The sequence below is a fragment of the Xanthobacter sp. 91 genome (assembly GCF_000702385.1).
Lineage (GTDB): Bacteria > Pseudomonadota > Alphaproteobacteria > Rhizobiales > Xanthobacteraceae > Xanthobacter > Xanthobacter aminoxidans.
This window is the reverse complement of record NZ_JNIB01000001.1, coordinates 1849409-1907079: the sequence shown is the minus strand read 5'-3', so window position 1 is coordinate 1907079 and position 57671 is coordinate 1849409. Positions and strand designations below refer to the sequence as shown.

Annotated in this window: 47 protein-coding genes (1 of these 47 cut by a window edge); 19 read left to right on the top strand and 28 right to left on the bottom strand. The window is 68.6% G+C overall.

Annotated features, from left to right (window positions below; all coding sequences use genetic code 11):
• Both rsmH and A37E_RS0109090 read right to left on the bottom strand, forming a co-directional pair.
• On the bottom strand, positions 1-328 hold the start of the coding sequence (gene rsmH / locus A37E_RS0109095) for a 16S rRNA (cytosine(1402)-N(4))-methyltransferase RsmH (RefSeq protein ID WP_029556311.1). Its footprint begins 710 nt before the window's first position; the window shows 328 of its 1038 coding nt (coding positions 1-328); the start codon lies at positions 326-328; its stop codon lies beyond the left edge, outside the window.
• Positions 325-798: a cell division protein MraZ gene (locus A37E_RS0109090; protein ID WP_024276549.1), complete on the bottom strand. Its 474-nt coding sequence runs from the start codon at positions 796-798 to the stop codon at positions 325-327. The genes rsmH and A37E_RS0109090 overlap by 4 nt, the downstream gene beginning before the upstream one ends.
• A gap of 321 nt (positions 799-1119) precedes the next feature.
• Between A37E_RS0109090 and A37E_RS0109085 the strand changes: the two genes are divergently transcribed.
• The gene (locus tag A37E_RS0109085) at positions 1120-2127 is read left to right on the top strand and encodes an SPFH domain-containing protein (protein WP_029556310.1); all 1008 of its coding nucleotides are present in this window, start codon (positions 1120-1122) and stop codon (positions 2125-2127) included.
• Between the two features lie 4 nt (positions 2128-2131).
• Positions 2132-2578 (top strand): NfeD family protein, encoded by a 447-nt coding sequence (locus A37E_RS0109080; RefSeq protein ID WP_029556309.1) that lies wholly within the window; start codon positions 2132-2134, stop codon positions 2576-2578.
• Between the two features lie 71 nt (positions 2579-2649).
• On the opposite strand, the gene A37E_RS0109075 is transcribed toward A37E_RS0109080, so the two are convergent.
• From A37E_RS0109075 to A37E_RS0109065, 3 genes are all read right to left on the bottom strand, one after another.
• Positions 2650-5301 carry a TIGR02302 family protein gene (locus A37E_RS0109075; protein ID WP_029556308.1) on the bottom strand — a complete coding sequence of 884 codons (2652 nt, stop codon included), beginning with the start codon at positions 5299-5301 and terminating at the stop codon, positions 2650-2652.
• 91 nt (positions 5302-5392) lie between these two features.
• Positions 5393-6187, bottom strand: coding sequence for an RNA pseudouridine synthase (locus A37E_RS0109070; RefSeq protein WP_029556307.1), 795 nt, complete (start codon positions 6185-6187; stop codon positions 5393-5395).
• Complete coding sequence (locus tag A37E_RS0109065) at positions 6147-6716, bottom strand: O-acetyl-ADP-ribose deacetylase (protein ID WP_029556306.1); 570 nt, start codon at positions 6714-6716, stop codon at positions 6147-6149. The genes A37E_RS0109070 and A37E_RS0109065 overlap by 41 nt, the downstream gene beginning before the upstream one ends.
• A gap of 85 nt (positions 6717-6801) precedes the next feature.
• On the opposite strand from A37E_RS0109065, the gene A37E_RS0109060 reads away from it, so the two are divergent.
• Complete coding sequence (locus A37E_RS0109060; RefSeq protein ID WP_029556305.1) at positions 6802-7329, top strand: hypothetical protein; 528 nt, start codon at positions 6802-6804, stop codon at positions 7327-7329.
• A gap of 52 nt (positions 7330-7381) precedes the next feature.
• Here A37E_RS0109060 and A37E_RS0109055 read toward each other — a convergent pair whose 3' ends face one another.
• Positions 7382-8422 carry a patatin-like phospholipase family protein gene (locus tag A37E_RS0109055; protein WP_029556304.1) on the bottom strand — a complete coding sequence of 347 codons (1041 nt, stop codon included), beginning with the start codon at positions 8420-8422 and terminating at the stop codon, positions 7382-7384.
• Between the two features lie 16 nt (positions 8423-8438).
• Positions 8439-9221 carry a 3-hydroxybutyrate dehydrogenase gene (locus A37E_RS0109050; protein WP_024276557.1) on the bottom strand — a complete coding sequence of 261 codons (783 nt, stop codon included), beginning with the start codon at positions 9219-9221 and terminating at the stop codon, positions 8439-8441.
• A gap of 310 nt (positions 9222-9531) precedes the next feature.
• Here A37E_RS0109050 and A37E_RS0109045 point away from each other — a divergent pair, with 310 nt between their 5' ends.
• From A37E_RS0109045 to A37E_RS0109030, 4 genes are all read left to right on the top strand, one after another.
• On the top strand, positions 9532-10023 hold the full coding sequence (locus A37E_RS0109045; protein WP_081837798.1) for a Fur family transcriptional regulator: 492 nt from the start codon (positions 9532-9534) through the stop codon (positions 10021-10023).
• Positions 10024-10219: 196 nt separating this feature from the next.
• A complete protein-coding gene (gene ispG / locus A37E_RS0109040) occupies positions 10220-11467 on the top strand; it encodes a flavodoxin-dependent (E)-4-hydroxy-3-methylbut-2-enyl-diphosphate synthase (protein ID WP_051679401.1) in 1248 nt (415 codons plus the stop codon).
• Between the two features lie 103 nt (positions 11468-11570).
• Positions 11571-12482: a DUF2076 domain-containing protein gene (locus tag A37E_RS0109035; protein ID WP_029556301.1), complete on the top strand. Its 912-nt coding sequence runs from the start codon at positions 11571-11573 to the stop codon at positions 12480-12482.
• A 192-nt stretch (positions 12483-12674) separates the two neighbouring features.
• On the top strand, positions 12675-13040 hold the full coding sequence (locus tag A37E_RS0109030) for a helix-turn-helix transcriptional regulator (protein WP_024276561.1): 366 nt from the start codon (positions 12675-12677) through the stop codon (positions 13038-13040).
• A gap of 18 nt (positions 13041-13058) precedes the next feature.
• Here the strand turns inward: A37E_RS0109030 and A37E_RS0109025 are convergent, their stop codons facing one another.
• The 9 genes from A37E_RS0109025 to A37E_RS0108985 form a co-directional block, all read right to left on the bottom strand.
• Positions 13059-13520, bottom strand: a complete 462-nt coding sequence (locus A37E_RS0109025) for a hypothetical protein (protein WP_245279298.1) — start codon at positions 13518-13520, stop codon at positions 13059-13061.
• A gap of 132 nt (positions 13521-13652) precedes the next feature.
• Positions 13653-14096 carry a Crp/Fnr family transcriptional regulator gene (locus A37E_RS0109020; RefSeq protein ID WP_029556300.1) on the bottom strand — a complete coding sequence of 148 codons (444 nt, stop codon included), beginning with the start codon at positions 14094-14096 and terminating at the stop codon, positions 13653-13655.
• 21 nt (positions 14097-14117) lie between these two features.
• Positions 14118-16766, bottom strand: coding sequence for an ABC transporter ATP-binding protein/permease (locus A37E_RS0109015; protein ID WP_156026271.1), 2649 nt, complete (start codon positions 16764-16766; stop codon positions 14118-14120).
• A gap of 61 nt (positions 16767-16827) precedes the next feature.
• A complete protein-coding gene (locus tag A37E_RS0109010) occupies positions 16828-19014 on the bottom strand; it encodes an adenylate/guanylate cyclase domain-containing protein (protein ID WP_029556298.1) in 2187 nt (728 codons plus the stop codon).
• An 80-nt stretch (positions 19015-19094) separates the two neighbouring features.
• Positions 19095-20426: a bifunctional diguanylate cyclase/phosphodiesterase gene (locus A37E_RS0109005; RefSeq protein WP_024276566.1), complete on the bottom strand. Its 1332-nt coding sequence runs from the start codon at positions 20424-20426 to the stop codon at positions 19095-19097.
• A gap of 202 nt (positions 20427-20628) precedes the next feature.
• The gene (locus tag A37E_RS0109000) at positions 20629-23337 is read right to left on the bottom strand and encodes a bifunctional acetate--CoA ligase family protein/GNAT family N-acetyltransferase (protein ID WP_038192809.1); all 2709 of its coding nucleotides are present in this window, start codon (positions 23335-23337) and stop codon (positions 20629-20631) included.
• A 96-nt stretch (positions 23338-23433) separates the two neighbouring features.
• Complete coding sequence (locus A37E_RS0108995) at positions 23434-23823, bottom strand: response regulator (protein ID WP_024276568.1); 390 nt, start codon at positions 23821-23823, stop codon at positions 23434-23436.
• Positions 23824-23955: 132 nt separating this feature from the next.
• Positions 23956-24591 (bottom strand): response regulator FixJ, encoded by a 636-nt coding sequence (gene fixJ / locus A37E_RS0108990; RefSeq protein ID WP_029556294.1) that lies wholly within the window; start codon positions 24589-24591, stop codon positions 23956-23958.
• Positions 24584-26077 carry a PAS domain-containing sensor histidine kinase gene (locus A37E_RS0108985; protein WP_051678895.1) on the bottom strand — a complete coding sequence of 498 codons (1494 nt, stop codon included), beginning with the start codon at positions 26075-26077 and terminating at the stop codon, positions 24584-24586. Before A37E_RS0108985 ends, fixJ begins: the two co-directional genes overlap by 8 nt.
• Before the next feature lie 135 nt (positions 26078-26212).
• Between A37E_RS0108985 and A37E_RS25235 the strand changes: the two genes are divergently transcribed.
• A complete protein-coding gene (locus tag A37E_RS25235; RefSeq protein WP_024276571.1) occupies positions 26213-26968 on the top strand; it encodes a helix-turn-helix domain-containing protein in 756 nt (251 codons plus the stop codon).
• Positions 26969-27104: 136 nt separating this feature from the next.
• Here A37E_RS25235 and hemN read toward each other — a convergent pair whose 3' ends face one another.
• From hemN to A37E_RS0108920, 12 genes are all read right to left on the bottom strand, one after another.
• Positions 27105-28499: an oxygen-independent coproporphyrinogen III oxidase gene (hemN, locus tag A37E_RS0108975; protein WP_029556292.1), complete on the bottom strand. Its 1395-nt coding sequence runs from the start codon at positions 28497-28499 to the stop codon at positions 27105-27107.
• Positions 28500-28585: 86 nt separating this feature from the next.
• Positions 28586-32170 (bottom strand): bacteriophage N4 adsorption protein A, encoded by a 3585-nt coding sequence (locus tag A37E_RS0108970; protein WP_029556291.1) that lies wholly within the window; start codon positions 32168-32170, stop codon positions 28586-28588.
• Positions 32171-32357: 187 nt separating this feature from the next.
• Positions 32358-33374, bottom strand: a complete 1017-nt coding sequence (locus A37E_RS0108965; protein WP_029556290.1) for a twin-arginine translocation pathway signal — start codon at positions 33372-33374, stop codon at positions 32358-32360.
• On the bottom strand, positions 33371-34453 hold the full coding sequence (locus A37E_RS0108960) for a hypothetical protein (protein ID WP_029556289.1): 1083 nt from the start codon (positions 34451-34453) through the stop codon (positions 33371-33373). The genes A37E_RS0108965 and A37E_RS0108960 overlap by 4 nt, the downstream gene beginning before the upstream one ends.
• An 8-nt stretch (positions 34454-34461) precedes the next feature.
• Positions 34462-35847 carry an MBOAT family O-acyltransferase gene (locus A37E_RS0108955; RefSeq protein WP_029556288.1) on the bottom strand — a complete coding sequence of 462 codons (1386 nt, stop codon included), beginning with the start codon at positions 35845-35847 and terminating at the stop codon, positions 34462-34464.
• A gap of 9 nt (positions 35848-35856) precedes the next feature.
• A complete protein-coding gene (locus tag A37E_RS0108950) occupies positions 35857-36561 on the bottom strand; it encodes an alginate O-acetyltransferase AlgF (protein ID WP_051678894.1) in 705 nt (234 codons plus the stop codon).
• A 157-nt stretch (positions 36562-36718) separates the two neighbouring features.
• Entirely contained in the window at positions 36719-37624 is a 906-nt protein-coding gene (locus A37E_RS0108945; RefSeq protein WP_029556286.1) for a hydroxymethylglutaryl-CoA lyase, read from the bottom strand.
• A complete protein-coding gene (locus A37E_RS0108940; protein WP_029556285.1) occupies positions 37624-39624 on the bottom strand; it encodes an acetyl/propionyl/methylcrotonyl-CoA carboxylase subunit alpha in 2001 nt (666 codons plus the stop codon). The genes A37E_RS0108945 and A37E_RS0108940 overlap by 1 nt, the downstream gene beginning before the upstream one ends.
• Entirely contained in the window at positions 39621-40409 is a 789-nt protein-coding gene (locus A37E_RS0108935) for an enoyl-CoA hydratase-related protein (protein ID WP_029556284.1), read from the bottom strand. The genes A37E_RS0108940 and A37E_RS0108935 overlap by 4 nt, the downstream gene beginning before the upstream one ends.
• Before the next feature lie 25 nt (positions 40410-40434).
• Positions 40435-42042: a carboxyl transferase domain-containing protein gene (locus A37E_RS0108930; RefSeq protein ID WP_029556283.1), complete on the bottom strand. Its 1608-nt coding sequence runs from the start codon at positions 42040-42042 to the stop codon at positions 40435-40437.
• A 309-nt stretch (positions 42043-42351) separates the two neighbouring features.
• Positions 42352-43038, bottom strand: coding sequence for a TetR/AcrR family transcriptional regulator (locus tag A37E_RS0108925; RefSeq protein ID WP_081837523.1), 687 nt, complete (start codon positions 43036-43038; stop codon positions 42352-42354).
• A 308-nt stretch (positions 43039-43346) separates the two neighbouring features.
• Positions 43347-44981: an AMP-binding protein gene (locus A37E_RS0108920; RefSeq protein ID WP_029556281.1), complete on the bottom strand. Its 1635-nt coding sequence runs from the start codon at positions 44979-44981 to the stop codon at positions 43347-43349.
• A 169-nt stretch (positions 44982-45150) separates the two neighbouring features.
• On the opposite strand from A37E_RS0108920, the gene A37E_RS0108915 reads away from it, so the two are divergent.
• The 11 genes from A37E_RS0108915 (at position 45151) to A37E_RS0108865 (ending at position 57329) form a co-directional block, all read left to right on the top strand.
• The gene (locus A37E_RS0108915) at positions 45151-45999 is read left to right on the top strand and encodes an ABC transporter ATP-binding protein (protein ID WP_245279297.1); all 849 of its coding nucleotides are present in this window, start codon (positions 45151-45153) and stop codon (positions 45997-45999) included.
• A gap of 22 nt (positions 46000-46021) precedes the next feature.
• A complete protein-coding gene (locus tag A37E_RS0108910) occupies positions 46022-47971 on the top strand; it encodes a long-chain fatty acid--CoA ligase (protein WP_029556280.1) in 1950 nt (649 codons plus the stop codon).
• Positions 47971-48864 carry a branched-chain amino acid ABC transporter permease gene (locus A37E_RS0108905; protein ID WP_024276586.1) on the top strand — a complete coding sequence of 298 codons (894 nt, stop codon included), beginning with the start codon at positions 47971-47973 and terminating at the stop codon, positions 48862-48864. The genes A37E_RS0108910 and A37E_RS0108905 overlap by 1 nt, the downstream gene beginning before the upstream one ends.
• Before the next feature lie 4 nt (positions 48865-48868).
• Positions 48869-49939 carry a branched-chain amino acid ABC transporter permease gene (locus A37E_RS0108900; RefSeq protein WP_029556279.1) on the top strand — a complete coding sequence of 357 codons (1071 nt, stop codon included), beginning with the start codon at positions 48869-48871 and terminating at the stop codon, positions 49937-49939.
• A gap of 77 nt (positions 49940-50016) precedes the next feature.
• Positions 50017-51297: an ABC transporter substrate-binding protein gene (locus A37E_RS0108895; protein WP_029556278.1), complete on the top strand. Its 1281-nt coding sequence runs from the start codon at positions 50017-50019 to the stop codon at positions 51295-51297.
• Between the two features lie 142 nt (positions 51298-51439).
• On the top strand, positions 51440-52276 hold the full coding sequence (locus A37E_RS0108890) for an ABC transporter ATP-binding protein (RefSeq protein ID WP_245279296.1): 837 nt from the start codon (positions 51440-51442) through the stop codon (positions 52274-52276).
• A gap of 180 nt (positions 52277-52456) precedes the next feature.
• Entirely contained in the window at positions 52457-53701 is a 1245-nt protein-coding gene (locus tag A37E_RS0108885; protein ID WP_029556276.1) for an AMP-binding protein, read from the top strand.
• 159 nt (positions 53702-53860) lie between these two features.
• The gene (locus A37E_RS0108880) at positions 53861-54886 is read left to right on the top strand and encodes an ABC transporter substrate-binding protein (RefSeq protein WP_029556275.1); all 1026 of its coding nucleotides are present in this window, start codon (positions 53861-53863) and stop codon (positions 54884-54886) included.
• Positions 54883-55644: an ABC transporter permease subunit gene (locus tag A37E_RS0108875; protein ID WP_029556274.1), complete on the top strand. Its 762-nt coding sequence runs from the start codon at positions 54883-54885 to the stop codon at positions 55642-55644. Before A37E_RS0108880 ends, A37E_RS0108875 begins: the two co-directional genes overlap by 4 nt.
• Positions 55613-56353 carry an ABC transporter ATP-binding protein gene (locus tag A37E_RS0108870; RefSeq protein ID WP_029556273.1) on the top strand — a complete coding sequence of 247 codons (741 nt, stop codon included), beginning with the start codon at positions 55613-55615 and terminating at the stop codon, positions 56351-56353. Before A37E_RS0108875 ends, A37E_RS0108870 begins: the two co-directional genes overlap by 32 nt.
• Before the next feature lies 1 nt (position 56354).
• Positions 56355-57329 carry a quinoprotein relay system zinc metallohydrolase 2 gene (locus A37E_RS0108865; protein WP_245279295.1) on the top strand — a complete coding sequence of 325 codons (975 nt, stop codon included), beginning with the start codon at positions 56355-56357 and terminating at the stop codon, positions 57327-57329.
• Positions 57330-57671 lie beyond the last annotated feature (342 nt).

Here is a 57671-nt window from a genome sequence, read left to right as displayed (position 1 = left end):
CCCCGTCGAGGGGGCCGAAATCCTGCTCGGCGGCGATCTCGTCGAGCCGCGAGAAGCGGTCCTGCACGAGGAGGAGGCGCTTGCCCGAGGCTTCCACCAGCGTCTGCCCGGCGGCGATGGCCGTGGGATCGCGGTCGATGGCGAGCACCTGGCAGTCGGCCGCGGCGAGGATGGCGGAGGTATAACCTCCCGCGCCGAAGGTGCCGTCCACATAATGGCCGGCGTCCTTCGGCGCGAGGTGCGCGAGAACCTCGCGAAGCATCACCGGCAGATGACGGGCCGGTCCGCCAGCGGCGTCGGCGGGGCCGACCCCGTGGCCCGTCGTCATGTCCGTTCGCTCCGCGTGGTCTCCGCTCGGGAGCCGATGGCCTGGCGCAACTCGCGCACCCGTCGGGTGGCCTCCGCGAGATGTGCCTTCAGCCGCTCCGGTTCCCAGATCCGGAACTTGTGCCCCAGCCCGACGAACGCCACCTGATCGGTGATCGCCGCGTGGGCCTTCAAACTCTCCGTCAGCACCACCCGGCCCTCCGGATCGATGCGCAACGTCTCGCTGGTGCCGTAGAGCGCGGCGGCCAGCTCCTCGCGCGCTTCGGAATAGGGCGGGTAGCTGTCGATCAGCGTGTCGATCTCGCCGATCAGACGATTGCCGCCGGCATCCAGCGCCGGTTCCGCAAGGCTCGGATGGCAATAGAGGCCGTCCGCGCCGTCCTTGGTCAGCACCATGCGGTAGGGCGCGGGGATGGAGACCCGGCCCTTGGCGTCGAGGCGCATCGTGTAGGTGGACACGAAGCGGTCCATGGCGCCCGGGTGCCCTCGTGTTGCAACGGGCGCCGTTCAAGGCGGCCCGCGTGACGGCCGAGACCGTCCATCCTGTTCATGGGTACTTATGGGTTATCATGGGCTGACATGGGCCGTCAACGAAACGGCATGGGCCGCGCTGTGCCGAAACGGGACGCCGTGTCGGCTCCGACGGGAACATCACGCGAACGAATCGCGTGCGAATCGGACCGCACCGGATCTTCCCCTTCCGTTCCTTCGGCGTGCCCCCGCCTTGCCGCCGCCCCCTTCCCCATGGCCATATGCGCCACCGGCCGCAGGGGGCCGGCTGAGGGGCGCCCCATGATCGAGATCGGTCCCAACCTGTTCGTGCTGGTGCTGCTGGTGCTGGCCGTGGCGGTGGTCTTCTCCGGCGTGAAGACGGTGCCGCAGGGCTACCAGTACACGGTGGAGCGCTTCCGCCGGTACACCAAGACGCTCATGCCCGGCCTCAACCTCATCGTCCCGTTCATCGACCGCATAGGCAACCGCGTGAACGTGATGGAGCAGGTGATCGACGTTCCGAGCCAGGAGGTCATCACCAAGGACAATGCCACCGTGACGGTGGACGGCGTGGTGTTCTTCCAGGTGTTCGACGCCGCCCGCGCCAGTTACGAGGTGGCGCGGCTCGACACCGCCATCCTCGCGCTGACCATGACCAACATCCGCACGGTCATGGGCTCCATGGACCTCGACCAGCTTCTCTCCCACCGCGACGAGATCAACGTGCGCCTGCTGACGGTGGTGGATGCGGCGGCCTCGCCCTGGGGCATCAAGATGACCCGCATCGAGATCAAGGACATCGTGCCGCCCGCCGACCTCGTGAACGCCATGGGCCGCCAGATGAAGGCGGAGCGTGAAAAGCGCGCCGTCATCCTGGAGGCCGAAGGCCTGCGCCAGTCGGAAATCCTCAAGGCGGAAGGCCAGAAGCAGGGCCAGATCCTGCAGGCCGAGGGCCGGCGCGAGGCGGCGTTCCGCGATGCGGAGGCGCGCGAGCGGCTGGCGCAGGCGGATGCCAAGGCCACCGAGATGCTGTCCGTCGCGGTGGCGAACGGCGATCCCGCCGCGCTCAACTATTACATCGCCGAGAAGTACGTGAAGGCGTTCGAGACCATGGGCGCCGCGCCGAACCAGAAGGTGGTGCTGATGCCCTATGAAGGCACGGCGCTGCTCTCCTCCCTCGCCGGCATCGGCGAGATCGCCAAGGGGGCATTTGGATCGGGCGCATTCGGGACCGAGGGCGCGCCCGCGCCGCGTTCGCCCGGCCGCCGGCCGACGGGGCCTGCGACAGTGCCGCCGCGGGAGGGCTGAGCCCGTGCCCCTTCTCTCCCAACTCGGTCCCTGGGCGTGGTTCGTGCTCGGCGGCGTGCTGCTGGTGGCGGAGATCGCGGCGCCGGGGGCCTTCCTGCTGTGGCTAGGGCTCGCGGCGCTGGTCACCGGCGCCGTCGCCTACACGGTGGCACTCGCGTGGCAGGTGGAAGTGCTGGTGTTCGCCGCCCTGGCGGTGGTGGCGGTGCTGGTTGGCCGCCGCGTCAGCCCGGCGCCGGGCAAGGCCTCCGACCGGCCGTTCCTGAACCGCCGCCCGGAAGGCTTCGTGGGGCGGGTGTTCACCCTCGATGCGCCGATCCTCGGCGGGGTCGGGCGGGTGCGCATCGACGACACGGTGTGGCGCGTGGAAGGCCCGGATATCGCCGCCGGCCATGACGTGCGCGTCACCGGCACCGATGGCGCGACACTGAAGGTGGAGCCGGTCGAGGCCTGACGCCTCCGCCCCCGCCTCAGAGCGTTTCCGAGCGAAGTGGGCACCGGTTCGCTCGGAAACGCTGAAACGCTCTAGTTCAGCCCGCGCAGCAGCCGCTCCAGATAATCGAGCTCGATCTGCGGACGCTCCGGCTGCTCCAGCCGGCGCCGCAGTTCCTCCAGCACGCGGCGGGCGCGCTGGGCGTCCACCTCGTCCGGCACCTTCACGGTGAAGTCGTCGCCATAGTCCTGGCTGCGCAGGGGGCGGCCGAGGGGATCGGTGCGCTGGGCGCTTTCCTCGCCCGGACCGCCGGGGCCCTGTCCCTCCTGCTGGCCGCGCTGCGCCTCCGCCATGGCCTGCGCACCCTGCCGGAGCGACTGGAGGGCACGGCCCTCGGCGTCGAGCGCGCCCTGGCCCTCGCCACGGCTGAGGGCTTCCTCCGCCTCGCGCATGGCCTGCTCCGCCCGGCCCATGGCCTCGCCGGCCCGGCCCATGGCGTCGCCTTCCCCGCCTTCGCCGTTCTGGCCCTGCTGACCTTGGCCCTGCTGTCCCTGTCCCTCTTGCATGCGGCGCATCTGGTCGAGCATGCGGCCGAGGCGTTTGCGCAGTTCCTGCTGTCCCTGCTGCAAGTCCGAGAAGCCGTTCTCGCCGGGCTGCTGGCCCTGACCCTGCTGTCCTTGCTGACCCTGGCCCTGTTGTCCCTGCTGGCCGCGTTGGCCTTGCTGACCCTGTTGCCCTTGCTGGCCTTCCCGGTTCTGGCGCCAGGTGCGGTCGCGCAGGCGCTGCTGCTCCTGGATCATCTTGCCGATTTCGCTCTGCTGCTGCTGTCCCTGCTGCTGGCGGCCGGCCTGACGGCTGCCGGGGCGCATGTTCTCCATCATGGCCTGGAGCTGGTCGAGCAGCTCGCGGGCCGCATCCTTGTTGCCGGAGCGGGCGAGATTCTCGATGCGGTCCAGCATCTTCTGCAGGTCCTGCGGGCGGACGATGCGGGTGTTGGGGTCGAGCGGGCGGGCGTCGGTCCCGCTGTCGCGGCGCGCCTGCTCGGCGAGCTGCCGCATCATCTTTTCCATGGCCGCGCGCAGATCCTGCGTGAGGCGCTTGATCTCCTCGTCGCTGGCGCCGCGCTCCAACGCCTCGCGCAGGGCCTCCTGGGCGGCGCGCAGCTCGCGCTCGGCGTCGGAGAGGGTGCCGTCCTCGATCAGCACCGCCACTTCCCAGAGATAATCCACCAGCGACCTGAGGTCGTCGTCGTTGCGAGCGTTCTTGGCGCGGGCCAGCGCGGTGCGCAGGCCGAGATATTCGCCGGCGCCAGGGGCGAACTGGGCGGGGGCGATGGTGAGGCCTTCCAGCACCGTGACCAGCCGGCGGCGGTTGCCGGCGTCGAAGGCGAGGCGGCGGCGCTCGTCGATGAGCGCCTTGGCGAGGGGCTTCGAGAAGGCGCGCGCCGGCAGGCGGACGGTCTTTGTCTCGCTGACGCCTTCGTTGCCCGCGTCGTCGCGGGCCTTGAGCTGGACCTCCACGCGGGCGCCGGCCCAGGGATGGGCGACAAGATCCTTTGTGGTCTGCGCCGCGCCGGTCCGACCGCCGGCCGGCAAGGTCAGCTTGAAGTCGGGCGGCGGCACCAGCGGCTGCGCCATCTTGCGCGGGGATGCGCCGGGGCGCGGGAAGAGAGGCGGCTCGGGCGGAAGGGGCGTGAACAGCGCCTCGGCTTCCTTCACCCCGTAGTCGTCCTCCATCCGGTAGGCGAGCACCAGAGCGTTGCGCTGGCCGGTCTGCGGGTCCTTGGCGAAGCTGATGGTGGGCTTCTGGTCCGCCAGCACCTTGAAGTGCCATGCGAGGCGGCGCTGGTCGGGACCGAGGAAGGTGACGTCGGAATCCTCGCGGATCACGTAGCGCTTTTCGCCGGCGGTGGTCGGCGCATCGGCCTCGGGCTTCGCCTCGACGATGCCGCCGTCGAGCTTGAGGGCGGCGGTGTCGATGCCGGAGCCACGCACCACCAGCGTGCTGCCCACGGGAACCTGCAGCGCGGCGGCATTCAGCGAGGTGGGATCATCCGAGCGCAGGCCCGGCAGCACCACGGGCGGGCGGCCGGTATAGGCGGGCGGATCGATCCAGGCATCGAGCCGGTACGGCGGGGGCGGGACGATGGTCTTCCAGTCGAAGGCCGCGCCGATGCGGGAGAGATGCTGCCCCGGCGCCATGAAGACAGTGGCCGCCAGCGCCAGCACCGCCAGCGCGCGAACGGCGCGCGGATCGAGACGGGCGAGGCCGGGCGAAGGCGTGCCGGCCTTCAGCGAACGGGCGGCCGCCAGCGCGCGGGCGAGGTGCGCGCGCCACAGGGCGGCGCCGACCGGGTCGTCCGGGCGGGTGGCGAGGCTGTCGGAAATGGCGGTGGCGGGGCGGTGGGCGAGGGCGCTCTTCGCATCGAGGCGCGCCACCGCCTCCTCCCGGCTCGGCCAGCGCAGGGCGAGCAGCGGGCGGGCGGCAAAGAGGATGGCCAGCGCGAACAGCACCACGCCGGCGATGCGCGCCCAGACGGGCGCCGACACCCAGACACCGGCGAAGGACACGGCGAGGAACAGGGCCAGGGGAACGCCAACACGCGCGAAAGCGGGCCAGGCCCGTTCCCAGAATACCGTGAGGCGGGCGCGGCCGATGGCGCGTTCGAGCAGGTCACGCGCGGTCTCTTCCGGCGTGCGGTCCTGGGGCCTGCGCGGGAGCTTTCCGTCGCGAGATACGCTCACACCCTCTCCCTTTCCTGCCCTTCGTCAGCCAGCTTAACACGGAGCAAGTTCCGGGCCAGATTGCCCCAACGGAACCCGCTTCACAAATGGGTCAGGCCTTGCTTTCAGCTGTCCCGAGCTTGGCGAAGGCGACCTGATCGGCGGCGGTGCCCACGGCAACCGGATCGAGGCCGAGATGGGAAAGCGTCTCGCACATATGCGGCGGCAAAGGGGCGCTCACGTCCACCGGCGGAGCGCCCGCCTTGAGAGGAACCACCACGCGGCGGGAGTGCAGGTGCAGCTTCGGCCCGCCGGGCAGGCGCGAGGCGCCGCCATAGATGGCATCACCGAGAATGGGCGTGCCGAGATGGGAGAGGTGGGCTCGCAGCTGGTGGGTGCGCCCCGTCACCGGCGATAGCGCGATGACCGCAAGGTCGCCGGCCCGGTGCAGCACCTGAAAATCGGTGATCGCCTCCTGCGCGCCCGGCGATCCCTTGGGCACCGCCTGCATCCACCAGCCGCGATGGGGCGAGCGTTTGGCCAGGGGCTGGTCGATCCGCCCCGCGTCCGCCGCCGGGGCGCCGAGGGTGACGGCCACATAGGTCTTGCCCACGGCGCCGCTGGCGAACAGCTTTCCAAGCTGCGCCAGCGCCTTGGTGTGGCGGCCGAGCACGAGGCAGCCGGAGGTGTCCTTGTCCAGCCTGTGCGCCAGCTCGGGCGCGCGAGGCAGGCCGAAGCGCAAAGCGTCGAGATGATCGGCCAGCGTCTCCCCGCCCTTCGGTCCGGCATGGACGGGCAGGCCGTACGGCTTGTCGATGATGAGCATCAGCCCGTCGCGGTGGAGGAGGGGGAGGTCCCGCCCGGTCTCAGGGGCGGGGTGCGATGCCGTGGGCGCGGAGGGCGTCATGATGGAGGTCGGCGGAGCCTTGCGAGAAGCAGCAGAAGACCACGCGGGTCACGCTGCCGGGGCCTCCAAGATGGGCGAGGACGGCGCCGACCGCCAGTGGGGCGGCCCGCTCGGGCGGAAATCCATAGATTCCCGTGGAGATGGCGGGGAAAGCGATGGAGGCGAGGCCGGCTTCGTCCGCGCGCCGCAGGCTTTCCCGGTAGCAGGATGCGAGCAGCGCATCCTCATCCGCGCCGCCGCCCCGCCAGACGGGACCGACCGTGTGGATGACGCGGCGCGCCGGGAGCCGGAATCCCGGGGTAAGGCGCGCCTCGCCGGTGGGGCAGCCGCCCAGCGTCCGGCAATGCGCCAACAGCTCAGGCCCGGCGGCGCGGTGGATGGCGCCGTCGACGCCACCGCCGCCGAGCAGGGAGGCGTTGGCGGCGTTCACGATGGCGTCAGTGGCGAGGCGGGTGATGTCGGCGACGATCACCGCGCAGTCTGTGGCGCCGCGCGGCTCCGTGCGGTGAGAGGCGCGTATCTCGTTCATGGCTGGCGGTCCTGCGGCAGTCTCACAATCCACATAATCGGTGGCCTAGCCATAGGGGTCGGAAAACAAGAAGGAGATCCGCCCCATGGCCCATCCCCGCAAGACGGAACGCCGCCTTCTCACGGATTCGGAAGTGGAGCTGGTGGAGAAGTCCCGCCAGCCCGTGGTGAGCGCACTCGGCGACGGCGAGGTGAATGACCTCGTGGCCCAGCTGCGCGAGCGCCGCGATCGCGCCGTCACCATCGCGAACAACCAGCGCCGGGCCCTGCGCGGCAAGGGCGGTCGCGGCGAGGTGACGTTCGACAAGGCCGATTCCGGCAATCGCCAGAAGGCCTCCGTCCTCACCGATGCCCTCACCCGCGCCCGCCGCGAGCAGACCCGCCGCCGCACCCAGGCGGCCCGGGCCGAGCTGGTGGAGAATGCGCACAAGGCACTGGAGCTGAAGCGCGATTCCAAGCGCGCCAAGCGCCCGGCGAACCTGCCGCGCCCCAATACGGGCATGACCCCGAAGGAGCGCACGCGCCTTGAGCGCATCGGCTCGGCTTCCGGCGAGGCCGGCCGCGTCACCAAGTTCGTGTCGGTGGCGCAGGCCAAAAAGGATTCGCGTGGCTAAGGTCGCGCGCAGCTGAGCACGCTTTCGGCAGGCCCGCTCCGGCGGGCCTGTCTCAATCCGCCAGTTCCAGCCTCAGATCCAGCGTCGAGCGACGGCCGAGGTCGTCGAAATGCTCGGCGAGGAACGTGTCCGCCGCCGCCCGGCCGAGGTCGCGCAGGTGCTGGAGGAAGGACCATTCCGCGTTGAGCTTGGAGGTGGCGTCCAGCGCCGCCAACTGGTGCTCGCCGCCGATGCGGTGCAGCCGCACCCGACGGAAGGGCGAGCCGCCCAAGGTCCAGCGGCTGATGAGCCCCTGTTCGATCAGCTTCGCCGCATTGTCGATGGCCCGCAACTGGGCGAGCAGCGAGGCATTGAAGGTGATCTCGTTGATCCGATTCTGGATTTCGCTGGCGGTGCGGGGCGTGGTCTCGCGCACCACCGGGTTGATCTGGACCAGCAGGATGTCGTCCGCGTCCGCCATCTCGTAGAGCGGGAACAGCGGCGGATTGCCCATGTAGCCGCCGTCCCAATAGGGCACGCCGTCGATTTCCACCGCCTGGAACAGGAAGGGAAGGCAGGCGGACGCCATCACCGCGTCCGCCGTCATCTCCTCGTGCCCGAAGATGCGGGCGCGGCCGGTGTGGACGTTGGTGGCGGAGATGAACACCTTCACCTGCGCCTTCCGGATGGCCTCGAAATCCACATGGGCTTCGAGAATCTCGCGCAGCGGGTTGATGTTCAGCGGATTGAAATCGTAGGGCGACAGGAAGCGCGAGGCCACCTCGAAGGCGAGATAGACCGGGTTCTTGGCGAGCGACCAGTTGCCCATGAGCCGGTCGAAGGCCGAGCGCTGGATGGGCGACATCCGCCCGTCGCGCGACACATCCTTCCAGAACTGGGACAGGGCGTGGCGCGCCTCCTCCGGGTCGCCCTTGGCGAGCCCGGCGGCGAGCACCACCGCGTTCATGGCGCCCGCGCTGGTGCCGGTGATGCCGGCGATGGCGATTCGCTCGTCCTGCAGCAGGCGATCGAGCACACCCCAGGTGAAGGCGCCATGGGCGCCTCCCCCCTGGAGCGCGAGGCTGAGCGGCTTGACGCCGTCGCGCCGGGTCACGGCCGGAGCCCCGGCGTCACTCCGCCACCCAGCCGCCGTCGATCTGCTGCATGGAGCCGGTGATGGAGCGGGCGTTGTCCGAGGCGAGGAAGACGGCATAGGCAGCCACCTCTTCCACCGTCACGAACTCCTTGGTGGGCTGGGCGGCGAGAATAACGTTCTTCTTCACCTCTTCCTCGGTGATGCCGCGCGCCTTGGCGGTGTCCGGAATCTGCTTCTCCACGAGGGGGGTCCAGACGTAGCCGGGGCAGATGGCGTTCACGGTGATGCCGAAGGTCGCGGTCTCGAGCGCCGCGGTCTTGGTCAGGCCGGCGATGCCGTGCTTGGCCGCGACATAGGCGGACTTGAAGGGCGAGGCGACGAGGGCGTGGGCCGAGGCCGTGCTGATGATGCGGCCCCACTTCCGCGCCTTCATGCCGGGGATGGCCGCGCGCATGGCGAAGAAGGCCGCCGACAGGTTGATGGCGATGATGGTGTTCCAGGTGTCGATCGGGAATTCCTCGATCGGCGCCACGTGCTGGATGCCGGCGTTGTTCACGAGGATGTCGCAGGCGCCCAGCTCGGTCTCGGCGAGCTTCACCATGCCTTCGATCTCGTCCGCCTTCAGCATGTTGGCCGGCGAATAGAGTGCCTTCACGCCGAACTCGCTCTCGATGGCGGAACGCTCCTTCTCGATGGCGGCGGCGTCGCCGAGGCCGTTGATGACGACGTTCGCGCCTTCCTTGGCGAAGGCCCGGGCATAGGCAAGCCCGATTCCGCTGGTGGACCCGGTGACGACGGCGACCTTCCCCTTGAGCATGGCTATTCCCCGAAAAGGCGGCACGGCCCCTGCGGAGCCGGCGGCACGGTGTAGCGGAACGGTGTGACGCTGCTGTCACGCGGTGCCTGAGCGCCGCGCTGGCTCGCAAGACCATCACACGCAGGCGTGCCTGCGGCCGGCACATTGCAACGCCGTCCGCTGCGGTGCAATCCGGCCGGCGAGACTTCCCGTCCTCCCTTCGTTCACCCGACCCGTGGCGGAAACGGGGGACATCCACTAGATTTGCAGGGTGACCCGAACCGACGCCCATACCAAGGACCACGACCACGGCCAATGCGTGGCAGGCGCCATGTCGCGCGTGGAGGAGTGCTGCGCGCGCAAGGGCCTGCGCATGACTCCGCTGCGGCGCAACGTCATGAAGGCCCTGGCGGAGAGCCATGTGCCGCTCGGCGCCTACGAGATCGTGCAGAAGCTCTCCGCCGCCGGAGACCCGGCGCCGCCCATGTCGGTCTACCGGGTGCTCGATTTCCTGGTGGCCGAAGGCCTCGCCCACCGCATCGAGAGCCGCAATGCCTTTCTTGCCTGCGCCCATCCTCACGATGATACCGACGTGGTGGTCTTCCTCATCTGCGAGCGCTGCGGCCTGACGCGGGAGGTGGCCTCCCATGCCATCGGCCGTGATCTCGCCTGGGCGGCGCGCGCTGCCGGCTTCGAGCCCCGCCAGCGGGTGCTGGAGGTCGCCGGCACTTGCGCCGATTGCCGGGAGGCGGCGTCCGCCGCCCCTGCGCCTGCGGCCAAGGGGGCGGCCAAGGGCGCGGCCAAGGAAACCGCCGGCGGTTGATTCTTTCCTGCCCCCGGCCTACTCGAAACCCGGCCGCATCGACGTCCGTAATGCGGTCCACGCCTGCCCCGGCGCCGTACACCTGCGGATCGCCCGTCGTTCGAGGACCAGACCCATGACCAGCGCCGAAACCCTCACCAGCGCCGCGCCCGTGGTTCCCGTCGAGCTGCTTGAGGCCGGGCCGGCCCGCCGGCACATGACGGTGGGCGTTCCCGTCGGCCGGGTGATGGTGGGCGGCGGGGCGCCGGTGGTGGTCCAGTCCATGACCAACACCGATACGGCCGACATCGCCGGCACCGTGCGGCAGGTCGCGGCGCTCGCCCGTGCCGGGTCCGAGATCGTGCGCATCACGGTGGACCGCGACGAGGCGGCCGCCGCCGTGCCGCACATTCACGAGAAGCTGCTGGCGCAGGGCATCGACGTGCCCCTCGTGGGCGATTTCCATTACATCGGCCACAAGCTGCTGGCCGATCATCCCGCCTGCGCGGAGGCGCTGGCGAAATACCGCATCAATCCCGGCAATGTGGGCTTCGGCGACAAGAAGGACCGGCAGTTCGCCGCCATCGTCGAAACCGCCATCACGCACGACAAGCCGGTGCGCATCGGCGCCAACTGGGGCTCCCTCGACGGCGAGCTGCTGACCCGCCTGATGGACGAGAACGCTCGCCTGCCCAAGCCTGCGGAAGCGCGGGCGGTGACGCGCGAGGCGCTGGTGCGCTCGGCGCTGCTTTCGGCGGCGCTGGCGGAGGAGATCGGCCTCGGCCGCAACCGCATCATCCTCTCCGCCAAGGTGTCGGCGGTGCAGGACCTGATCGCGGTCTATTCCGAGCTGGCGCGCCGCTCCGACTATGCGCTGCACCTCGGCCTCACCGAGGCGGGCATGGGATCGAAGGGCATCGTCGCCTCCACGGCAGCCATGGGCGTGGTGCTCCAGCAGGGCATCGGCGACACCATCCGCGTGTCGCTGACCCCCGAGCCCAACGGCGACCGCACCCGGGAGGTGCAGGTGGCGCAGGAAATCCTGCAGACCATGGGCCTGCGCACCTTCGTGCCGCTGGTGGCCGCCTGCCCCGGCTGCGGCCGCACCACCTCGACCGTGTTCCAGGAGCTGGCGCAGAGCGTGCAGGACATGATCCGCACCCGGATGCCGGTGTGGAAGGCGCAATATCCCGGCGTCGAGACCCTGAATGTGGCGGTCATGGGCTGCATCGTGAACGGGCCGGGGGAGTCCAAGCACGCCGACATCGGCATCTCGCTGCCCGGAACCGGCGAGACGCCCTCCGCCCCCGTCTTCATCGACGGCAAGAAGGTCGCGACCCTGCGCGGCGCCAACATCCAGGAAGAGTTCCGCCAGATGGTGGAAGCCTATGTGGAGAAGCGCTTCGGCTTCGGCGGCGGGGCGAGCGCGGCGGACAGCGGCACCCCGGCCGACGCGGCGGAGTGACCCTGCTCCGCTACCGCGGCGTTACAAAAATTTCATGCGGGGAGCCCTTCCCCGGCCATGCTCGTCTGCTCATATCCTCGCCATCCACTCACCGGAGGCGGAAATGACCCCCGAGGAACGTGCCCTGATCGACGGCCTGTTCGATCGCATGCGCAGTGTTGCCAGCCAGCCGCGCGATGCGGAGGCCGAGGCGCTGATCGCGCGCCGCGTCGCCGAGGCACCCCACGCCACCTATGCCCTCGCCCAGAGCGTTCTGGTGCAGGAGCACGCCCTGCAGCAGGCCTATGGCCGCGTGCAGGATCTGGAGGCCCAGCTTGCCGATGCCGAAGCCCGCGCGGCCGAGGCGCAGCAGCGTTCGTCCGGGTCGTCCGGTGGCTTCCTTGGCGGCCTGTTCGGCGGCAGCCGCTCGTCCGTTCCGTCCGCAGGCGCGCGGGACAATGGCCAGTATGCAGGCCAGCCGTCCTCCGGCCAGCCTTGGGGCCAGTCTTCGACCCAGCCGCAGCCGGGCCAGCCCATGGGCCTGCCCGCCGGTTACGGCCAGCAGGGTTATTCTCAGCAGGGTTATGCCCAGCAAGGCGGGTATCCGCAGCAGGGCTACCCCCAGCAGGGTGGTTACGGCCAGCAGGGCGGACCGTGGGCCCAGCAGGCCGCGCCCCAGCCGCAACGCAGCGGCGGTGGCTTCCTGCAGGGTGCGCTCGCCACGGCGGCGGGTGTCGCCGGTGGCGCGCTGCTCTATGACGGCATCAAGAACATGATGACCGGTGGCGGCGGCGCGGTGGCCCATGCGGCCGCGGCCGAGCTCGGCAAGCCCGAGACCCCCGGCACCGGCAATCTCGGTCAGGACGCCCAGGCGGCGCTGGGCGGTCAGAACGCCGGCACCGACAATTTCTGGAACGGCTCGAGCCAGCAAGAAGCGGGCTATGAGGAGGCCGGGCCCGAAGACACCGGCTATGACGACATCGGTGACGAAGCCGGCTGGGATGACGGCGGCGGCGACGACAGCAGCTGGACCTGACATCCCGACAGGATTGATGGGTGAACGAACGGCGGCGCTCTGCGCCGCCGTTTTCGTTTGCCGGCAGGCTTTCCCGTATGCTTCCCCATGGACGAGCCGCGGGTGATGGGGCTATCCGGTCTGATGTGTGGGGCGCGGCCTTCCGGCTCGCCCTTGCACCACGAAAATGGGTGGAACCACAAGGACCCCGGCATGACGCCCTTCGGACGCCGGGTGCGCGACCTGCGCGCCCAACGCGGCGTGACCCTCACCGAGATGGCGCGGGCCATCGGCGTCACGCCCACCTATCTCTCGGCGCTGGAGACCGGAAAGCGCGGCAAGCCCACCTGGGCCCTCACCCAGCGCATCATCGCCTATTTCAACGTGATCTGGGACGAGGCGGAGGATCTTCAGCGCCTCGCCGAGCTGTCGCAGCCGCGGGTGGTGGTGGACACCGCCGATCTGTCGCCGCAGGCGACCGAGCTGGCCAACCTGCTCGCCCGCGAGATCGGCCACCTGCCGCAGGAGGCGGTGGCCGAACTGCTGGGGCGCCTCAAGATCCTGCGACGCCGGGGCTGAGCGGGCGGTGTCGCACCCTCACGGCTTGAGGCAGACCGCCACCACCTGCTTCACCGGATGAAGGCATTCCACCTCGGTCTTGTCGCCGCGTGCCGAGAAGACGGCGATGTGCTGCATGCCGCGGTCCACGTTCACGCAATAGCCGCCGATCACGCTCTCGCCGGTCTCGCAGGAGGCGAGGCAGCCGGCCTCGGGACACGCCGAAGCGCGCAGCGTGATGTTGGCCGAGGCCGCGGCACCGGCGGCGCCAGCCGGGCCGACCGGACCTTGCGCGCCCTGCGGACCGGCCGGACCTGCGGGGCCAGCCGGACCAGGCGCACCCGCCGGGCCGGCGGGACCGGCAACGCCGGCGGGCCCCTGTGCGCCCGCTGCCCCTGCGGGGCCGGCCGGGCCGGGCTTGCCCTCGAAGCAGGCGGCAAGGCTGAGGGCCAGCGCGAGACCCACCACGGCTTTCACCATCTTCATGTGTGTACCCCCCATGGACCTTTTCATTGGTGATCCATGGTGGCGTCTTACCTTGCGGGATGCAAGCGGCGAGAGCGCCGGCGTGGCGGTGAAAAGATGATCCGGCTCAGAGGTTTGGGGCGCGCCGCCGGGCGATCGCAGACGTCGTCAGCCGCGGGCCTTCACCAGCGCGCGCGTCGTCTCCTGAAGCCGCAGCGCGAGGTCGCGCAGCACGGAACGGGCGAGGGAGGGTGTCTTGTCCAGCAGCGCGAGGAACAGGTCCGTTTCCATGCGCAGCACGCTCATGGGCTCACCCGCGCGCACCGTGGCGCTGCGGGCTTCGCCGGTGAGCACGCCCATCTCGCCCACCACCGTATCCTTGGCGAGCCGGGTGATCTCATGGGTGGCGCCGCCGGCCGTCACCTCGATGACGGCGGTGCCATCGAGGATGACATAGGCGGCGTCGGGCGCCTCGCCCTGGTGGAACAGCACGTCGCCCGGCGCCACGTCGAGCCGCGTCGCGGAGAAGGCGAGCAGCCGGAGCTGGCTCGGCTCCAGATCGCGGAACATGGGGATGCGGGAGAGGACGCGGGCCTCGTCTTCAATGCTCATGACCTGATCCTTGTCGGCCCCTCACGTCCCGGTGGCGGAGAGTTCCACCCCCTCGATGCGCTCCACCTGCCCGTGGGTGAGCACGATCACCTGCGCGAACAGTTCAAGCGGCTCGGCGGAATCGAGCACCACCAGCGTGGTGCGCCCTTCGCGGTGAGCGAGCACGGTCTCGATCAGCCGGCTCTGCTCGGACGGCGCCAGCGGGGCCAGAGCGTCGTCGATGATGAGCAGATCGGGCTCCGCCACGAGACAGCGGGCGAGGGTCAGCTTGCCGCGCTCGGCGGCCGAGAGGGGCAGGCCGCCCTCGCCCAGCGCCACGTCGAGGCTCAGGCGCTCCACCTGGGCGATGAAGCCGTCCTGTTTCAGGCATTCGCGCACCAGATCGTCCACCGTGGCGGCGGCGCCGGCGCGGTCAGCGGCGATGCGGCCGAACAGCAGGTTGTCGCGCACGGTCAGCGCCCGGCAGTAGCTGTCCGGCTGGTAGCGGGCGAGGGGTGTGCCGGACACCTCCTTCAGATGGGCCAATTGCGCGCGGGTGGCGAGCGCCCGCTGCTGCCAGTCCTCATCGATGAGGCCGAAGCGGTGGCGCGGCTCGCAATAGCGTCCGGCGACACGCAGCAGCAGCGCCCGCTCGTCCGGCGCCAAACCGACGCCGGTGCCGGCATGGGCGAGGAGCGTGCGCGCGGCGGTCATCTCCTCCGCGCGCAGCAGGCCCTTGGTGTCGATGTCCGCGATGGCGTCCTGTCCGCCGGCAAGCTCGGCGAGGGTGCGCAGGGCGCTGAGCCCGAGGGCGGTCAGATCGTCGGCGACGCCGAGCCGCTCCAGCTCGGGCATCAGGCCGGGATCGGAGAGCAGCGAGGCGGCGCCGCGCGTGTCGTTCAGCGGCGCCGCGAACAGGATGTTTTCCGCCAGCGTCATGAAGCGGTTGAAGGCGGCGAAGCGGAACGGCTCGATCAGCACGCGTCCCGTCTCCTGCTGGCGGCGGGCGATAGCGTCGGTGACGGCGGCGCGGGCGGTCACGATGCGCTCGGCCAGCGCGGGGCTCGCCTCGGGATCGAGCCGGCGTTCGAGGCCGAGCCGCACCACGAGATCGCCGAGCCCCGCAAGGCTCAAGGCGGCGAGGATCGCCCGGTCGAGCTGGGCCGCATCGTCGAGGCCGGAGGGCTCGGGCTCGGTGGCGCCGGGGGCCGGCCGGCCGGGGTGGCGCTCCAGCGCGCACAGCATGTTCTCGCGCAGGGACGCGTTGAGCACGATGGGGTCGCCGCCGGCATAGGCCACGTGCCGGCCGATGACGGATTCAGGGACACTCGAAAGATCGTGCCCGCCAATGCGCACCGAGCCGCTGTAGAGCGAGATGGCACGGCCGCAGACGCGCGCCACCGCATGCTTGCCGCCGGCGTCCGGTCCCTTGAGCGCCACCGCCGTGCCGGCGGGCACATCGAGGCTCACGCCATCGAGGAGAAGACTGCCGGCGGGGTCCACCACGCCGAGGTCGGCGATCTTCAGCGCGCCGTCGAAGGGTACGCCCTCCCAGCCGGTGTCGTCCTGCGAGCCCTTGGGCCAGACTTCCTGTGTTTCGAGATAGTAGCGGGCGAAATCGTAGCGCACCTGCGCGACGACGCGCTTCTCGTCCCACTCGATCAGCTCTTTCAGCGGCTCGGGGATCTGGCCGTAGGCCGCGACCACCGCCACGAGCTGGCCGATGTTGATGGCGCCGGTCAGCGCCAGCCAGCCGCCGACGAAATAGAACACCAGCGTCGGCACGTCCGACATGAGCAGGTTCAGCACCCGGTCGGTGAAGTTCTGCCGCTTGAGATCGAGGCTCGCCTCGGACACCACGGCAAGGCGCCCGTCCACCGCCGCGCGCTCCCACGGGCTGGTGGCGAAGCCATGGACGAGGGGCAGGCGGTCGATGCCGGCCATCACCCTTTTGCCCAGCGCCACCGCCTCGCGCTGGTAGATTTGCAGCTTGTGGGCGTTGTCGCGCCGCTGGATGCCCAGCAGCACGTAGTTGAGCGCGAGGATGCCGATGGCGCAGCCGCCCAGCGTCGCATTCTGGGTGAAGATGAGCAGCGTCGCCGAGCCGATGAGGCCGGCGGACTTCAGCGGCTGCGCGAAGGCCATGCCGGCGAAGGGGGAGATGGGCCCCACCTCGAACCGCAGCATGTTGCCCACTTCCATCGCCTTGCTTTTCATCGGCGCCTCGGGGCGCAGGCGCTGGATGACGTCGAACAATTGGCGGCGCAGCCCGACGATGATCCGCTCGCCGAGCCGGGCCTTCGCCATCTCGATGAGGCGGGAAATGTGCTGCTGGATGAGCTGCAGCGCGAACAAGAGCGCCGCAAGCCCGGCGAGCAGCCCGAAGGCGGAGACCTCGAACCCGGAGAGATCGATGATGACGCCGCCGCCGAGAAAGTCCGGCCAGGCGAGATCGAAGTCGAACAGCTTGGGCACCGTCCCGCTGATGGAATCCGTCACGCCGTTGACGATGAGGCGCGGCAATTCCAGCGAGGCGTAGTTGAACGGCAGCAGCAGCAGGACGAGGGCGAACAGCTTGATGTGGGACAGCGGCTCGGCGCGCCAGAGATAGGTGAGCACGTCGCGCGGGAGCGCTTCCCGCGTCGCCGGGGTCGTTCCACCGTTCGGGGAGGCTCGATCCGTGCCGCTCATCACGACTTTTCTGCAGGCGGTCTAGCGTGTTGGCAAGGGGTAAGACTGGTGGCGGGAGCGTTCAGGCCGAGGCGGCCGGCGCGTCGGTCTGGTCCGCCGCACCCCGGCACCGCTCCGCATAGAGGCCGTAGAAGCGGGCCAGCCGCGCCGGTGCGCTCGCCGCGAGCGCTTCGGCCAGCGCCTCCGCCTCTCCGAAGCTTCCCGCGCCATAGGCGGCCATCAGCGCGCCGTGCCGTTCTTCGAGTCGGGAGAAGGCGTCGGACCGCGAGAAATCCGGGTCGCCGGCGAGGAGATAGAGCTGGCTCGCCTTGGACTTGCCCTTGAGCATGAGGAGGTCGGCTTCGAGGAAGGCGAGGTCGCCCGCCGCCTCGCGCGTCGCCTCGGAGACCAGGATGTCCACCCGCATGGACTTGGTGGCGCCCTCGATGCGGGAGGCGAGGTTCACGTCGTCGCCGAGGCAGGAATATTCGAGCCGCTGCGCCGAGCCGAGATTGCCGACGCAGCAGGGCCCGGTGGCGAGCCCGATGCCGCAGCGCACGGGATGCCACGGCCGCCCCTGCGCTTCCGCCGCGCGGCGCCACTCCGCGTTCAGCGCCTCCAGCCGCTCCGACATGGCGAGGGCGCAGAGTGCGGCGTTGCGGGCGTGGGCCGCATCGTCCACCGGCGCGTTCCAGAAGGCCATGATGGCGTCGCCAATGTACTTGTCGATGGTGCCGCCATGGGCGAGCACCACCTCCGTCATGGGCGTGAGATAGGCGTTCATGAAGCGGGTGAGGGCCTGCGCGTCCATGGTCTCCGACAAGGAGGTGAAGTCGCGCAGGTCGCAGAACAGGATGGTGATCTCGCGGGTCTCCCCACCGAGGACGAGGCGTTCGGGGTTCTCCGCGAGGCGCTCCACCACCTTGGGCGAGACGAAGCGGCCGAACACCGAGCGCACCCATTTCTTCTGCCGCTGCTCGTCGCGATAGAGGGCGAGCACGCCCATGCCGTAGACACCAAGCACCGCCGCCCCCGGCCCCATGGGATCGAGCAGCAGATCGAAGCGGGTGAAGGCCAGCCACGCCCCGGCCGCAAGCCCCGCCACGACGGCGAGGCCGAGCACCCCGGCGACGGGCGCGGAAACGCGGGGCAGGGCCAGCGCCAGCAGGAGCCCGAGCAGGCCGGTGAGCACGATCTCCGCGCCGCGGGCCCAGTCCGGCCGCACGAGGCGGGCGCCTGCAACGATGTGCTCGATAAGCTGCGCCTGCACTTCCACGCCGGGCACGGCGGCATCAAGGGGTGTTGCCCGCGTATCCATCAGCCCCGGCGCGCTGGAGCCGACGAGGATGATGCGCCCCTCGACGTCGGCGGGCGGCACCTTGCCGTCGAGCACGTCGGCGGCGGAGAGAAAGCGGCGGGGGTCGGTGGCGGTGAAGCGGACCCGGACCTCGCCCGCGGCATCGGTCGCCACATCGAGCGTGCCGATCTTCACCGCGGTGATGCCGGACTTGGTGCCGAAGGCCTGATCGCCGCTGGCATTGGAGGCGCGCACCACATAGGTGGACGCGCCCTGCGCCACGCGCAGCGCCTCCGCCGACAGGCTCGGCACCAGCTTGCCGTCGAGGCCGAGGAGGATGGGCACGCGGCGCACCACCTGGTCGCGATCGGGCAGCCAGTTCAGCGCGCCGATGCCGCGGGCGGCGGTGGCCAGCTCGGGCAAGGGCGCGACGGCGCCGGAGAAGCGCGGCACGAAGGCGCGCGGATCGTCGCCCGCGCTGGCCATGCCCCATTTCTCCGGATAGGCGCCGCCCGTGCCGTGGGTGAGGATGGCGCCGAGCACGGACGGGCTGGCCTTGAGCGTCGCGGCGAGCTGCTGGTCGGAGCTGTCGCGGCCTGCCAGCGCCGCCTCGGCCGGGGCACGGGCCTCGGCGGGCAGCAGCTTCACCACGCTCGCGGGGTCGAGCCGGTCCGGCTCGGAAAACACCATGTCGAAGGCGATGGCCGCCGCGCCGAGGGCGGCCAGCTTCTGCGTCAGCTCCGCCACCGTGGTGCGCGGCCAGGGCCATTGGCCCACGCGGGCGAGGGAGGCGTCGTCCACGTCCACCACCCGCACCGGCAGATCGGGGTCGTAGGGCCGCGGGGCGGCGCGCTGGTAGAGGTCGAACAGGCCGTTGCGCAGATCCTGCAAGGGCGCGGGATCTGCCCCCATCACCAGAAGGCCGGCTGCAAGGGGGCCGCCGACGGCGAGCCAATAGAGGCGGGACCACATGCGGCAGGCGATTTCCGTTGCGACGACGGGAGCCTAGCGCGGCAAAAGACGAGGCGGAAGGCGGGGTGAAGGGCGGTGGCTCAGCTCGCCAGTCGCCGCTCGGCGATATAGGCGCGCAGCGCTTCTTCCGTCATGGGGCGGCCGAGATAGAAGCCCTGCACCTCGTCGCAGGAATCGGCCTTGAGAACGGCGAGCTGGCTTTCCGTCTCCACCCCTTCCGCCACCACCTGCATCCCGAGCGCCCGGCCGAGGCCGAGGATGGCCTGCACGATGGCGAGCGCGCCCTTGCTCTGGTCGAGGTCGCCGACGAAGCGGCGGTCGATCTTGAGCGCGTCGAACGGGAAGGTGCGGAGATAGCCGAGCGAGGAATAACCGGTGCCGAAATCGTCCATGGACAGGCGGACGCCGAGCTTCTTCAGCCCTTCGAGGATGTCGAGGGCCTTGTCGGTGTTCTCGATCAGCACGCTCTCGGTGATCTCCAGCTCCAGCCGGTGGGCCGGCAGGCTGGTGGCCCGGAGCGCGGATTCCACCGTGCCCACCAGTTCGCCGTTGCGGAACTGGACCACGGAGACGTTCACCGAGACGTTCAGCTCGGGCAGGCGGGAGATGGTGTCGCAGGCCTTGCGCAGCACCCATTCGCCAAGCGGAATCACCAGCCCGCTCTTCTCGGCGATGGGCACGAACTCGTCGGGGGCGAGGCGGCCGAGCTGGGGGTGGTCCCAGCGGATCAGTGCCTCGACACCGAGCAGCTCCAGCGTGCGCGCGTCGCAGCGCGGCTGGAACAGCAGCACGAATTCGTCCGAAACGATGGCGCGCCGCAGGTCGCCTTCCAGCGTGCGGCGCCCGGCCATCTCGTCGTTCATGTCGGCCGCGAAATAGCAGCAGGCGCCGGGGCCCTCGTCCTTCGCCCGGTTGAGGGCGAGCTCGGCGCAATGGATCAGGCTGTCGGGCTCGTGGGCATCGAGAGGCGCGAGGGCGATGCCCATGTCAGCCTGTGGATAGGCGACGGCCCCCGAGGGAAGCGCCACCGGGACGCTCAGCGCGGCCTGCAACCGGCGGTGGAGCCCGTCCACGGCCTTCGAATCGGCGAGGCCGGTGGCGACCAGAATGAACTCGTCGGCTCCGACGCGGGCGACGAGATCGTTGTCGCGCACGCAGCGGCGCAACCGTCGCGCGGTCTCCGCGAGGATCAGGTCACCGGAGGCGAGCCCGTACATCTCGTTGAGCTGGCGGAAATTGTCGATGTCGAGCGCAAACACGGCAAGCGTGCGCCGGCCTTCCTGCGGCGAGCTGAGCGCGCCGGCGAGGAACTCCATCATCAGAAGGCGGTTCGGCAGACTGGTTACGGGATCATGCAGCGCAAGATATTCCGATTGCCAGGGGCCTCGCGCTACTTCATTGGCATCGCTCACGATTCACTCTTGCCGGTCATGGCGACGGCGTTCCCGATCCCTGCCACCAAGGGGGTGGTCGGGCGGCCTCCGGCGCATCTTTTCCTCCCCCGAACCCTTCCAGCGCTCGTCGTCGCCGGTTGTCCGAGCTCGGAAACCAACGGCATCGTGGAGCCTCCCCCGAGCGGTGGCAATAGGGATATCGCCGTAACGTTCACGAGCGTCAAGCTTCCTCTGGTATCTGAACACCAACATCGGACGGCACGTCAAGGTTGAGGACCACGCGCATCACCGAGGGGTCGTCACTGCCCGGAGTCGCCTTGAAGCCGAGATCCTCGGCGAGGCGCAGCATGGGGCCGTTCTCGCGCATCACGTCTCCGAACACCTGCCGCAGTCCTCTCTTTCTGGCGTGGGCGAGAATCTCGCTCATCAGCTGGAAGCCGAGGCCTTTGCCCTTGAAATCCGACCGAACCATGATCGCGTATTCGGCGGCGTCGTTGTCGGGGTCCGCGATAATGCGCACCACGCCGCAGATGTCCCCGTTGTCCTCCTGCGCCACGAAGGCCATCTCGCGGTCGTAGTCGATCTGCGACAGGCGGGCTGCCATCAGGTGCGGGAAGTCCTTCACCGAGCCGAGGAAGCGCATCCGCACGTCCTGCGGGTCGGAGCGGTGCACCACGTCCACGAGGCCGGGCTCGTCCTCCGGCCGGATCGGCCGCAGCGCCACGGTCGAGCCGTCGGTCAGCTCCAGCGTCTTCGACAGGTCGGACGGGAAGGGCTTGATGGCGAAGCGGTCGGTGCCTTCCACCCGGGTCGGATGCACCACGATGCGGGCGTCGAGGGCGAGGACGCCGTGCTCGTCGGCGAGCAGCGGGTTGATGTCCAGCTCGGCGATCTGCGGCAGGTCGGCGAGCAGCTCGGCCACCTTCACCAGCGTGCCGGCCACCGCATTCATGTCGGCGGGCGGATGGTCGCGATAGCCGGCCAGCAGCTTCGCCACCCGCGTGCGCTCGATCATCTCGCGGGCCAGCACCCCGTTGAGCGGCGGCAGCGCCACCGCCCGGTCGCCGATGACCTCCACCGCCGTGCCGCCCTGGCCGAACAGCACCACCGGGCCGAAGGTCTTGTCGTAGCCGATGCCGGCGATCAGCTCCTGGGCATTGGGCCGGCGGATCATCGCCTGCACCGTGAAGCCCTCGATGCGCACGCCGGGACGCTTCTCCGCGACGGAGGCGATGATGGCCCGGCAGGCGTCTTCGACCGCTGTGGAGGAGCGCAGGTCGAGCCGCACGCCACCCACGTCGGACTTGTGGGTGAGATCGTGGGACAGCACCTTCACCACCACCGGGAAGCCAATCGCCTCGGCAAGGCGCCCGGCCTCCTCTGGGGTCGTGGCGATGCGGGTGTCCACCACCGGGATGTCATAGGCGGCGAGCACCGCCTTCGCCTCCACCTCGGTCAGGGCCGAGCGGCCGGCGGCGAGAACCCCCTCCACCAGCCGGCGGGCGGCGGGGCGGTCGGGCTCGTCGAAGGAGCGCGCGGGCGGCGTCTCCATGAGAAGGGTCTGGTTGCGCTGGTAGGCGACCAGATGGCCGAAGGCGCGCACCGCCTCGTCCGGCGTGTCGTAGGTGGGAATGCGGCGGCCGGCGAAGCGGCGGCGGGCGTTGGCGGCGGCGCTCTCGCCGAGCCAGCAGGTGAGCACGGGCGCGCGCTGGCGCGCCTCCAGCACCGCCATCACCCCGTCGGCGGCGGCGCTGCTGTCGGAAAGGGCGTTGGGCGCGTGCAGCACCAGCACGGCGTCGGAGCCCTTGTCGGCGAGCAACGCTTTGAGGGCGGCGCCGTAGCGTGCGCCGTCCGCATCCGCCTGGATATCCACCGGATTGGAGCGCGACCACGTGCGGGGCAGCACCTTGTCGAGGGCTTCCACCGTCGCCGGCAGGAGGGTGCCGAGCCGGCCGGCGCTGCCCTCCAGCGCATCCACCGCCACCACGCCGGCGCCGCCGCCATTGGTGAGGATGGCGAGCCGCTCGCCGGTGAGGCGGATGCCAGCGGAGAGCGTCGTCACCGCCTCGAACAGCTCCCGCATCTCGTGCACGCGCAGCATGCCGGCGCGGCGCAGCGCGGCGTCGAACACGAGATCGCTGCCGGCGAGGACGCCGGTGTGGGACAAGGCGGCCTGCGCTCCCGCCACGCTGCGTCCGGCCTTGATGACGATGACCGGCTTGGCGCGCGCCGCGATGCGCCCGGCCGACATGAACTTGCGCGCATCGGCGATGCTCTCGACATAGAGCAGGATGGCGCGGGTGGTGTTGTCGAGGGCGAGATAGTCGAGCAAATCGCCGAAATCCACGTCCGCCTTCTCGCCCAGCGCCGCCACATGGGAAAAGCCGAAGCCGCGGGCGTGGGCCCAGTCCAGCACCGCCGCGGTCATGGTGTCGGACTGGCTGACGAAGGCGACGTCGCCCTTGGCCGGCATCAGGTGGGCAATGCTGGCGTTGATGTGCGGGCGGGTGGAGATGAAACCGAGACCGTTCGGCCCGATGATGCGCAGGAGATGCGGACGCGCCGCATCCAGGAGCGCCTGACGCTGTTCCGCCCCCTCGAACTGCTCGCCCGGTCCGTAGCCGGCCGGAAGTACCACGGCGGCGCGGCAGCCCTTCTCGCCGAGCTGCGAGATCACGCGGGGCGCCTCGTCGGGCGGCGCCGCGACGACGGCGAGGTCCACCGGGATCGGCAGATCTGCCACCGAGGCGTAGTTGAGCGAGGAGCGGATGGCCCGTTCCTTCGGATTGACGGAGAGGATGGGCCCCTCGAACCCAGCCTCGAACAGGTTGCGCGCGGCCAGCGCACCGACGGTGCCGGTGCGGTTGCTGGCGCCCACCAGGGCAATGGCACGGGGATGGAAGAGGGCGTCGAGATTGCGCGTGGTCATGGCGGCCTCGATGCTTCGGACCCCGCCTCAGGTTCGGCGCGGCGGTCCGTCGGTAACGCTAGGGAAAATGGGGCAAGTGGGAAAGGCGAAATCGTCTCAGCAGGGGCGGGAGCGAACGAAGCTGTCGCGCACCGCCTCGGCCAGCTGGTTGCCGAGGAGCGGCTTCTCGATGATCGCGACCCCCTGGTCGGTGGCGCGCCGGCGCACATGCAGGGCCGGGTTGCTGGTGATGAGGAAGGCCGGCAGATGGACGTGGCGCCGGTCGAGCTCCCGCAGCAGGTCGAGACCGTTGATCCCGGGGAGATTGTAGTCCACAATCATGCAACCGCCACAGGACAGGTCGGCCGCAAGCACGTCCTCCGAGCGCGCATAGGTCTGCACGTTGAAGCCGTCCACCTCGAGGGCGAATTTCAGTGAATTGCAGACCGCCGGATCATCGTCAACGATATGGACGACGAACGCGGGCGGCTCTTCCAACGCCATCATCCCAACGATTCTCCCACGACCCGTTCGCGGGTCCGCGTGGTCGGTGCCTATAACCTACTTTGGGAGGGGGCTCCGGGGCCTTGCGTTAGATCAAGCGGGCTGAGGAGCGCAGTTCGATGCCGGAAGGGCGGTTCAGGTCGGACGCGGCGCGATACCGGCGAGCAGCGCCATGCGCACCAGTTCCGACAGGCTCTGCGCCTTCATCTTGGTCATCACGTTGGCCCGGTAGACCTCCACCGTGCGGGGGCTGATGCCGAGTTCATAGGCGATGGTCTTGTTGGCCTGTCCGGCAACCAGACACTCCAGCACCTGCCGCTCGCGCTGGGACAGGCCGCCGATGCGGTCCACCACCTGCTCGCGCAGGGCATCGTGCTGGCTGGTCTTCTGGCGGCGGTCGAGCGCCGACTTCACGGTGTCGAGGATGGCGACGTCGTCGAACGGCTTCTCCAGGAAATCGGCGGCGCCGAGCTTCATGGCCTCCACCGCCAGCGGCACGTCGCCATGGCCGGTCATGACGATGACCGGCACGCTGGACCCCTTGTCCTTCAGATGCTGGAGCAGATCAATGCCGGTCATGCCCGGCATCCGCACGTCGGTGATGATGCAGCTCGTGGCCGGGTCGGCGGCGGGCAGCCCCGCCTCCACGAACAGGCGGGCGGATGCGTGCTCGTGCACCACGTGGCCGGCGGTCGAGAGCAGGAAGGCGAGGGATTCGCGCACCGCATCGTCGTCGTCGATGACGTGGATCACCGCTGTCTCCTCAATCATGCACCGCCTCCGCATCGCCCACGGCGCGGAGGGTGAATCGGAATACGGCGCCGCCGCCGGGATTGGGCTCGGCCCAGATGCGGCCTCCGTGCGCCTCGATGATGGTGCGCGAGATGGAAAGCCCCACGCCCATGCCATGCCGCTTGGTGGTGACGAACGGCGTGAACAGCTGCGCGCCCATCTCCGCTGAGATGCCGTGCCCGGTATCCGAGACGCTGATCATCACCATGTCGTCCTCTACCGCCTCCGTCCTGACCAGAAGCTGGCGACGCGGTGTCTCCATCATCGCCTCCAGGGCGTTGCGCATCAAGTTCAGCAGCACCTGCTGGACTTGCACCTTGTCGGCGAGGACGAGGTCGCATTTCGGGTCATAGAGGAAGCGCACCTGGATGCCGTGCTCCTTCGCCCCCACCAGGGCCAGGGCGCTGGCCTCCTCCACCAGCTTGGCGAGGCTTTCCACCCGCCGCTCGCTCTCGCCGCGGGAGACGAAATCCCGGAGGCGGCGGATGATCTGGCCGGCCCGCAGGGCCTGCTCGCCGGCCTTCTCGAGCGCGCCCTGCAACAGCTCGACCCTTACCGTGCCGGCATCCAGAAGACGGCGCGAGCCCTTGATGTAGTTGGCGATTGCGGACAATGGCTGATTGAGCTCGTGGGCCAGCGTCGAGGCCATCTCGCCCATGGCGGTGAGGCGGGAGATGTGGACCAGCTCGGCCTGAAGCTCCTGGAGGCGGGCCTCGGTCTGCTGCCGCTCGGTCAGGTCGCGGATGAAGCCGGTGAAGAAGCGCTCGGAGGTGGAGCGCATCTCGCCCACCGCCAGCTCCATGGGAAAGGTGGTGCCATCCTTGCGCTCGCCCACCACCACGCGGCCGATGCCGATGATCCTGCGCTCGCCTGTGGCAAGATAGCGCGCGATATAGCCATCGTGCCCCTCGCGATGGGGCGAGGGCATGAGCACAGAGACATTCAGCCCCACCGCCTCGGTCGCGGTGTAGCCGAACAGGCGCTCCGCCGCGGTGGAGAAGGAGCGCATGATGCCGCGCTCGTCGATCACCACCATTGCGTCGGGCACGGTATCGAGGATGGAGGAGAGGTGGGCCTCGCGGGCCAAAAGGTCGCGGTCGCGCGCCGCCGCATCGAGGCGGGTGCGGCGCAGGCGCTCGCCGAGCACCGCGATGCCGAGCCCGACCGCGAGGAACAGCGCCGGCGCGGCGAGATCGAGCCGCGCATCGATGCTGGAAAGGCCGCGCAGCGCGACGCCGCCGGCAAAGGCAGCGGCGACCGCGGCGCCTCCCGCCACGAGGCCGCGTCCGGACACCAGGATGATGACCGCGAGCTGCAGCAGCAGCGCTTCTCCGCTCAGCGGCTGAAGCCCGGCGAGACGGCAAAGCAGAAGGGCGACGAGCGCCGCGGCAGTGCCGCGCGCAGCATCGCCGAGCATCTGCTTGTTCCCGTGCGCCACCGGCCCCTCCGCCGCCACCAATGCCATGCCAACCGCCACTTTATGCGACGTCCCGCCGCTACGTAATAGTACCTAAGGGGACCGACTTAAGTGTTCGATCCGAATTTTTCCCGTGCGTTCCGCCGGTTATCCCTTTCTCAACTCCGATGGAAGGGTCAACCGATGCCGAGCCCCGCAGCAGCGATCGCCCACAAGACCTACGCCCAGCCCCGGGCTTACGACAGCAAGTCTTTCGCCGAGCCCCTGTCTTCTGCACGGCCCGCCCATCGCTGGACCGAGGAGGCTGACACGCGAACCCCCACTGAAGTGGTCGCGCGCCTCGGAGTGGTTGCGAGCTATGCCCGCAACGCCGAAATCTTCGGCGAGGATCAGCCGGCCGAAAATCTCTACATCGTTCTGTCCGGCGCCGTGCGCATCTGCAAGCTGCTCGGCGACGGCCGGCGCCAGATCGAGACCTTCTGTCTCCCCGGCGACGTGTTCGGCTGGGAGATGACCGGCCGCCATCGCTTCTCCGCCGAGGCGGTGAGCGAATGCAAGATCGTGCGGGTGAAGCGCTCGATCCTGTTCTCCCGCGCCTCCGACGACGCGGAACTCGCCCATGCCCTGTGGGCTCTGACCGCGGCCGAGCTTGGCCGCGCCCAGGATCACCTTCTCGTCCTCGGCCGCAAGACCGCTCAGGAGCGGGTCGCCACCTTCCTGCTCGACATGGCCGAACGCGCCGGCGCGGGCCAGGGGCCGAACGGGATCGAGGTGACGCTGCCCATGTCGCGGCAGGACATCGCAGACTTCCTCGGCCTCACCATCGAGACGGTGTCGCGCACCCTGACCCATCTCGAAGAGATTTCCGCCATCGCCCTGCCGTCCTCGCGCCGTGTGCTGCTGCGTGACGGCGCGACGCTGAAGCGCCTGAACTCCTGAAGTTCTTCCCCCGGCACGCTGCGCTCTCTCCGATTAGCAGCGTTCCCCCTTAGGCCCGCTCCGGCCCCTGGCCTCGGCGGGCCTTTTCTTTTGTGCCCGTGCGTTTCGGTGTGTTGGCCCGGCCGGGAAGCTCAGCTTAGACGGCGGCGGCGTGCCGCTTCTTTTCCGGCGCCGCCGCCCGGCTGGCCACCAGGCGCGCGTCGAACACGGCGCACACCACCCGGGTGAACGGGCGCGCCGCCTCCGGCACTTCCACTACCGCGCCGCGCCGCACCGCCAGACCGTCGGCGATCAGGGGCTTCAGCGCCTCGATCTCGTCCGCGAACGTCTCCGGCGGGAAGCCGAAGCTCCTGCAGGCGTCGTCGAGATCGACCGCGAGGTCGCACATGAGGCGCTCGATGACATGGCGCCGCAGCCGGTCCTCGTCGCTCACCGCGATGCCGCGGGCGATGGGCAGCGCGCCGGCCTCCACCGCCTTGTGCCACTGGGGCGTGGCGGCGAGATTCTGCACATAGCCCTGGGGCAGGGCGCCGATGGCCGAGGCGCCGAAGCCGATCAGCACCGGCGCGTCGTCCGTGGTGTAGCCCTGGAAGTTGCGCTTGAGCGAGCCGTCTGCCGCGCGCTGGGCCATGGGGTCGTTCGCCTTGGCGAAATGGTCCAGCCCCACCGCCCGATAGCCGTGGCCCGCGAGGATGTCGGCCACCAGCTCCGCCTGGGCGAGGCGCTCGGCGGGGCCGGGCAAGGCGTGCTCGGGAATGAGCGCCTGATGCTTCTTCATCCACGGCACATGGGCGTAGCCGAACACGGCGATGCGGTCGGCGTCGAGCGCCAGTGCCGCTTCCACCGTGCGCCGCACGGAGGCCTGATCCTGATGCGGCAGGCCGTACATGAGATCGAGGTTCAGCGCGCAGATGCCCGCCGCCCGGAGCGCGTCGGCGACCTGTTGCGTCTCCTCCAGCGACTGGTGGCGGCCGATGGCCTCCTGCACCTTCGGGTCGAAATCCTGCACGCCGAGGCTGGCGCGGTTGAAGCCCTCGCGGGCGAGCACCGCCACCTTGTCGGCATCCATCACCCGCGGGTCGATCTCGATGGCGATCTCGGCATCGTCGGCGAAGGCGAAGACATCGCGCAGCGCCAGCATGATCGCGGCGAAGTCCTCATCCGCCAGCATGGTGGGCGTGCCGCCGCCGAAATGCAGGTGGCTCAGCTTCATCCGTCCCGGCAGGTGGCGGGCGACAAGGCCGATCTCGTCCACGAGCCGGTCGGCATAGGCCTTCACCGGCGTGCGGCTGCGCGCCACCGCGGTCTGGCAGCCGCAATAGAGGCAAAGCTCGGCGCAGAACGGAACGTGGATGTAGACCGAGACCGTGCCGTCCGCCCGCAGCTCTTTGAGCCAGCGGGCGTAGGTCGCGGCATCGACCTCCGGGGAGAAGTGCGGCGCGGTGGGGTAGCTGGTGTAGCGCGGCACCGGCTGCCCGTAGCGGGCGAGAAGGGTGTTCGTATCGGGGCAGGTGATATCGGGGCAGGTCATGCCGGCGACCATGCCGCCGGCTGCCGGCGTGCGCCTTGATGTGGCGCAAGCCCTTGTTCCCTCAGGCGCTTGTTCCGTCTCTCCGCTCAGTAGGAGAGGAAGGCGCCGGCGAAGATGCCCTGGGCCCGGTCGTCGCCCGCAAGCTTCCAGCGATACTGGAGCGTGAAGTCGAGGTAGGAGCGCGGAGCGGTGTATTCGTCCTCGTTGAACCAGTAGCGGGCGGTGATGCCCGGACCGATGCCCATCGCGAACGGTGTCGCATAGGCGGTGTCGTAGCCGCCGCCGATGGCGAGGTAGGGCCACAGCACCAGATGGTCGGAGATGGCGTCCATCCGGAAGGCCTGGCCGTAGCGCCCTTCGAAGGTGGCCACCGTCTCCGGCAGGCTCACGAAGTAATTGTAGTCCGCATAGATCTGCCAGGCCCGCCAGTTGTCTACGTCGACCCGAAGATCGGTGCCCTCAGCCTTCGAATAGGCGGCGCGGAGCAGCAGATCGTTGCGGGAATACTGGCCGACCGGGAAGAGATAGGAGATTTCAAACACCAGGTTCTCGGTCGAGAACGGCTTCCAGCGCGCGCCGACGGAGCCCTGGATGGTGTCGAAGCCGGTGGCCCCCCCATTGTCCGCATAGACCGTGCCGAAACCACGCACGAACAGCTCGAAGATCGAGCCGTCGCGATAGCCGATCCCCGGCGGGCGCCAATAGATTTCGCCGCCGGCACCCACCGTGTGGTTGGAGCCGTTCGAGGTCTGCGGGACGAGGAAGGAACCGGGCGCCACGCCCACCGGGCCGTAGCTCACCGAGGCATAGGCGCCCCAGGTGCGCGTCAGCTCGGCCACCTCGCGCCTGAGGCCGAAGAGATATTGCGGATCGAGCTGGAGCTTGCCCTCCCGCGCCTCGTCGATGGCCGACTTGAAGTAATCGACCGCCTCCGCATTGTGATAGGTGCGGCGGGCATTGTACGCGGCATTGATGAGGTTGGTGCCGCGCAGCCGCCAGCGGCTGTTCGCCTCGGAGAAATATTCATAGGCAAGCTCGTCCTCGCCCGCCTGGCTCGCCAGCACCGCGAGGTCCACCGCCTTCAGGCCGCGCAGGGCACCGCTGTTGTAGGCATTCTGGAACAGCGCGCGCGCCTCGTCCTTGCGGCCGAGCTGGGACAGCACGCCGATGCGGGCGGAGAGCATCGCCATCCGTTCCTGCGGGGTGCGCGCCCGGGCCGCGGCCCGGGTGAAGGCCGCGAGCGCCCCTTCCTTGTCGTCGAGTGCGAGGGAAGCGAAGCCGATGCGGGCCTGGACCTCGTAGCTGTCCTCGTTGGCGTAGGGCTCGAGCGCCCAGATCGCGATTTCCGGCTGCTTGGCGGACAGCGCCGCGTCGGCGAGGCCGAGGCGCACGATGCGCACCTGGGCCGGCGGCAGGTTGGGGGAGCCCAGCGCCGCCTTGTAGTCGGCGACGGCGCCAGAGAAGTCCTTGGCCTGCATGCGCAGGTTGGCCCGCTGCACCAGCAGGGTGGCATCGCGCGGGCTTGCCGCGAGCAGCCGGCTCGCCACTGCCTCGGCCTCGCCGTAGCGGCCGGCCGACGACAGGGCGTTGAGCAGCAGGGTCTGGTAATTGCGGTTGCCGGGCTCGGCATTCACCGCGCGGCGCGCCTCGGCGATGGCGGTCGCATAGTCCTTGCGGCCGAACGCGGCATAGGCGGCACTGGCGGCGGCATAGCCGGGGGAGCCCGGATTGAGGCCGGCGACGCCCGGCGCCTGCATCTGCGGATTGGCGAACACCGAGCAGATGACGCCGTAGCTGGTCGGCTGGCACAGCACGGCGGGCTGCTGGAGGGACGGCTTGGTCGCGTTCGGCGCCTTCACCTGCGCCTCCGCCTGCTTGCGCAGGACGCCGACCTCCTTGTTCTTGTCGGCGTCGAGGGCTTCGAGCGCCTTCAGCGCCTCTTCGGGCTTGCCGGCCGCCATGGCGGCGTTCGCGGCGATGAGCCGGTAATTCAGCTCCTCGAGGTCGGTCAGCAGGTTGCTGTTGAGCACGGTGTCGAATTCGCGCGCCGCCTCGTCGCGCTGGCCGGTCTTCTGCAGCAGCCACGCGCGCAGGATGTGGGGCAGTGGCTCGTTCGGATTGTCCGCGACGGCGCCCGAGGCCGCCGTCTCCGCGTCCTTGAACTGGCCGGCGGCCATCAGCGCATCGATGAGGACGATGCGGAAGATGAGCGCGTCCGGCGCCCGCTCCACCGCCTGCCGCGCCGAGGTGACGGCGGTCGAGGCCTTGCCGCGGCCGATGTCCTTGATGGCCTGCACGGCCATCGGCTCGGCGAGGCGCTTGTCGTTGGCCGCGCGCAGGGCGATCAGGGAGGGGTCGTTGTCGCCCTGGCTGATGGCGTCGCGGATGGCGACGTCCAGCTCCTTGTACTTCTTGGAGCGATCGAGCGAATCGATCAGCAGGCGCCGCCACTGGGCATTGCCGGGATTCTCCTTCAGCGCTTCCCGGATGCGGGCCTCGGAGAGGTTGTCATTACCCTCGCGATAGGCGCCGAAGGCTTCAAGCGCGGCATCGTAGCCGGGGGTGTCGCTGACCCCGCCGCCGGGCGGCGTGGTCGCCGGGATGAGGCTGCAGGACGGGCCATAGGGCGTGTCGGTGCACTTCTGGAACGGCACCGGCAGCGTCTGGGTGGCGTTGGCGGGAACGATCTTCGGATTGCGCTCCTGCGCGCGGGCGACACGCAGGCGCGCCTGCACCGCCGCATCGGGCTCCACCGGCTCCAGCAGCTTGATGGCGCGCTGGGGGTGGCCGGCGGCGATGGCGGCATCCGCCATCACGAGGCGCGCATCGTGGGCGGTGGGCCCGGTGAGCACCTCGTCCTTCAATGCCGTGTCGAAATCCTGTTCCGCCTCCGCCACCTTGCCGAGGCGCAGCCGGACATAGCCGCGCAGCGTGCGCGGCAGGAAAGACTGCGGATCCACCTGGATGGCTTCGCTCGCCGCCCTGTCGGCCGCCTCCAGCTGGCCGTCCGCGAGCAGCGTGTAGACGAGCAGCACGCGATAGCTGAGGTCGTCGGGCACCAGCGCGACGGCCTTGCGGGCCTGCTCGATGGCGGCCTTCGGATTGGATGCCTCCAGCGCCTTGTTCGCGGCGACAGAGGGCTCCTGCGCCAGCACGCGGCTCTGCGCGCGAACCCGGGCCGTGAGCGCCTGATCGGTGATGCCGGCGGCGATGGCCGCGTTGCCGGCGACGACCGCTTCGGCGGTCTTGCCCTGGGCATCCAGCGCATCCATCAGCAGCAGCCAGAGCCGCGGCACGTCGGGGCGCAGCTTGAGCGCCTCGCGGGCATTGGTCACGACGTCCGCATATCTCTTCTCGCGTTGGGCCGCATAGGCGCGATCCGCCGCCGCCCACGCCGCTCCGGTCAGTTCCGGCGGCTGCGGCGCCGGAGTGGCCTGCCGGGCCTGCGGTGCCTGCTGAGCCTGCGGCACTTGCTGGGCCTGCGGCGCTTGCTGGGTCTGCGGTGCTTGCGACGGCTGGGGCGACTGCGCCCATGCCGGTCCCGCCGCGAGCGTCAGCGTCGCGATCGATGTCGCCAGCACGTGGCCGAGAGCGATGTCGCGCAGGAGCCTCTTCCGATCCCGGTCGAGGGTGAGCGCAGGGGAGGTGCGGAAGTGAATGGCGGTGGTCATGGGGCCACCTTGGCATCGATTACTTAAATGGCAGTTAACCTTAACAGGCAGGGTTAATAATCAGATGCCGTAAAGGGATCATTTACTTTGATGGCGCGTTTGTTGCCAAAGCGTAAACGAAAACGGCGCGCGAGGAGGCGTTCCGCGCGCGCCGTTAACACTTCGGCAGGAGACCTTAACGAAATCTCTATCGGCGAACCGCTGCCAGCATCCGGTCGCGCCAAGTCTGGGGCGGCATGATGGAGGGCACGTCCCACTGGTCCGTCGCCTGCGGGCCGCTGTGGAACGGTCCCTCGTTGAACTGCCAGAGCAGCACCTGCGGCGGGCTCTTCGCGAAGTCGGGCGAGGTCACGTATTGCAGGAAGGTCGCCCACGGGCCGACATTGCCCGGGTTCCAGGTGAGCGACACCGGCCGGTCGAGGGCGTTCGACAGCTTCTGCGGGAAGCCAAGATAGGGCTGGACGAAACTGTTGCCGATGATGTGCACCGGCGCGGGAGCCGAATCCACTAGCGAGGTCTTGGCCGGCGCCGGCGTGCGCACAGTGTAGAGGTCCGGCCCGATCTGCTTCTGCTGGTCCGGTGTGAGGAAACGCTGGGCAAGGTCACCGAGATGGCGCTGCGTGACCCATTCGCCAAGCTTGTCGCCGGGCGGGCTGCCGGCGAGCTTGCCGACCTTGGCCTTGATGGCCTGCGCCACCGCATCCGCCGCCGCCTCGGAGGCCCAGGAGGTCCAGTGGTAATCGGCGCGGTAGAAGCTGGTCTGCTTGCCTGTCTGTACCGACTTCAAGGCTGGGCGCAGGTCCACGGTGTCGATGCCGGCCTTCCTCAGCTGGTCGATGATGAAGTCGTATTGGCCGGCGACGTCGGCGGAAACCGTCGTCCCGTCCGGCAGCTTCTCCTTGTAGAACGGCGCCTTCATGGGCACGACCATGACCATCAGCGTCACGTTGCGCGTCGCAAGCGCCGCCTTTGCCTCCTGCAGCAGCGCGACGTTGGCGGTGATGCCGGCGCGGTTGAGGACGGTGATGCTCTCCCAGCCGGGAAACAACCAGCCGTCCTTGCCCGAGATGATGCCGCTGTTCTGCGCCGCCGCCGGGGTGGGCAGGCCGGCAATGCCCGCTGCTAGCAGGCCGCCCGCCAGCATGGTTCCAGCCAGGAAGCGGCGGCGGGTGAATGCGCGTCCAGCACCGGCGACCTTCGTCATTTCGCATCTCCCAGAAAGCGGCGCTCGACATCCGTCAGCGGCCGGGTGAGCGCCCGCATGGGGAATTCCCACACCACGAGGCGCGTTTCAGTCAAAATCTGCGGCTCGTCCATCAGAAGTTCGAGAAGCTGGCCGGCAAAGCCGGAGCCGTCGCGGCTCTTCTGCGCCACCTCATAACCTGAGGCGGCCTGGAGAAAGTCGAGGAAGCCGGAATTGCGCGAGAAGGACGAGCCGGCGAGCACCACCTGCGGTCCCGGTACGTCATCCAGCAGCCCACCGGTGCGGGTGATGGCGGCGGACACCTCCGGCTCCTCGTCCGGCTGCGGGCCGGACCAGCGCCAGGTGCGCTCAAGTCCGGCGAGGCGCATGAGGTCGCCGACGCGCGGCTGGGGCGGGCTCTCCGAAAGGGTGATCTTCTGCGTGCCCGGACCGATGCGCTTGCGCACCGCCTCCGCCACCCGTCCGGCGGCGAGCTTTGCACCGGCGACGTTCCAATGGGTGTCGGTGCGCAGGAAACCGTCTGCGCCGGGGAAGCCGGGCGCGATCTCCACCTGATCGAGCCCCAGCGCGCGGCTCTGGGCCCACCATGCATCAAACCGCCAGCGGGACTCGCCGGAGACCGAGGCGCCGCACAGATGATCCGCCGCCAGAAGCGCCTTGTCCGGAACGGGGAGCACCACGAGGGCGACGTTTCGCGCGGCGAACTGTTCGCGGATCTTCGCCGCGATCTTCAGCCGCGTTTCGAAATTGGCCCGCGCCTGCGGCGTCTCGATCATCTCCTCGCGGTAGAACAGCCAGCCGGGGCAGCCGGCGCGCACAAGATCACCGGCATCTCCCAGCACCTTGTAGCCGAGGCCGGAGACCACATCCTCCAGCCCCGTGAGTTTGGGCAGTGCCGCGGTGATCTGCTTGTCGAGCACCGCGGTGAAGCGGCCGGTCAGGACGTTTTCGGGGGTGGCCGCCGCCGCGAGCGCCGTGCGCGCCTCCTCGCCTTTCAGGTGCATGGCGACGAAGCCGAGGCCGGTCAGCATCAGCGCCAGGAAGGCGAGGGTTGCGAGGGCGCGGGCGAGATGCGGCATCGTCCCCCTCAGAACTGGAAATAGAGGAAGGGCACCACCATCCGCCCCTGCAGCACCAGCACGGCGAACAGGAACAACGGCAGCGCCGTCCAGGCGCGCAGCCAATGGCCGGGATTGGGCGCGGAGGGATCGATGCGCATGAGCTTCGGCAAATAGACGAGGCCGATGCCAAGCACGACTGTCGCGATCTCCACCGGCCGGATGGCCGCGCCCATGGCCGGGCTCAGCGGGATGCCGTTGGCGCCGGCGAGGCCGGAAAAGATCACCCCCGCCTCGGCCCAGCTCTGCGCGCGGAACAGCGCCCAGCCGACCATGACGAAGGCGAGCGTGAGGACATGCCCCGCAAGCGCCCCCGTTCCCGGCAGGCCGAGATTCTTCCACACCCGCCCCACCATGAGCCCGAACCCGTGCCAGAGGCCCCAGACGAGGAAGGTCCAGCTCGCCCCGTGCCAGAGGCCGCCGAGGCCCATGGTAATGAGGAGGTTGGTGGACACGCGGCCCGTGGACCCGCGCTTGCCGCCCAGGGGAATGTAGAGATAGTCCCTAAGCCAGCTCGACAGCGAGATGTGCCAGCGCCGCCAGAATTCGGCCAGCGAGGTGGAGAGATAGGGGTTGTCGAAATTCTCCGGGAATTTCAGCCCCACCATCAGGCCGAGGCCGATGGCCATGGCGCTGTAGCCGGAGAAGTCGAAATAGAGCTGGAGCGTGTAGCCGGTGACGGAGAGCAGCACATCCGCCGTGGTGGGATGGGCGATGGCGTAGCCGGCATCCACCATGGGGGCGAGCGTATCGGCGATCAGCACCTTCTGGGCGAAGCCGAGCATGAAGCGCTCGACGCCGAACATGAATTCGGCGCGGTGGAAGGTGCGCTCCTTCAGGCGCTGCGCCACCCATTCGTAGCGCACCACCGGGCCCGCCACGAGGTGGCCGAACATGGACTGGTAGGTGGCATAGTTCACGAACGAGGGCTCGGCCTTCACCGTCCCGCGGAACACATCCGTGGAATAGGAAATGGCGCCGAACACGAAGAAGGACAGGCCGATGGGCAGCAGCACGTCCGGCCAGCCCCAGACCGAGGCGGTGAGCACCTCGGCCGAATGCACCAGCATGTTGGCGTATTTGAACCAGATCAGCGACGCGAGCGGCCAGACGATGCCGATGAACAGCGCCCAGCCCCGCGCCCGCCCTTCGGCGCGGGAGATCCACAGGCCCGTCGCCCACGACCAGATGGCGATGGAGACGATGAGCGGCAGGAAGTCCGCCCGCCACCATGCGTAGAACAGCCAGGAAAAGGCGAGGATGGCGACATTGCGCGCCATGCCCGGCGTCAGCGCATAGACGATGAGGAAGACCGGGAGGAACAGGAAGAGGAAGCTGTCGGAAGCGAAAACCATGGGGCCGGATCAGTTGCCCGGCCCGCGATAGGGCTCCGTCTCGTCGCGCTGGCCCGTCAGCTTCGGTCCGTTGGCTCCGGGCAGGAGGAACAGGCTGTAATGGTCGCCCGCTTTCAGGGGCGGCAGCTTCAGCGGCTGCGACACAGCCGTTCCGCAGCTTGCCGCCAGAACCGCCTCGATGGGATTGATGGCGCGCTGGCGGGTGTCGTTGGTGGCAACGCCCTCGAACACGACGGGACCGCCATCCGCCACTGCCACGCTTGCCGCACAGCCGGGCACCAGATTGTAGACACGCAGCTGCGCCTTCAGATCGTTGCGGCCCTCGGTGGGATCGGTGATGACCACTGCGGGCCCCGAGGCCGGCACGATGACGGTGGAGAAGGCATCGGCGGGCGGAACGATGCCGCCCTCGGCCGGCTTGCCGGCAATGCTGACGGCGAGCGGGGCGCCGCCCTTCACGATGCGGTAGATGGTGGCGGTGTCGCCGGCGGGAACGGCCGCAGCCGCCGCGCTGCCGATTGAGATGGGCACACCGCTCGCGGCAAGGTCCACCACCCGGACATAAGCCGAGCCGGTGGGCGGCTTCGGCGCATAAAGACGGGTCAGTTCCTGCGCAGCCGCAGGAGCAGCAAGAGCGGCAAGCGCAAAGGTCGCCAGCGCGAACCGCCGCATGGCGCGGCCCGAAACGGTCAAAGCGGCATTGGACGCGGGCATGAGCGCGATCCCGGACTGACCGGCGGACCCTGCGCCGGTTTCACTTGGCGACAGTTAGGGGTTGCATCCCGTCAAGGCAACGGAGCGCCCCCTTCAACTGCCGTTAAGGTTACGGGATAAGGGCGGCCGACGCCACCAGCTCCGCCTCAGCCGGTCGTCACGCACACTTGGCCGCCAGCGCCTGCGCGACCTTGGAGGCCGGCGTGCGACCGAGCGCTGCGGTGATCGCGCGGCCGGCGGCGGCGAGGCGGTCGAGATCGACGCCGGTCTCGATGCCGAGGCCGTTGAGCATGTAGACGAGATCCTCGGTGGCGAGATTGCCGGACGCGCCCTTGGCATAGGGACAGCCGCCAAGCCCCGCCACGGCCGAATCCACGCTGGCGACACCGATATCGAGGCAGGCCAGCACGTTGGCCAGCGCCTGCCCGTAGGTGTCGTGGAAATGGATGGCGGTGCGCTCAAGGCCGATGCGTTCGGCGACAGCCCCCGTCACCGCCTGCGCCTTGTCGGGCGTGCCGACGCCGATGGTGTCGCTCACCGAGACCTCGTAGCAGCCCATGGCGGTGAGGGCTTCCGACACCTCCACCACCTTCGCCACCGGCACCTCGCCCTGATAGGGGCAGCCCAGCGCGCAGCTCACATAGCCGCGCACCGCGACACCCCGTGCGCGGGCGAGATCGATGAGCGGGGTGAAGCGCTCCAGGCTCTCGGCGATGGTGCAGTTGATGTTTTTCTGCGTGAACGCCTCCGAGGCCGCGGTGAACACCGCCACCTCCTCGATGCCGCAGGCGAGCGCCAGCTCCAGCCCTTTCAGGTTGGGCGCCAGCACGGTGTAGCGCACGCCGGCCCGGCGATTGATGGCGCCCAGCACCTCGGCGGTGTCGGCCATCTGCGGCACCCACTTGGGCGAAACGAACGAGCCGGCCTCGATCATCTTCAGCCCGGCGTCGGCGAGGGCGTCGATGAGCGCCACCTTGGCATCGAGAGGCACGATGCCCGGTTCGTTCTGCAGCCCGTCGCGGGGGCCGACCTCGACGATGCGGACGGAAGCGGGGCGGGCCATCAGGCGTCCTCCAGAACCAGAAGCTCGGCGCCCTCGTCCACGAGGTCGCCCACGGCGAATTTCAGCGCCTTCACCTTGCCATCGCGCGGCGCGGCGACGGTATGCTCCATCTTCATCGCCTCGACCACCACCAAAGCGGCGCCCTTCGTCACCTCCTGCCCTTCCTCCACCGCGATGCGGATGATGGTGCCGGGCATGGGCGCGACGAGGCGGCCGGCGGTGCCGGTGGCGGCCTGCGAGGCGAGGCGGGGGTCGATGAAGTCCACCGCATATTCCCCACCGCGCACGAATACGGTGAGGCGGTTGCCGGTGCGGATCACCCGCGCCGACAGGGCCACCCCGTCGAGGCGGGCACGCAGGCTGCCGTCCGCTTCCGCCTCGCCCTCCACCGCCATGTCGCCGCCGGGCAAGGCCAGGATGAAGCCGTGGGGGCGGAAATGGGCGCGGATGTCGATGCGCCGTTCGCGGTCGGCAAAGGTCAGGTCCACATGGGCGTCGCGATTGAGCCGCCAGCCGGGCGCGAGGCCCCAGGGCGACCACGGATCGGCCGCATCCACCGTCTCGGCCGACTGGCGCGCCTCCTCCTTCAGGATGGAGAGGGCGGCGAGGGCCAGCACCATGTCGTCCACCGGCGCCGGGGCGGGCAGCAGCACGTCCTGGTGGCGGGCGATGAAATTGGTGTCGAGTTCGGCCGCTGCAAACGCCGGATGGGCGGCGATGGCCTTCAGGAACACCCGGTTGGTGGCGAGCCCCACCACTTCCGTGGCGGCGAGCGCCGCCTCCAGCCGCCGCACGGCTTCGAGCCGATCGGCGCCGGAGACGATGATCTTGGCGATCATCGGATCGTAGTGGATGGAGACCGTATCCCCGGCCCGCACGCCGGTATCCACCCGCGTGTGGTCGAGATGGGAGGGCAGGACGAGATGGTCGAGCCGGCCTACCTGGGGCAGGAAGTCCCGCGCCGGGTCCTCCGCATAGAGCCGCACCTCGATGGCGTGGCCCTCAAGGGGAATCTCCTCCTGCGTCAGCGGCAGGGTCTCGCCCTGCGCGACGCGGATCTGCCATTGCACCAGATCCTGCCCGGTGATGGCTTCCGTCACCGGATGCTCCACCTGCAGGCGGGTGTTCATCTCCATAAAATAGAAATGCTCGCCCTCGGCGATGAACTCCACCGTGCCGGCGCCGCGATAGCCGACTGCCTTTGCCGCATCCACTGCCGCCTTGCCCATGGCGGCGCGGCGCTCCGGCGTCATGCCGGGGGCGGGGGCTTCCTCCACCACCTTCTGGTGGCGGCGCTGGATGGAACAGTCACGCTCGTGGAGATAGACGCAATTGCCGTGGCTGTCGGCGAAGACCTGCACCTCGATGTGGCGCGGGGTGGTGAGATATTTCTCCACCAGCACCTTGTCGTCGCCGAAGGCGCTCTTCGCCTCGCGCTGGGCGGAGGCGAGGGCCTCGGGGAAGTCTTCCGCCGAGCGCACCACCTTCATGCCCTTGCCGCCGCCGCCGGCCGAGGCCTTGATGAGCACCGGGAAGCCGATGCGCTCCGCCTCGCGGGCGAGCAGGCCCGCATCCTGATCCTCACCGTGATAGCCGGGCACAAGCGGCACGCCCGCCTTCTCCATCAGCGCCTTGGCGGCGCTCTTGGAGCCCATGGCGCGGATGGCCGAGGCGGGCGGGCCGACGAAGACGATGCCGGCCTGTTCGCAGGCATCGGCGAAGGCGGCATTTTCGGAGAGGAAGCCGTAGCCGGGATGGATGGCATCCGCCCCGCTCTTCTGCGCGGCGTCGAGAATGGCGTCGATCCTGAGATAGCTCTCGCGCGCCGGCGCCGGGCCGATGGGATAGGCCTCGTCCGCCACGGCCACATGCAGCGCGTCCGCGTCGGCCTCCGAATAGACGGCGACGGTGCGCAGGCCCAGGGCCTTGGCGGTGCGCATCACGCGCACGGCGATCTCGCCGCGATTGGCGACGAGCAGGGTGCGGATCGGACGGATCATGCGGCCCCCCAATTGGGTTTTCTCTTTTCGAGGAAGGCGGTGACGCCCTCGCGTCCGTCGGCGCTGGCGCGCTGGTCGGCGATGCGATGGGCGGTGTCGGTGATGACGTGGTCGTCGAGGGGCTTGTCCACGGCGGCGACGAGCGCCTTGGTGGCGGCAAGCGCGGCGGGGCTCGCCGCCTTCAGCGCCTTGAGATGGCGGGCGATGGCGGCGTCCAGCTCCTCCGCCGGCACCACCTCATGGACGAGGCCCAGCTGCAGCGCCGTCGCGGCGGAAAACCGCTCGGCGGTGAGGAAATAGCGCCGCGCCTGACGCGCCCCCATGGCCCGCACCAGATAGGGGCTGATGACCGCCGGGATGAGGCCGATGCGCACCTCGGTGACGGCGAATTCCGCCTCCGGCACCGCCACCGCGATGTCGCTCGCCGCGATGAGGCCGGTGGCCCCGGCGAAGGCCGAACCGTGGATGCGCACGAGGGTGGGCTTGGGCGAGAGATCGATGGTGCGCATGAGCTTCGCGAGGCCCAGCGCATCGGCGAGGTTCTCCTCCTGCGAATAGGAGGCCATGCGGCGCATCCAGTTGAGATCGCCGCCGGAGCAGAAGACCGGCCCATTGGCGCGCAGCAGGATGGCGACGGCCGACGGGTCCGTGATGGCCGCCTCGTAGGCCTGCGTCAGCGCGGCAATCAGCGCGTCGTCGAAGGCGTTGCGCACCTCGGGCCGGTCGAGGGTGAGGATGGCGACGCCATCTTCGACAGTTGTGGTGAGGCCAGTGCTCGGGCTCATGGATTTCGCCTTTCGCGCCCGTCCATCACATGCGGAACACGCCGAAGCGTGTCTCCTGCTCGGGGGCGTTGAGGGCGGCGGACAAAGCGAGAGCCAGCACCATGCGGGTGTCGGCCGGGTCGATCACTCCGTCATCCCACAGCCGGGCCGAGGAATAATAGGGATGGCCCTGCACCTCGTACTGGTGGCGGATGGGCGCCTTGAAGGCTTCCTCCTCCTCTGCCGGCCACGAGCCGCCGCGACCCTCGATGCCGTCGCGCTTCACCTGCGCCAGCACCCCCGCCGCCTGCTCGCCGCCCATCACCGAGATGCGGGCATTGGGCCACATCCACAGGAAGCGCGGATCGAAAGCGCGCCCGCACATGCCGTAGTTTCCGGCGCCGAAGGAATTGCCGATCACCACCGTGAACTTCGGCACGGACGCGCAGGACACGGCGGTGACGAACTTCGCGCCATCCTTGGCGATGCCGCCCGCCTCATATTTCCGCCCCACCATGAAGCCGGTGATGTTCTGGAGGAAGACGAGGGGAATATTGCGCTGGCAGCACAATTCCACGAAGTGCGCGCCCTTCAGCGCGCTCTCGGAGAAGAGGATGCCGTTGTTGGCGATGATGCCCACGGGATAGCCGAAGATGCGGGCGAAGCCTGTCACCAGCGTCGGCCCATAGAGCGGCTTGAACTCGTCGAACTCGGAGCCGTCCACGATGCGGGCGATGATCTGCCTCACGTCGAACGGCTGCTTGGGATCGGCCGAGACGACGCCGTAAATCTCCTTCGCATCGTAGAGCGGCGCGCGCGGCTCGCGGATGTCGAGGGAATGGGCTTTCGTGGTGTTGAGGTCGGCGACGATGGCGCGGGCAATGCCGAGCGCATGGGCGTCGTTCTCCGCCATGTGGTCGGCGACGCCGGAGGTGCGGGTGTGGACGTCCGCCCCGCCCAGCTCCTCGGCGGTGACGACCTCGCCGGTGGCCGCCTTCACCAGCGGCGGGCCGCCGAGGAAGATGGTGGCCTGGTTCTTCACCATGATGGACTGGTCGGCCATGGCCGGCACATAGGCGCCGCCGGCGGTGCAGGAGCCCATCACCACCGCGATCTGCGGGATGCCGGCGGCGGACATGTTGGCCTGATTGAAGAAGATGCGGCCGAAATGCTCGCGGTCGGGGAAGACCTCGTCCTGGTTCGGCAGGTTCGCGCCGCCGGAATCCACGAGGTAGATGCACGGCAGGTGGTTTTCCTGCGCGACGCGCTGGGCGCGCAGATGCTTCTTCACCGTCATGGGGAAATAGGTGCCGCCCTTCACCGTCGCGTCGTTGGCGACGATGACGCATTCGCGGCCCGAGACGCGGCCGATGCCGGTGATGATGCCGGCGGCGGGCACCTCGTCGTCATACATGCCGTAGCCGGCGAGCTGGCTGAATTCCAGGAAGGGCGAGCCGGTGTCGAGCAGCGTGCGGATACGGTCCCGCGGCAGCAGCTTGCCGCGCTTCAGGTGCCGCTCGCGGGCGACGGCGCCGCCACCCTCCGCCACCTTCTCCACCACGGACCGAAGCTCCGCAACGGAGGCTTCCAGCGCCTCCCGGTTGCGGCGGAATGCGTCGGAGCGGCGGTCGACCGCATCCTCGATGATCGCCATGAGCGCTCTCGCCCCCAATGCCCGGGCGCGTGGCCGACCGGACCGATGATCGGCCGGAGCGCACGCCCTTTCGCCTCAAGTGAAACGACCTCCACAAGGACCGACGATCCTCGAGGAGCCCGGCTCTCGCGAACCGGCAGCGGGGCAGCCGGAGGCAAAGCGCGCCGATGCCCGCGCAGCTGGGCGCAAGGCGGCTCGGGCGTCTCCCTCGGCGCCGGTCGATGCCGGCTTGGAAACGATCGTACGTTTTTTTATTGGAGGCGCAAGGGCTTTCGCGCGGTCATTTTCGTTGGACGGCGCGCCGTCCCATCACGTCCGCGCGGCCTTGGGGAGAGAGGCGGGCCGGCGCGCGGGCTTCTCGCGCTCCGGCAGCTCGGCCGGGGCTGCGAGGGGCTGAAGCGGCGCCCCTCCGGTGACGCCGCCGATGACGAGCGCGGTGTAGGTGTCCACGATCTCGTCCTGGCTCAATCGGCCGCCGGGCAGGTACCACATGCAGATGCCGGTGAGCATGGAGATGATGGCGTAGGTGGCGACCTTGGGCTCGCGCACCTCGAACACGCCCTGCGCCGCACCTTGGCGCAGGATCCCCTCCAGCAGCCCCTCATAGCGACGGCGCAGGCCGACCACGACGGCGCGATGCGCCTCGTCGAGGCTGCGAATCTCCATATTGGCGATGAAGACGTGGGCGAGCCGCGTCATGTGGTAGCGCAGGTGGAAGGCGCAGAAGACCCTGAGACGCGCCAGCGGGTCTTCGATGCCGGCGAGGTCCGCTTCCGCCTTGCCGAGCAGATCCTCCATGTGGTCGCGCACGATGTCGAACAGCAGGGTTTGCTTGTTGTCGAAATATTTGTAGAGCGAGCCGGACTGCAGGCCCACCTCGGCCGCCAGCTGCCGCAGGCTCATGGCCTCGTAGCCATGCTTGTAGATGAGCTTGACGCCCGCCTGCCGGATGGCTTCGGCGGTGCGTGCGCCGTTGGAACCGATGGTGCGCGCCATTGCCTTTTAACGTTCGATGTCCCGGCCCTTCAAAGGCCCGGCCCGGGTGTCTTCATTGCGCGAGCGGACTGCGCGAACGCGCGATCCGGCTGCGATCCGCGTGGCAGAGTGCGAGCCCAGCCCCCGCGATGCAAGATCATCTTGCGACACGAAATGCCGCTTGACCACAATAAAAAAGAACGCTTGATTGTTTAACCAACCCGGCGAAACGACCGGGCCGAGAAATCGGACAAGGCACCCGGTCCGCCGCACAGCGCGGGGTGCCGGATAGGGAGATGACGACATGGCCACCCTGCGGGCGTGACCTCTCAATCCTTGTGCATCGAAATGGCGTGGGATGCTTCTCCGGCGTAGTGGACGCAGCCGTCTGCATCCACGTGGCCGGTATCCCCGGTGATGTAATAGTCGCGGCCGAACCGAAATCTGGCCTCAGTCGCCGTTTCATCCTGGCTGTAGGCGCGAAACCAGAAGAGCGGCGAGCGCGGAACGTGGATCGCCAGTATTCCCTCCGCGCCCACGCCCAGCTCGGAGCCCGTGTCGTCGAGGACGACGAGGGAAAATCCGGGCGCGACCCGGCCGACGGACACACGATCGAGGGAGCGGGGATCATGCGGGTCATGCTTCATGCCGACGATCATGCCCGCTTCGCGGTGGCCGTACTGGTTCACCAGCGGCACGCCGAGCTTCTGCGTGACCCAGGAGATGATGTCCTGGGGCAGGGGCTCGCCGCCCACGGTGACGATGCGCAGCGCGAGGCGATGCGATGCCGCGACAGGATCGCCGCGGCGCCAGGCCCTGATCTGTGATGGGGCGGCGGTGAGGTTGGTGACGCGGAACTTCGACAGGACACGGTAGCCCTGTGAGACGTCGTAGGGCCCGTCACAGAACAGGATGGACTTGCCGATCAGGAGCGGGCCGACGAGACCGTAGAAAACGCCGTACTCCCAACCCTGGTCGGTCATGTTCCAGAATACGTCCTCGTCACGGACGTCGAGCCCGTGGCGCATGTATTGCTCGATTTCGGCCAGGGCGCGGACGGGGGTCAGGATGCCGTATCTCGGTTCCACCACCTTGGCCGAATAGGTCATGATGAACGGGTCGTTTTCGCCATAGGTGGCGGCTTCGGCCAGCGGCTCCGCCTCGTAGATCGACGACCAGAACTGCGTGAGGCGCCCTTCTATGCGGTTGATATGGTCTCCCTCCACGAGAAAGACGGGAGTGGATGGCGTGATGTACTTGCGGGCGCGCTCGACCAGCACGCGATCTGCGACGATCGCCTTCGCGCCGCCCGCCTCCAGGCGGGCGTTCACCGCCGATGCGGAATAGGTGGAAAAGAGCGGCATGTAGACCGCGCCGACCCGCCAGATTGCGAGGGCCGCAATGATCAGTTCAACGCCCTTGGGCAGCATCACGGCGACGCGGTCGCCTTTCCTGATGCCGACGGACGTCAGGACACGGGCAAACCGCGATGAATAGTCCGACAGCCTGCCGAAGCTCAGTTCCGAGGTCTGGCCCGATACCGATTCGTGGATCATGGCCGGAAGGGCGCGCTTGCCCGGCAGGTGCCGGTCGCAGAGCAGGTGGGCGAGAGATATGGCGTTTCCGCAATATTCCGGCCGTTGGTACAGGCTCGGATGGGGCGCGGGATCAGGCTGCGGCGCGTCCGACGCGGCCGGAGGTTTCCCGGCCCGATTGCTCATCTCCAGGAAGAATTCGCCGAAGGTGTAGAACCGGCTCGCCGCGTCATAGGCCAGCAAGCCCTCGTGAACGAGAGCCGCGGCAAGACGATGGGCGGTGGCCTTGGAAAGCCCGGTGCCCTCGACGAGTTCCGCGAGGCGCGCGCCATGGGACGGCGCGCCGGCCACGGCCCGCAGGACCGAAATGGCCCGGGACAAGCTTTGGGCGCCCTTGGGGCCCGAGTCCGGATCGGAAGACGCAAGCATGTCTTATTATGTGAGACGAATTCAATTCGACCGCAATATTTTTCGCGATCGCCTTAAGTCTCGCTTGAAAGATTCAAACGGTCGCTCGATAATGAAATCAATCAGCGTCTCATAATATGAGATAGCGGCTCATAGAAGCCAACCCGCGATGCGGGATAGGGAGGGGACCATGTCGCTACCTGCCGCTTCGGCCGGAGCTGCCACGGGCGTGTCTGCCCTGCTTGATGTGCAGAACATCTCGCTCCGCTTCGGAGGCCTCAAGGCGCTGTCCGATGTGAGCTTCCATGTGCGCCCCGGCGAGCTGTTCTCCATCATCGGCCCCAACGGCGCCGGCAAGACATCCATGCTGAACTGCATCTCCGGCCGCTACACGCCGAGCGACGGACGCGTGGTGTTCGACGGCGCCGACGTGACCAAGCTGAAGCCCAATCGCCGCGCCGAGATCGGCATCGGCCGCACCTTCCAGAACCTCGCGCTGTTCAGCCACATGAGCGTGCTCGACAACATCATGGTCGGCCGTCATCACCTCCTGAAGAACAACTTCTTCACCGGCGCGCTCTACTGGATCGGCGGCGCGCAGAAGGAAGAGCTGGAGCATCGCCGCAAGGTGGAGGAGGTCATCGACTTCCTCGATATCCAGCATGTGCGCAAGGCCACCGCCGGCACCCTCTCCTACGGGCTGCGCAAGCGCGTGGAACTCGCTCGCGCGGTGGCGCTGGAGCCCAAGCTCATTCTCCTCGACGAGCCCATGGCGGGCATGAACCTCGAGGAGAAGGAGGACATGGCCCGCTACATCGTCGATCTCAACGAGGAATGGGGCATGACGATCATCATGATCGAGCATGACATGGGCGTGGTGATGGACATCTCCCACCGGGTGATGGTGCTCGATTTCGGCCGCAAGCTGGTGGAGGGCGAGCCCGCCGCCGTTCTGGCTGATCCGCACGTTCGCAAGGCCTACCTCGGCGAGGAGGATCTTGAGATCGAAGAGGCGGCGCCCGCCGCCGTGTCCGCATGATGCGGCAAGGCTGAGGCGCACCATGGCTCCCATTCCCGCCTATCCCGACGTCACGGTCCACGACACCCTGCCGAAGCTGCTGCGGCTGAACGCGAAAGCCCACGTCGGCGAGACGTGGCTGCGCGAGAAGGACCTCGGCATCTGGATTTCCTACACCTGGGGCGAGGTCGCGACCCGCGTGCGCGACATGACCCTCGGGCTCACCACGCTCGGCGTTTCCCGCGGTGACGTGATCGGCCTCATCGGCGACAACCGGCCGGAATGGCTGATGGGCGAGATCGCCGCCCATGCCATCGGCGGCATGAGCCTGGGCATCTATCGCGATGCGCTGGGCGACGAGGTGGCCTATCTCGTCACCTATGCAGATGTTGCGGTGGTCTTCGCCGAGGACGAGGAGCAGGTCGACAAGCTGCTCTCGCTCGACGAGAAGATCCCCACCGTCCGGCACATCGTCTATTCCGACCCGCGCGGCATCCGCAAATATGACGATCCCCGCCTCATCTCGCTGAAGGAGCTGGAGAAGCGCGGCGCCGAGGTGGCCGCGCGCGATGCCGGCGCCTACGACCGCCTCGTGGATGCCGGCAAGGGCGAGGATGTGGCCATCCTCTGCACCACCTCGGGCACCACCTCCCACCCCAAGCTCGCCATGCTCACCGGCGGCGCGCTTTTGAGGCATTGCCGGGCCTATCTGGACATGGACCCGCGCCTGCCCACCGATGAATACGTCAGTGTTCTGCAGATGCCGTGGATCATGGAGCAGATCTACGCCTTCGGTCAGGCGCTCATCTCCCGCATGAAGGTGAACTTCGTGGAGGAGCAGGAGACGCTGATGGCCGACATGCGGGAGATCGGCCCCTCCTTCGTGCTGTTCGCCCCCCGCGTGTGGGAGCAGATCGCCGCCGACGTGCGCTCGCGCATGATGGATTCCTCCGCCCTGAAGCGCGGCATGTTCGACCTCGGCATGAAGCTCGGCCTCAAGGCGCTGGACGAGGGGCGGCGCTCGCCGCTCGCCGACTTCATCCTGTTCCGCGCGCTCAGGGACCGCCTCGGCTTCTCGCACCTGAAATCCGCTGCCACCGGCGGCGCGGCATTGGGGCCGGACACCTTCCGCTTCTTCCTCGCGCTGGGCGTGCCCATGCGCCAGCTCTACGGCCAGACCGAGCTGCTCGGCGCCTACACGCTGCACAAGGAAAAGGACGTGGACTTCGACACGGTGGGGGTGCCGTTCGAGGGCGTCGAGATCCGCATCGATGATCCCGATCCGAACGGCCTCGGCGAGGTGGTCACGCGGCACGCCAATATGTTCACTGGCTACTTCCGCAACGACGAGGAAACGAAAAAGTCCTTCGCCGAGGAAGGCTGGATGCGCACGGGCGATGCCGGCTTCTTCAACGGCAAGGGCCATCTCGTCGTCATCGACCGCATCCGCGACATGGCGAAGACCTCGCACAATGATCGCTTCTCGCCGCAATATATCGAGAACAAGCTGAAGTTCTCGCCCTACGTGGCCGAGGCGGTCGTGCTGGGCGACGGGCGCGACAGTCTCGCGGCGCTCATCTGCATCCGCTTCTCCATCGTCTCCAAGTGGGCGGAGAAGAACCGCATCTCGTTCACCACCTATACGGACCTTTCGGCGCGGCCCGAAGTCATCGCGCTTCTGAAGAAGGAAGTGGAGGGGGTGAACCGGACGCTCGCCGAGAAGCAGCGCATCGGCCGTTTCCTCCTGCTCTACAAGGAGCTGGACGCCGACGACGGCGAGCTGACCCGCACCCGCAAGGTGCGCCGCGGCGTCATCAACGAGCGCTACGGCACCATCATCGATGCCATGTACGAGGGGCAGAAGGTGATCGACGTGGACACCACCATCACCTTCCAGGACGGCACCCGCCAGCGCATCAAGACCAAGCTAGACGTCATCGACCTCGGCGCCCCGCCGCCGGTGAAGGATGACGGAAAAAGGAGGGCGGCGTGATGCAATCCCAGCTCCTGCTTCAGCTCATCATCAACGGGCTCATCATCGGCACGCTCTATGGCGTGGTCGGCATGTGCTTCGTGCTCATCTACAAGGCCTCGCAGGTCGTGAACTTCGCCCAGGGCGAGTTCCTCCTCATCGGCGCCTGGACCTGCTGGTGGCTGCTGACCGCCTGGAACATCCCCTTCTTCTGGGGCTTCCTCATCGCCGTCTGCTTCATGATGGTGTTCGGCATCGCCGTGCAAATGATCGTGCTGCGCCCGCTTATCGGCGAGCCGATCATCTCCGTCATCATGGTGACGATCGGCCTCTCCATCTTCTTCCAGGCGCTGATGAAGTGGATGTTCGGCACCTTCGCGCAGCCGTTCCCGCCCATCTTCCCGGTGGCACAGGTGAACATCCTGGGGCTGCAGGTGCAGACGGCCTATCTCATGTCCACGGGCGTCAGTCTCGCGATCATGGCGGGCTTCGCCTGGTTCTTTAAGTACTCGCGGCTCGGCCTCGCCATGCGGGCCACCGCCTTCTCCCAGCAGGTGGCACAGTCCCTCGGCATCTCGGTGCGCCAGGTGTTCGCGCTCTCCTGGGGCATCTCGGCGGCGGTCTCGGCGGTGGCGGGCGTTGTGGTGGGCATCGTCAACGGCGTGTCGTCGGCCCTCTCCTACTTCGGCATCAAGGTGTTTCCGGCGGTGATCCTCGGCGGCCTCGACAGCGTGTTCGGCGCGGTGGTGGGCGGTCTCATCGTCGGCCTCCTGGAAAACCTCGGCCAATACGTGGACAGCCAGTATCTGAAGTGGGGCAACCTCTACGAGATCATCCCCTTCTACGCCCTGATCATCATCCTGATGATCAAGCCCTACGGGCTGTTCGGCACCCGCGACATCGAGAGGGTCTGAGGTCATGGCGCTCACCTCGCTCCGGCCGTGCGGCGACTATCGCACCAGCTACAAGGCCGACCAGACCATCTTCCAGACGCGGCTGACGCTGATCTTCGTCATCCTCGCCATCGTGGCCCTGTGCTGCACGCCGCTGTTCGCCTCGCGCTACGTGCTGAGCCTGATGATCCAGATCGGCTATCTCGGCATCGCCGCGCAGGGGCTGAACATCCTGGTCGGATTTTCCGGTCAGATCTCCATCGGCCACGCGGTGTTCTTCGGCTTCGGCGGCTTCGCTTCCGCTTATCTGGCCAACAAGGGCGTGCCAGTGCTCTTCGCCATCGTGCTGGCGGGGCTGTGGACCACGGTGGTGGGCCTCATCTTCGGCCTGCCGGCGGCGCGGGTGAAGGGGCTCTACCTCGCCATCGCGACGCTCGCCGCCCAGTTCATCCTGCAGGACTTCTTCGTGCGCGCCGAATGGTTCACCGGCGGCACCCACGGCGCCATCGCCGCGCCCTTCACCCTGTTCGGCTACGACATGTCGGGCGATGCGCGTTATTTCTACGTGGTGCTGTTCTTCGTGGTCATCGGCTACATCGGCGCCACCAATCTCATGCGCAGCCGCGACGGGCGGGCGCTGATCGCCGTGCGAGACCATTATCTCTCCGCCGAGATGATGGGCGTGAACCTCACCAAGTATCGCACCATGGCGTTCGGCATCTCGTCCTTCTACGCCGGCATCGGCGGGGCGCTCTATGCGCACTATGTGGGCTTCATGTCGGTGGAGGGGCTCGACATCCTCTTCTCCATCCAGTTCCTCGGCATGATCATCATCGGCGGGCTCGGCTCCATCATGGGCTCGCTGATGGGCACCGTGTTCATGGTGCTGCTGCCCGAGGCCACCGGCTGGCTGGCATCCGCGCTGCAGGGCTCGGCCATCGACCAGGCGCTGCACCTCAAAGACGGCATCACCTACATGCGCGAGATGCTGATCGGCCTCACCATCATCCTCTTCCTCATCTTCGAGCCGGACGGCCTTGCCCACCGTTGGCGCCTTATCAAGGCCTACTGGAAGCTCTATCCCTTCTCCTATTGATGCGTTCAGGTCCCGACGAAACCCGAGCCGAGGCGGCGCAGACCGCCCGGCGCAAGAGGAAACCCAAGGAGCCACAGATGAAGCGACTGACCCTTTCCCTCGTCTCTGCGCTGGCGATCGCCGCAGCGACGCCCGCGCTCGCGCAGTCGATCAACATCGGCCATCTCGCCGATTATTCCGGCGGCACCTCGGACGTGGGCCAGCCCTACGGTCAGGGCATCCAGGACACCATCGCCTGGATCAATGCCAATGGCGGCGTCAACGGCAAGAAGATCAATTCCGACTTCAACGAATACGGCTACCAGGTGCCCCGCGCGCTGGCCGCCTTCAAGAAGTGGGTGGGCACCGACAAGGTGGTCGCCATCCAGGGCTGGGGCACCGCCGATACCGAAGCCCTCGTGGGCATGGTGACGAAGGAGGAGATCCCCTATTACTCGGGCTCCTACTCCGCCTCCCTCACCGATCCCGTGGGCAAGGTGAACGCCAAGAGCGAGCGCGCCGCGCCGTTCAACTTCTTCTACGGCCCGTCCTATTCGGACGCCGCCCGCGCCATGGTGCAGTGGGCCGCCGACGACTGGAAGAAGAAGGGCAAGCCCGGCAAGCCCAAGTGGGTGCACATGGGTGCGAACCACCCCTATCCGAACTCGCCCAAGGAAGCAGCGGCGGAATATGCCAAGTCGCTCGGCTTCGAGGTGCTCGATCCCATCACCTTCGCCCTCACGCCGGGTGACTACACGCCCCAGTGCCTGACGCTGAAGCAGTCTGGCGCCAACTACGCGTATCTCGGCAACACCGCCGGCTCCAACATCTCGGTGCTGAAGGCGTGCAAGACCGCCGGCGTGGACGTGCAGTTCCTCGGCAACGTGTGGGGCATGGACGAGAACGCCATGAAGGCCGCCGGCGAGGCCGCCAACGGCGTCGTCTTCCCGGTGCGCACCGCCGTGACCTGGAACGGCTCGGCGCCCGGCCTTGCCACCGCCAAGGAGATTTCCAAGATGTCGGATGCCTCGGGCGCGGCCTATCGCCCGGTGCACTATCTCGCGGCCATCTGCACCGCCCTCTACATGAAGGAAGCCATGGAGTGGGCGGACAAGAACGGCGGCGTGACCGGCGTGAAGATCCGCGACGGCATGTACCAGAAGAAGGACTGGGTGCCGAAGGGCATGGACGGCGTGTGCAATCCCTCCACCTGGACCGCCACCGACCACCGCCCCACCACCCGCGTGGACCTCTACCGCTCCGTGGTGACGGGCCCCACCGACGCCTCCGTGGCTGACCTCGTGAAGGCCGGCACCATCAAGCTCGAAAAGGTCGCCACCATCGACCTGCCGCGCAAGACGGAACTGCAGGGCTGGTGAGGCTTTAACAGGGCGTCATGGCCGGGCTTGTCCCGGCCATCCACGTGGGACGGCCGGGCGCATCTGGCGCGGTCGGCTCCTGCGGGACGACGTGGATGCCCGGGACAAGCCCGGGCATGACGGTGCGATGAGGATGAATGCCATGGCCGAGGCCGCACTGAAGTTCGAACCCGCCGCCGAGACCGCGCCGCCGCTCCTGTCGGTGGACAACATCGAGGTGGTCTACAACGACGTCATCCTCGTCCTGCGCGGCCTTTCCCTGAAGGTGCCGAAGGGCCAGATCGTCGCCCTGCTCGGCTCCAACGGCGCCGGCAAGTCCACCACGCTGAAGGCGATCTCCGGCCTCCTGAAGACCGAGGACGGCGAGATCACCCGTGGCGACGTCACCTTCATGGGCGAGCGCATCAACGGCATCGAGCCGGATAGGATCGTTCGCCGCGGCATCTTCCAGGTGATGGAAGGCCGCCGCATCATCGCCGACATGACCTGCCTCGAGAACCTCCGCCTCGGCGCCTTCACCCGGCGCGACAACGAGGTGAAGAGCGACATCGAGCGCGTCTACGAATACTTCCCCCGCCTGAAGGAGCGCACCGGCCTTGCCGGCTATCTCTCGGGCGGCGAGCAGCAGATGCTGGCCATTGGCCGGGCCATCATGTCCCGCCCCAAGCTCATCCTCATGGACGAGCCCTCCATGGGCCTGTCGCCGCTTCTGGTGAAGGAGGTGTTCTCCATCATCAAGAAGCTCAATCAGGACCTCGGCGTCACCATCCTGCTGGTGGAGCAGAACGCGCGCGTGGCGCTCTCCGTGGCGGACTACGGCTACATCATGGAGCAGGGCAAGATCGTGCTCGATGGCAGTGCCGAGATGCTGGCGACCAACGAGGACGTGAAGGAATTCTACCTCGGCCAGGGCGGCGGCGAGGAGCGCAAGAGCTTCAAGAACCTGAAGAGCTTCAAGCGCCGCAAGAGGTGGCTCTGAGGCATGCGGGGGTCGCCGCGACCTGAATAGCACGGCGTCATGGCCGGGCTCGTCCCGGCCATCCACGTGGAGCGGCCGGGAACACCACCAACCATTTCTCCGGCGGCCCGACGTGGATGGCCGGGACGAGCCCGGCCATGACGGCACCAAAAGGGACAGGGCGCGGGACAGGAAGACACCATGACCGATCCGAACCGCCACTACGACGCCAGCGAGACCCGCGACCCCGAAGCGCGCGAGCAGGCGCTGATGCAGGCGCTCGCCGCGCAGGTCGCCCACGCCAAGGCGAAGGCGCCCTATTTCGCCGCGCTGTTCAAGGATGTGGACCCAGCCGCCGTCACCACGCGGGCCGCGCTGGCGCAGTTGCCCGTCACCCGCAAGTCGGACCTGCTTGAGATTCAGCCGCGGAGCTACCCCTTCGGCGGGCTCAATGCGACGCCGCCCGGCAGGCTGGCCCGCATCTTCATGTCGCCCGGCCCCATCTATGACGTGGAGGGCCACGGCCCCGATTTCTGGCGCTTCGCCCGCGGCCTGTTCGCGGCCGGCTTCCGCGCCGGGGACATCGTGCACAATTCCTTCTCCTATCACCTGACCCCCGCCGGCTCGATGATCGAGAGCGGCGCCCATGCGCTGGGTTGCGCCGTGTTACCGGCCGGCGTCGGCCAGACCGACCTGCAATTGCGCGCCATCGCCGACATCCGCCCGCAGGGCTATGGCGGCACGCCCTCCTTCCTGAAGATCCTCGTGGACAAGGCGCGTGAGACCGGCACCGACATCTCCTGCCTCACCAAGGCATTGGTGTCGGGCGAGGCCTTCCTGCCGGTCCATCGGGCCGAGCTGAAGGCCGCCGGTATCACCGCCCGCCAGTGCTACGGCACGGCCGATCTGGGCCTCGTCGCCTATGAGAGCGAGGCCGAGGACGGCATGATCGTCGACGAGGGCTGCCTCGTGGAAATCCTGCGCCCCGGCACTGGCGATCCGGTGGAGGCCGTGGGCGAGGTGGGTGAGGTGGTCGTCACCCTGTTCGAGCCGGATTATCCCCTCGTGCGCTTCGCCACCGGCGACCTCTCCGCCGTGATGCCGGGCACCAGCCCCTGCGGGCGCACCAACATCCGCCTGAAAGGCTGGATGGGCCGCGCCGATCAGACCACGAAGATCCGAGGCATGTTCGTGCATCCCGTGCAGGTTCAGGCGGCGGTGAAGAAGCATCCGGCCGTGGCGAAGGCCCGTCTCGTGGTGGATCGCGCGGGCGACCAGGACGACATGGCCCTGGAGATCGAGGTCGCCGACGCCGCCGCGCTCTCGCAGGATGCGTTGCTGGAGGACATCCGCTCCGCCACCAAGCTGCGCGGCCGGCTGGTCGTGCTCTCGCCCGGCACGCTGCCCGCCGACGCCAAGACCATCGAGGACCGTCGTCCGGTGTGAGGCGGGAACTCTTCCCTCTCCGACTTTCTTAAATTCCTCTCAGAAAAGCCCTTTTGTTTCAGATCGTTATGGACACTTCTTCCCGGCGTCGCCACAGTGGCGGCGCATCGGGCGGGGTCGCGGGCGCGGCGCCGGCCGGAGGATTTCGGGAGGAAGGCCATGCTCACGCGCCGCCGCCTGCTGGCGCTCTCGGGCGCCGCGCTGTCCGGCGCTGCCGTCGCGCTTGCCGGCGGGCCACTCTCTCCCGCGCATGCCGCGCTGCCGCCCACCCGCCTCGGCATCCTGCAATTCGGCTCGGCCGCCTGGGAAATCGCGGCCATGGGCGCGCTGGGGCTCGATGCGGCCAATGGCGTGACGCTCGATGTCACCCGCTATGCCAACAATGACGCCGGCCGCGTCGCCTTCATGGCGGGGGCGGCGGATGCCATCGTCAGCGACCTGCTCTGGGCGGCGCGGGTGAAGGCGGACGGGCGCGATCTCGTCTACATCCCCTTCTCCTCCTCGGAAGGGGCGGTGATGGTGCCCAAGGGCTCCCCCATCCGTTCCGTCGCGGACCTCGCCGGCAAGAGGCTGGGGGTCGCCGGCGGCCCGCTCGACAAAAGCTGGCTCATGCTCAAGGCGACGGCGCAGGAGAAGGCTGGCCTCGATCTCCAGACCGCCGCACAGCCGGTGTTCGCCGCGCCGCCTCTGCTCGCGGCCGAGCTGGAGGCAGGCCATCTCGACGCTGCGCTGATCTACTGGACTTTCGCCGCGCGTCTGGAGCCCAAGGGCTTCCGGCAGATGCTCACCGTCGAGGAGATGGTGAAGGGCTTCGGCCTCGCTCATGAGCCGACGCTGGTAGGCTACGTGTTCGACGGCACCTTCGCCCGTGCGAACCCCGGTACGGTCGCCGCCTTCGCCGCCGCCTCCCGCGCCACCAAGACGGCGCTGGCCGATCCTGATCCCGCCCGCTCCGGGCCCGGCTGGGCGGCGGCGCGGGCGCAGATGCAGGCGGGAGACGAAGCCACCTTCGAAGCCTTGCGCCGCGGCTTCCTCGCCGGAATCCCCCGGCTGTCGCTTGCCGAGGAGCAGACGCTTGCCGCGCAGCTTTATGCCGTTCTGGTGAAGCTCGGCGGAACGAAGCTGGTGGGCAGCGCCACGCGCCTGCCGGCGGACCTCTATTTCCAGGCGCCGGCGGCGCGATGAAGCTGCTTTCTTCGGGCACCGCGGCGCGGGCGGCCTCGCTCGTCCTGCTGCTGCTGGCATGGGAGACCACGGCCACCCTGGCGCACAGCCGGTCCCTTCCGGCGCCCCATGCGGTGTTCGCCTTCATCGCGCGGGAGGCGACCGGGGGCGATCTTGTTTCCAACATCGCCATCACGCTGGCGCGGGTCGTGGTCTCCTTTGTGGTGGCCATGGCGCTGGGCTGCGCCATCGGCGTCGCCCTCGGCCGCTCGCGCAGGCTCGATACGGCTTTCGATACCTGGGTGATCGTGCTGCTCAACACGCCCGCCCTCGTCATCACCGTGCTCTGCTACATCTGGCTCGGCCTCACCGAGGCGGCGGCGGTGCTCGCCGTGGCGCTCAACAAGATTCCGACCGTGGCGGTGCTGATGCGCGAGGGCACCCGCGCGCTCTCCCCCGAGCTCGACGAGATGGCGAATGCCTTCCGCCTGTCGCCCATGGACCGGCTGCGCCACGTGCTGATCCCGCAGTTGCAGCCGCATCTCGCGGGGGCGGCGCGCTCCGGCCTCGCGCTGGTGTGGAAGATCGTGCTCGTGGTGGAGTTGCTGGGGCGCCCCAACGGCGTCGGCTACGCCATCTCGGTCTATTTCCAGCTGTTCGACGTGACCGCCGTGCTCGGCTATTCGCTGGCCTTCATGGCGGTCATGCTGGCCATCGAATACGGCGTGCTGCAGCCCTATGAAGCCCATGTCCGACGCTGGCGCCTCTCCGCTCATTGAGGCGGTCATCCGCGCCAAGACCTACCGGCGGCCCGACGGGACCGGGATGGAGGCCGTGTGCGGCATCACGCTCGCCCTTCGCAGGGGCGAATTCGTCTGCCTCATCGGCCCCTCGGGCTGCGGCAAGACGACGACGCTGCGCATCCTCGCCGGGCTCGACCGCGCCTTCGAGGGCGAGGTGAAGCCCGATCCCGCGACCCTTTCCATCGGCGTCGCCTTCCAGGAACCGCGTCTTCTGCCGTGGCGCACGGTGGAGGAGAACATCCGCCTCGTGCTGCCGAAGGCGCGCCGGGCCATGGACCTCGCTCCGCTGATCGCGCGCTTCGGCCTCTCGGCCCATGCGGCGCGCTATCCCGGCGAGCTGTCGCTGGGCCTCGCCCGGCGGGTGTCGCTGGCGCGCGCTATGGCGCTGGAGCCGGACCTTCTGGTGCTCGACGAGCCCTTCGTCTCCCTCGATGCCCAGGCCGCCGCAGAGCTGCGCCGCTACGTGGCGCTGGCGGCGGACGGCGGGACCAGCGTGCTCATGGTGACGCACAATGTGCGCGAGGCGCTGGAGCTGGCCGACCGCGTGGTTATGCTGGCGCCACGGCCCACCCACGTCGTCGAGGAGGTGTGTCTCGCCTTGCCGCGAGCCATGCGCGATGGTCCATGGATCGAGGCTGAGCGGGCGGCGCTGGCTGCGCGCTTTCCTCTGCTGCGGGAGGGGTGAGATGGAGCGTTCCGGAGCCCATGGCTGCAAGCCCCAGATGGTGCCGCGCGTGGCCGCAGGCGTGGCGCTCGCGGCGCTGCTGGTGGGCGCGATTCCGGCTGCAGCGCAAGCGCAGCCGGAGCCGTTCGCGGTGAGCGAGATCGCCCCCGGCGTCTTCGTCCATCAGGCGCCCTATGCCCTTGCATTGCCGAAGAATCTCGGCTTCGTCGGCAATGCCGGCTTCGTCGTCGGCAAGGATGCCGTGGCGGTGATCGACACCGGCGGCAGCAAGGCGGCGGGGGAGGCGCTGAAGGCGGCCATCCGGGCTCGGACGACGCTGCCGATCCGCTATGTCATCAACACCCACATGCACCCCGATCATGTGCTCGGCGATGCTGCGTTCGTGGGGCCGGGCGTGACCTTCATCGGCCATCACAACCTGCCGGAGGCGCTCTCCGCCCGCGCCTCTTCCTACCTTTCCGCCACCGAGCGCCTCATCGGGCCGGAGGCGGCGGAGGGGACGCAGGTGATTCTGCCCGACGAGACCGTGGACAAGGTGCGCAGCATCGATCTCGGGGAGCGTCCGCTGCGTCTCGAGGCGTGGCCGACCGCCCATACCGCCACCGACCTCACGGTATTCGACGAAAAGACAAGCACCTGGTTCCTCGGCGATCTTCTCTTCCTGGGGCATGTCCCCGCCCTCGACGGCAAGGCCCTGGGCTGGATCGCCCTCCTGGAGGAGATGAAGCGCCGGCCTGCGGCCCGCGTGGTGCCGGGCCACGGTCCCGCCTCCGCCCCCTGGCCGGACGCTGCGGCGCCCACCGAGCGCTATCTCAAACGCCTCGTCGCCGACGTGCGTGCCACGGTCAAGGCCGGCGGCACCATGGCCGAGGCGGCCCGCGCGGCTGGTCGCGAGGAGGCGCCGGACTGGAAGCTGTTCGACGACTTCAACGCCCGCAACGCGACGTCGGCCTATCACGAGCTGGAATGGGAATAGGGCCGCGCAGCCGCTGCCGAACGCGAATATTGCTGCGCTGCAAAGTTACGTAGGGCAACTTCGCGCTTGCAGTATAAATCGCCTCGTCAACCGGACATTTGGCGTATTGCCTTGGGCGAAAACATTGCTTACGTTCCTCACAGCTTCGGCTTCAACAGCTCCGTGCGGGGAACGCGGGGTTGGTTCGCAGGCCTGCGGGACGCACTTGTCACCGCAAGGCTTCAGGGCATCACGCCGGTCGTGACACGCTGCCGAAGTAGATGGAGTCCCCCAAGGCGAAAACAAACGCTCAGTGCGTTTCCCGCTCCACATGCGCGTGGAGGCGGACCCGCATCCATCGGA

Coding starts and splice junctions, on each gene's coding strand:
- A37E_RS0109090 (WP_024276549.1), bottom strand. CDS start 798: ATGGACCGCTTCGTGTCCACCTACACGATGCGCCTCGACGCCAAGGGC.
- A37E_RS0109085 (WP_029556310.1), top strand. CDS start 1,120: ATGATCGAGATCGGTCCCAACCTGTTCGTGCTGGTGCTGCTGGTGCTG.
- A37E_RS0109070 (WP_029556307.1), bottom strand. CDS start 6,187: ATGACGCCCTCCGCGCCCACGGCATCGCACCCCGCCCCTGAGACCGGG.
- A37E_RS0109065 (WP_029556306.1), bottom strand. CDS start 6,716: ATGAACGAGATACGCGCCTCTCACCGCACGGAGCCGCGCGGCGCCACA.
- A37E_RS0109060 (WP_029556305.1), top strand. CDS start 6,802: ATGGCCCATCCCCGCAAGACGGAACGCCGCCTTCTCACGGATTCGGAA.
- A37E_RS0109050 (WP_024276557.1), bottom strand. CDS start 9,221: ATGCTCAAGGGGAAGGTCGCCGTCGTCACCGGGTCCACCAGCGGAATC.
- A37E_RS0109045 (WP_081837798.1), top strand. CDS start 9,532: ATGTCGCGCGTGGAGGAGTGCTGCGCGCGCAAGGGCCTGCGCATGACT.
- ispG (WP_051679401.1), top strand. CDS start 10,220: ATGACGGTGGGCGTTCCCGTCGGCCGGGTGATGGTGGGCGGCGGGGCG.
- A37E_RS0109035 (WP_029556301.1), top strand. CDS start 11,571: ATGACCCCCGAGGAACGTGCCCTGATCGACGGCCTGTTCGATCGCATG.
- A37E_RS0109030 (WP_024276561.1), top strand. CDS start 12,675: ATGACGCCCTTCGGACGCCGGGTGCGCGACCTGCGCGCCCAACGCGGC.
- A37E_RS0109025 (WP_245279298.1), bottom strand. CDS start 13,520: ATGGGGGGTACACACATGAAGATGGTGAAAGCCGTGGTGGGTCTCGCG.
- A37E_RS0109020 (WP_029556300.1), bottom strand. CDS start 14,096: ATGAGCATTGAAGACGAGGCCCGCGTCCTCTCCCGCATCCCCATGTTC.
- A37E_RS0109015 (WP_156026271.1), bottom strand. CDS start 16,766: ATGAGCGGCACGGATCGAGCCTCCCCGAACGGTGGAACGACCCCGGCG.
- A37E_RS0109010 (WP_029556298.1), bottom strand. CDS start 19,014: ATGTGGTCCCGCCTCTATTGGCTCGCCGTCGGCGGCCCCCTTGCAGCC.
- A37E_RS0109000 (WP_038192809.1), bottom strand. CDS start 23,337: ATGACCACGCGCAATCTCGACGCCCTCTTCCATCCCCGTGCCATTGCC.
- A37E_RS0108995 (WP_024276568.1), bottom strand. CDS start 23,823: ATGATGGCGTTGGAAGAGCCGCCCGCGTTCGTCGTCCATATCGTTGAC.
- fixJ (WP_029556294.1), bottom strand. CDS start 24,591: ATGATTGAGGAGACAGCGGTGATCCACGTCATCGACGACGACGATGCG.
- A37E_RS0108985 (WP_051678895.1), bottom strand. CDS start 26,077: ATGGCATTGGTGGCGGCGGAGGGGCCGGTGGCGCACGGGAACAAGCAG.
- A37E_RS25235 (WP_024276571.1), top strand. CDS start 26,213: ATGCCGAGCCCCGCAGCAGCGATCGCCCACAAGACCTACGCCCAGCCC.
- hemN (WP_029556292.1), bottom strand. CDS start 28,499: ATGACCTGCCCCGATATCACCTGCCCCGATACGAACACCCTTCTCGCC.
- A37E_RS0108970 (WP_029556291.1), bottom strand. CDS start 32,170: ATGACCACCGCCATTCACTTCCGCACCTCCCCTGCGCTCACCCTCGAC.
- A37E_RS0108965 (WP_029556290.1), bottom strand. CDS start 33,374: ATGACGAAGGTCGCCGGTGCTGGACGCGCATTCACCCGCCGCCGCTTC.
- A37E_RS0108960 (WP_029556289.1), bottom strand. CDS start 34,453: ATGCCGCATCTCGCCCGCGCCCTCGCAACCCTCGCCTTCCTGGCGCTG.
- A37E_RS0108955 (WP_029556288.1), bottom strand. CDS start 35,847: ATGGTTTTCGCTTCCGACAGCTTCCTCTTCCTGTTCCTCCCGGTCTTC.
- A37E_RS0108950 (WP_051678894.1), bottom strand. CDS start 36,561: ATGCCCGCGTCCAATGCCGCTTTGACCGTTTCGGGCCGCGCCATGCGG.
- A37E_RS0108945 (WP_029556286.1), bottom strand. CDS start 37,624: ATGGCCCGCCCCGCTTCCGTCCGCATCGTCGAGGTCGGCCCCCGCGAC.
- A37E_RS0108940 (WP_029556285.1), bottom strand. CDS start 39,624: ATGATCCGTCCGATCCGCACCCTGCTCGTCGCCAATCGCGGCGAGATC.
- A37E_RS0108935 (WP_029556284.1), bottom strand. CDS start 40,409: ATGAGCCCGAGCACTGGCCTCACCACAACTGTCGAAGATGGCGTCGCC.
- A37E_RS0108930 (WP_029556283.1), bottom strand. CDS start 42,042: ATGGCGATCATCGAGGATGCGGTCGACCGCCGCTCCGACGCATTCCGC.
- A37E_RS0108925 (WP_081837523.1), bottom strand. CDS start 43,038: ATGGCGCGCACCATCGGTTCCAACGGCGCACGCACCGCCGAAGCCATC.
- A37E_RS0108920 (WP_029556281.1), bottom strand. CDS start 44,981: ATGCTTGCGTCTTCCGATCCGGACTCGGGCCCCAAGGGCGCCCAAAGC.
- A37E_RS0108915 (WP_245279297.1), top strand. CDS start 45,151: ATGTCGCTACCTGCCGCTTCGGCCGGAGCTGCCACGGGCGTGTCTGCC.
- A37E_RS0108910 (WP_029556280.1), top strand. CDS start 46,022: ATGGCTCCCATTCCCGCCTATCCCGACGTCACGGTCCACGACACCCTG.
- A37E_RS0108905 (WP_024276586.1), top strand. CDS start 47,971: ATGCAATCCCAGCTCCTGCTTCAGCTCATCATCAACGGGCTCATCATC.
- A37E_RS0108900 (WP_029556279.1), top strand. CDS start 48,869: ATGGCGCTCACCTCGCTCCGGCCGTGCGGCGACTATCGCACCAGCTAC.
- A37E_RS0108895 (WP_029556278.1), top strand. CDS start 50,017: ATGAAGCGACTGACCCTTTCCCTCGTCTCTGCGCTGGCGATCGCCGCA.
- A37E_RS0108890 (WP_245279296.1), top strand. CDS start 51,440: ATGGCCGAGGCCGCACTGAAGTTCGAACCCGCCGCCGAGACCGCGCCG.
- A37E_RS0108885 (WP_029556276.1), top strand. CDS start 52,457: ATGACCGATCCGAACCGCCACTACGACGCCAGCGAGACCCGCGACCCC.
- A37E_RS0108880 (WP_029556275.1), top strand. CDS start 53,861: ATGCTCACGCGCCGCCGCCTGCTGGCGCTCTCGGGCGCCGCGCTGTCC.
- A37E_RS0108875 (WP_029556274.1), top strand. CDS start 54,883: ATGAAGCTGCTTTCTTCGGGCACCGCGGCGCGGGCGGCCTCGCTCGTC.
- A37E_RS0108870 (WP_029556273.1), top strand. CDS start 55,613: ATGTCCGACGCTGGCGCCTCTCCGCTCATTGAGGCGGTCATCCGCGCC.
- A37E_RS0108865 (WP_245279295.1), top strand. CDS start 56,355: ATGGAGCGTTCCGGAGCCCATGGCTGCAAGCCCCAGATGGTGCCGCGC.